General features: G+C 68.5%; 48 protein-coding genes and 1 pseudogene (1 of these 49 running past the window's edge). 20 read left to right on the forward strand and 29 right to left on the reverse strand.

Features of this window, described 5'->3' with window-relative positions:
• From QHF84_RS46500 to QHF84_RS46520, 5 genes and pseudogenes are all read left to right on the forward strand, one after another.
• Positions 1-198 (forward strand): annotated as a pseudogene (locus QHF84_RS46500) (hypothetical protein); the annotation flags it as partial.
• A 173-nt stretch (positions 199-371) separates the two neighbouring features.
• On the forward strand, positions 372-2,702 hold the full coding sequence (locus QHF84_RS46505) for a DUF1588 domain-containing protein (RefSeq protein WP_281320084.1): 2,331 nt from the start codon (positions 372-374) through the stop codon (positions 2,700-2,702).
• 13 nt (positions 2,703-2,715) lie between these two features.
• Entirely contained in the window at positions 2,716-4,005 is a 1,290-nt protein-coding gene (locus QHF84_RS46510) for a DUF1501 domain-containing protein (RefSeq protein WP_281320085.1), read from the forward strand.
• Positions 4,006-4,221: 216 nt separating this feature from the next.
• Complete coding sequence (locus QHF84_RS46515) at positions 4,222-5,499, forward strand: hypothetical protein (RefSeq protein ID WP_281320086.1); 1,278 nt, start codon at positions 4,222-4,224, stop codon at positions 5,497-5,499.
• Between the two features lie 117 nt (positions 5,500-5,616).
• A complete protein-coding gene (locus QHF84_RS46520) occupies positions 5,617-8,193 on the forward strand; it encodes an FG-GAP-like repeat-containing protein (protein ID WP_281320087.1) in 2,577 nt (858 codons plus the stop codon).
• Positions 8,194-8,373: 180 nt separating this feature from the next.
• On the opposite strand, the gene QHF84_RS46525 is transcribed toward QHF84_RS46520, so the two are convergent.
• Together QHF84_RS46525 and QHF84_RS46530 are read right to left on the reverse strand one after the other, a co-directional pair.
• Complete coding sequence (locus QHF84_RS46525) at positions 8,374-8,607, reverse strand: hypothetical protein (RefSeq protein WP_281320088.1); 234 nt, start codon at positions 8,605-8,607, stop codon at positions 8,374-8,376.
• 263 nt (positions 8,608-8,870) lie between these two features.
• Positions 8,871-9,038, reverse strand: coding sequence for a hypothetical protein (locus QHF84_RS46530; protein WP_281320089.1), 168 nt, complete (start codon positions 9,036-9,038; stop codon positions 8,871-8,873).
• On the opposite strand from QHF84_RS46530, the gene QHF84_RS46535 reads away from it, so the two are divergent.
• Entirely contained in the window at positions 9,037-9,501 is a 465-nt protein-coding gene (locus QHF84_RS46535; RefSeq protein ID WP_281320090.1) for a hypothetical protein, read from the forward strand. The genes QHF84_RS46530 and QHF84_RS46535 overlap by 2 nt on opposite strands.
• Positions 9,502-9,510: 9 nt before the next feature.
• On the opposite strand, the gene QHF84_RS46540 is transcribed toward QHF84_RS46535, so the two are convergent.
• From QHF84_RS46540 to QHF84_RS46550, 3 genes are all read right to left on the reverse strand, one after another.
• A complete protein-coding gene (locus QHF84_RS46540) occupies positions 9,511-11,067 on the reverse strand; it encodes a peptide MFS transporter (protein WP_281320091.1) in 1,557 nt (518 codons plus the stop codon).
• Between the two features lie 48 nt (positions 11,068-11,115).
• Positions 11,116-11,481 (reverse strand): S-adenosylmethionine decarboxylase, encoded by a 366-nt coding sequence (locus QHF84_RS46545; protein WP_281320092.1) that lies wholly within the window; start codon positions 11,479-11,481, stop codon positions 11,116-11,118.
• Between the two features lie 110 nt (positions 11,482-11,591).
• Complete coding sequence (locus QHF84_RS46550) at positions 11,592-12,302, reverse strand: hypothetical protein (RefSeq protein ID WP_281320093.1); 711 nt, start codon at positions 12,300-12,302, stop codon at positions 11,592-11,594.
• 122 nt (positions 12,303-12,424) lie between these two features.
• Here QHF84_RS46550 and QHF84_RS46555 point away from each other — a divergent pair, with 122 nt between their 5' ends.
• Both QHF84_RS46555 and QHF84_RS46560 read left to right on the forward strand, forming a co-directional pair.
• Positions 12,425-13,303 carry a glucose 1-dehydrogenase gene (locus tag QHF84_RS46555; protein ID WP_281320094.1) on the forward strand — a complete coding sequence of 293 codons (879 nt, stop codon included), beginning with the start codon at positions 12,425-12,427 and terminating at the stop codon, positions 13,301-13,303.
• Positions 13,304-13,313: 10 nt separating this feature from the next.
• On the forward strand, positions 13,314-13,778 hold the full coding sequence (locus QHF84_RS46560; RefSeq protein WP_281320095.1) for a PaaI family thioesterase: 465 nt from the start codon (positions 13,314-13,316) through the stop codon (positions 13,776-13,778).
• Here the strand turns inward: QHF84_RS46560 and QHF84_RS46565 are convergent.
• Positions 13,711-16,092, reverse strand: coding sequence for a PAS domain-containing protein (locus QHF84_RS46565; RefSeq protein ID WP_281320096.1), 2,382 nt, complete (start codon positions 16,090-16,092; stop codon positions 13,711-13,713). The genes QHF84_RS46560 and QHF84_RS46565 overlap by 68 nt on opposite strands.
• Positions 16,093-16,437: 345 nt before the next feature.
• On the opposite strand from QHF84_RS46565, the gene QHF84_RS46570 reads away from it, so the two are divergent.
• Positions 16,438-16,707, forward strand: coding sequence for a MoaD/ThiS family protein (locus tag QHF84_RS46570; RefSeq protein ID WP_281320097.1), 270 nt, complete (start codon positions 16,438-16,440; stop codon positions 16,705-16,707).
• A gap of 3 nt (positions 16,708-16,710) precedes the next feature.
• A complete protein-coding gene (locus QHF84_RS46575) occupies positions 16,711-17,829 on the forward strand; it encodes a sialidase family protein (RefSeq protein ID WP_281320098.1) in 1,119 nt (372 codons plus the stop codon).
• A gap of 1 nt (position 17,830) precedes the next feature.
• Here QHF84_RS46575 and QHF84_RS46580 read toward each other — a convergent pair whose 3' ends face one another.
• Together QHF84_RS46580 and QHF84_RS46585 are read right to left on the reverse strand one after the other, a co-directional pair.
• Positions 17,831-18,322, reverse strand: a complete 492-nt coding sequence (locus tag QHF84_RS46580; protein WP_281320099.1) for a hypothetical protein — start codon at positions 18,320-18,322, stop codon at positions 17,831-17,833.
• Between the two features lie 66 nt (positions 18,323-18,388).
• Positions 18,389-21,337, reverse strand: a complete 2,949-nt coding sequence (locus tag QHF84_RS46585) for a 2-oxoglutarate dehydrogenase E1 component (RefSeq protein ID WP_281320100.1) — start codon at positions 21,335-21,337, stop codon at positions 18,389-18,391.
• A 206-nt stretch (positions 21,338-21,543) separates the two neighbouring features.
• Between QHF84_RS46585 and QHF84_RS46590 the strand changes: the two genes are divergently transcribed.
• Positions 21,544-23,160, forward strand: a complete 1,617-nt coding sequence (locus tag QHF84_RS46590; protein ID WP_281320101.1) for a glucose-6-phosphate isomerase — start codon at positions 21,544-21,546, stop codon at positions 23,158-23,160.
• Between the two features lie 11 nt (positions 23,161-23,171).
• Here QHF84_RS46590 and QHF84_RS46595 read toward each other — a convergent pair whose 3' ends face one another.
• From QHF84_RS46595 to QHF84_RS46625, 7 genes are all read right to left on the reverse strand, one after another.
• Complete coding sequence (locus tag QHF84_RS46595) at positions 23,172-23,996, reverse strand: hypothetical protein (RefSeq protein WP_281320102.1); 825 nt, start codon at positions 23,994-23,996, stop codon at positions 23,172-23,174.
• A 32-nt stretch (positions 23,997-24,028) separates the two neighbouring features.
• Positions 24,029-24,736, reverse strand: a complete 708-nt coding sequence (locus tag QHF84_RS46600) for a hypothetical protein (RefSeq protein ID WP_281320103.1) — start codon at positions 24,734-24,736, stop codon at positions 24,029-24,031.
• Complete coding sequence (locus QHF84_RS46605) at positions 24,733-25,548, reverse strand: hypothetical protein (RefSeq protein WP_281320104.1); 816 nt, start codon at positions 25,546-25,548, stop codon at positions 24,733-24,735. The genes QHF84_RS46600 and QHF84_RS46605 overlap by 4 nt, the downstream gene beginning before the upstream one ends.
• A 73-nt stretch (positions 25,549-25,621) precedes the next feature.
• On the reverse strand, positions 25,622-26,926 hold the full coding sequence (locus QHF84_RS46610; RefSeq protein ID WP_281320105.1) for a S41 family peptidase: 1,305 nt from the start codon (positions 26,924-26,926) through the stop codon (positions 25,622-25,624).
• 121 nt (positions 26,927-27,047) lie between these two features.
• Positions 27,048-27,200, reverse strand: coding sequence for a hypothetical protein (locus QHF84_RS46615; RefSeq protein WP_281320106.1), 153 nt, complete (start codon positions 27,198-27,200; stop codon positions 27,048-27,050).
• An 89-nt stretch (positions 27,201-27,289) separates the two neighbouring features.
• Positions 27,290-27,556, reverse strand: a complete 267-nt coding sequence (locus tag QHF84_RS46620) for a hypothetical protein (RefSeq protein WP_281320107.1) — start codon at positions 27,554-27,556, stop codon at positions 27,290-27,292.
• Entirely contained in the window at positions 27,553-28,062 is a 510-nt protein-coding gene (locus QHF84_RS46625) for a hypothetical protein (RefSeq protein WP_281320108.1), read from the reverse strand. The genes QHF84_RS46620 and QHF84_RS46625 overlap by 4 nt, the downstream gene beginning before the upstream one ends.
• 50 nt (positions 28,063-28,112) lie before the next feature.
• On the opposite strand from QHF84_RS46625, the gene QHF84_RS46630 reads away from it, so the two are divergent.
• Entirely contained in the window at positions 28,113-29,744 is a 1,632-nt protein-coding gene (locus QHF84_RS46630) for a Ppx/GppA phosphatase family protein (protein WP_281320109.1), read from the forward strand.
• 200 nt (positions 29,745-29,944) lie between these two features.
• Here the strand turns inward: QHF84_RS46630 and QHF84_RS46635 are convergent, their stop codons facing one another.
• From QHF84_RS46635 to QHF84_RS46685, 11 genes are all read right to left on the reverse strand, one after another.
• On the reverse strand, positions 29,945-30,433 hold the full coding sequence (locus QHF84_RS46635) for a helix-turn-helix transcriptional regulator (RefSeq protein ID WP_281320110.1): 489 nt from the start codon (positions 30,431-30,433) through the stop codon (positions 29,945-29,947).
• Positions 30,434-30,614: 181 nt separating this feature from the next.
• Positions 30,615-30,974: a helix-turn-helix transcriptional regulator gene (locus tag QHF84_RS46640; protein ID WP_281320111.1), complete on the reverse strand. Its 360-nt coding sequence runs from the start codon at positions 30,972-30,974 to the stop codon at positions 30,615-30,617.
• 434 nt (positions 30,975-31,408) lie between these two features.
• Positions 31,409-31,858, reverse strand: coding sequence for a helix-turn-helix domain-containing protein (locus QHF84_RS46645; protein WP_281320112.1), 450 nt, complete (start codon positions 31,856-31,858; stop codon positions 31,409-31,411).
• 178 nt (positions 31,859-32,036) lie between these two features.
• Entirely contained in the window at positions 32,037-33,086 is a 1,050-nt protein-coding gene (locus QHF84_RS46650; RefSeq protein WP_281320113.1) for an alpha/beta hydrolase, read from the reverse strand.
• Between the two features lie 39 nt (positions 33,087-33,125).
• Complete coding sequence (gene ptsP / locus QHF84_RS46655) at positions 33,126-34,901, reverse strand: phosphoenolpyruvate--protein phosphotransferase (RefSeq protein ID WP_281320114.1); 1,776 nt, start codon at positions 34,899-34,901, stop codon at positions 33,126-33,128.
• Positions 34,898-35,182, reverse strand: coding sequence for an HPr family phosphocarrier protein (locus QHF84_RS46660; protein WP_281320115.1), 285 nt, complete (start codon positions 35,180-35,182; stop codon positions 34,898-34,900). The genes ptsP and QHF84_RS46660 overlap by 4 nt, the downstream gene beginning before the upstream one ends.
• Positions 35,179-36,180 (reverse strand): RNase adapter RapZ, encoded by a 1,002-nt coding sequence (rapZ, locus tag QHF84_RS46665; RefSeq protein ID WP_281320116.1) that lies wholly within the window; start codon positions 36,178-36,180, stop codon positions 35,179-35,181. The genes QHF84_RS46660 and rapZ overlap by 4 nt, the downstream gene beginning before the upstream one ends.
• Positions 36,177-37,196 carry an HPr(Ser) kinase/phosphatase gene (hprK, locus tag QHF84_RS46670; RefSeq protein WP_281320117.1) on the reverse strand — a complete coding sequence of 340 codons (1,020 nt, stop codon included), beginning with the start codon at positions 37,194-37,196 and terminating at the stop codon, positions 36,177-36,179. Before hprK ends, rapZ begins: the two co-directional genes overlap by 4 nt.
• Entirely contained in the window at positions 37,193-37,672 is a 480-nt protein-coding gene (locus QHF84_RS46675; RefSeq protein ID WP_281320118.1) for a PTS sugar transporter subunit IIA, read from the reverse strand. The genes hprK and QHF84_RS46675 overlap by 4 nt, the downstream gene beginning before the upstream one ends.
• 200 nt (positions 37,673-37,872) lie before the next feature.
• Positions 37,873-38,232, reverse strand: coding sequence for a ribosome-associated translation inhibitor RaiA (gene raiA / locus QHF84_RS46680; RefSeq protein ID WP_281320119.1), 360 nt, complete (start codon positions 38,230-38,232; stop codon positions 37,873-37,875).
• Positions 38,233-38,504: 272 nt separating this feature from the next.
• Positions 38,505-39,212 carry an ATP-binding cassette domain-containing protein gene (locus tag QHF84_RS46685; protein WP_281320120.1) on the reverse strand — a complete coding sequence of 236 codons (708 nt, stop codon included), beginning with the start codon at positions 39,210-39,212 and terminating at the stop codon, positions 38,505-38,507.
• A 47-nt stretch (positions 39,213-39,259) separates the two neighbouring features.
• Here QHF84_RS46685 and QHF84_RS46690 point away from each other — a divergent pair, with 47 nt between their 5' ends.
• Both QHF84_RS46690 and QHF84_RS46695 read left to right on the forward strand, forming a co-directional pair.
• Positions 39,260-40,792, forward strand: a complete 1,533-nt coding sequence (locus tag QHF84_RS46690; RefSeq protein ID WP_281320121.1) for a mechanosensitive ion channel family protein — start codon at positions 39,260-39,262, stop codon at positions 40,790-40,792.
• 261 nt (positions 40,793-41,053) lie between these two features.
• Entirely contained in the window at positions 41,054-41,821 is a 768-nt protein-coding gene (locus QHF84_RS46695) for a hypothetical protein (protein WP_281320122.1), read from the forward strand.
• 320 nt (positions 41,822-42,141) lie between these two features.
• Here QHF84_RS46695 and QHF84_RS46700 read toward each other — a convergent pair whose 3' ends face one another.
• Positions 42,142-43,791 (reverse strand): CocE/NonD family hydrolase, encoded by a 1,650-nt coding sequence (locus QHF84_RS46700; RefSeq protein ID WP_281320123.1) that lies wholly within the window; start codon positions 43,789-43,791, stop codon positions 42,142-42,144.
• Positions 43,792-43,950: 159 nt separating this feature from the next.
• Here QHF84_RS46700 and QHF84_RS46705 point away from each other — a divergent pair, with 159 nt between their 5' ends.
• Positions 43,951-44,184 carry a hypothetical protein gene (locus QHF84_RS46705; RefSeq protein ID WP_281320124.1) on the forward strand — a complete coding sequence of 78 codons (234 nt, stop codon included), beginning with the start codon at positions 43,951-43,953 and terminating at the stop codon, positions 44,182-44,184.
• Here the strand turns inward: QHF84_RS46705 and QHF84_RS46710 are convergent.
• Positions 44,181-45,431 carry a cysteine desulfurase gene (locus QHF84_RS46710; RefSeq protein ID WP_281320125.1) on the reverse strand — a complete coding sequence of 417 codons (1,251 nt, stop codon included), beginning with the start codon at positions 45,429-45,431 and terminating at the stop codon, positions 44,181-44,183. The two genes, QHF84_RS46705 and QHF84_RS46710, sit on opposite strands and share 4 nt — an antisense overlap.
• Before the next feature lie 326 nt (positions 45,432-45,757).
• On the opposite strand from QHF84_RS46710, the gene QHF84_RS46715 reads away from it, so the two are divergent.
• Both QHF84_RS46715 and QHF84_RS46720 read left to right on the forward strand, forming a co-directional pair.
• Positions 45,758-46,549, forward strand: coding sequence for a cyclase family protein (locus QHF84_RS46715; RefSeq protein WP_281320126.1), 792 nt, complete (start codon positions 45,758-45,760; stop codon positions 46,547-46,549).
• Between the two features lie 277 nt (positions 46,550-46,826).
• On the forward strand, positions 46,827-48,767 hold the full coding sequence (locus tag QHF84_RS46720) for a S9 family peptidase (RefSeq protein WP_281320127.1): 1,941 nt from the start codon (positions 46,827-46,829) through the stop codon (positions 48,765-48,767).
• On the opposite strand, the gene QHF84_RS46725 is transcribed toward QHF84_RS46720, so the two are convergent.
• Entirely contained in the window at positions 48,764-54,661 is a 5,898-nt protein-coding gene (locus QHF84_RS46725) for an AAA family ATPase (protein ID WP_281320128.1), read from the reverse strand. The two genes, QHF84_RS46720 and QHF84_RS46725, sit on opposite strands and share 4 nt — an antisense overlap.
• Before the next feature lie 160 nt (positions 54,662-54,821).
• Between QHF84_RS46725 and QHF84_RS46730 the strand changes: the two genes are divergently transcribed.
• The 3 genes in view from QHF84_RS46730 to QHF84_RS46740 are tightly spaced (at most 4 nt apart) and all read left to right on the forward strand, a layout consistent with a single transcriptional unit that may run on beyond the window.
• Positions 54,822-57,167 carry a PAS domain S-box protein gene (locus tag QHF84_RS46730; protein ID WP_281320129.1) on the forward strand — a complete coding sequence of 782 codons (2,346 nt, stop codon included), beginning with the start codon at positions 54,822-54,824 and terminating at the stop codon, positions 57,165-57,167.
• On the forward strand, positions 57,164-57,616 hold the full coding sequence (locus tag QHF84_RS46735) for a response regulator (RefSeq protein ID WP_281320130.1): 453 nt from the start codon (positions 57,164-57,166) through the stop codon (positions 57,614-57,616). Before QHF84_RS46730 ends, QHF84_RS46735 begins: the two co-directional genes overlap by 4 nt.
• Positions 57,617-57,620: 4 nt before the next feature.
• Positions 57,621-57,671 carry the beginning of a response regulator gene (locus tag QHF84_RS46740; RefSeq protein WP_281320131.1) on the forward strand. Its footprint extends 1,857 nt past the window's final position, so the window shows 51 of its 1,908 coding nt (coding positions 1-51); it begins with the start codon at positions 57,621-57,623; its stop codon lies beyond the right edge, outside the window.

Here is a 57,671-nt window from a genome sequence, read left to right on the forward strand (position 1 = left end):
CCGGTGGGGCCGGCGGCGCGGGCGGCGCGGGCGGCGCCGGTGGTGCCGGCGGCGCGGGCGGCGCCGGCGGGACCTGATTTCGCCAAAATCGAGAATACGCACGCAAACTTGCGCGACGTATCGAGCCTCGCAGCCGCACCTTCGCGTTATGCTGCGAGGGGAAAAGTCCATTCGTTTTTCGAAATGGCCCCGAGGTAGGGAAGTAGAACCCAGATTCCCACCATTTCAGCGGCGGCGGTCCTCGTGTAGAAGAGAGCTTCCGTTACGTATGACTTTCCAGGCTCGTCTCTGCGAGCCCGGAACCACCTACGAGGCCGCTCATGCCGCGAACGCGAAGACGACTCGGAAAACATCTTGGCTCCATTGGTCTGGTGTCCCTGGCCGCGATCGGCGCGCTGGGGTTCACCGGCTGCATCGCTGGGGAGGACGATGGTCCGTGCGTTTCGGACCAGATGTTCTTCGCCGAGCAGGTCTGGGCTCCGATCCTTTCGAACAACTGCATCGCCTGCCATACCTCGAACGGGGCCGCGAAGGACTCGAGCCTCGTGCTTCGAGGCAGCAGCGAAGCAGGCTTCCTCGACACGAACTACGAGATCATGAAGAACGCGGCCGCCCTCCAGCAGGACGGCATGTCGCAGCTGCTCGCCATGCCCACCGGCGGCACCGCCTCCCGCAAGCATCCGGGCGGCGTGGTCATCCAGCCGGGCAGCGACGAGTTCAAGGCGCTCGAGGAGCTCGTGAACCGCTTCAACGAGCCCTCGTCCTGCGAGACGAACCTCTCGGCGACGTTCACGGGCGTGCAGCTCGCGACGCCCGCCGAGACGCTGCGCAAGGCGTCGCTCTCCCTGGTCGGCCGACTGCCCACCGTGGAAGAGGAAGACGCCATCGAGGCCGGCGGCATCCGCGCCCTCGATCCCGTCCTCGACCACATGATGACGGAGGAGGCGTTCTACACGCGCCTGAAGGAGATCTACAACGACCAGTTCCTCACGGATCGCTACCTGGGGAACGAGGACGCGGTGCAGCTCCTCAACGACATCGATTATTACAACCCCTACTGGTACGACCAGTTCTTCGAGGGCGCCAACGCCGAGCCGAAGGCGATGGAAGACGCCATCGACAAGTACGGCGCCTGGAACGCCGACGACCTCTACAACAAGCTGCGTTCCTGGACGAACCGCGGCGTGGCGCGCGAGCCGCTCGAGCTCGTGGCCCACGTGGTGCGCGAGAACCGGCCGTTCAGCGAGATCCTGACGGCCAACTACATCATGGTGAACCCGTTCTCGGCCCAGGCGTTCATGCTGAGCGACCTGCCGTTCAAGAACGACGCGGATCCGAACGAGTTCATCGAGGCGCAGATCCCGACCCTGCCGCACGCCGGCGTGCTCACGTCGCCGATGTTCCTGAACCGGTTCCCGACCACGGAGACGAACCGGAACCGGGCGCGCGCGCGCATGGTCTACCAGTTCTTCCTCGGCACCGACATCCTGAAGACCGGCCAGCAGCCGCTCGATCAGACGCTCATCACCGAGGTCAACCCGACCCTCAACGCGGCCGCCTGCCAGCAATGCCACGTGGAGATCGATCCGGTCGCCGGCGCATTCCGGCACTGGAACGGGCGCGCGGCCTACGATCCGATGACGCCTCCGCTCGACGACATGCGTCCGCCGGGCTTCAAGGGCGAAAAGACGCCGTACGAGATGCTGCCGCAAGGCCTGCAATGGCTCGCGCCGCGCGTCGCCGCCGACCCGCGCTTCGCCCTGTCGGCCGTGTACATCATCTTCGAAGGCCTCACGGGCCAGAAGCCGCTCGTGGCGCCGCAGGACCGCAAGGCGAGCGACTTCTCGACCGAGTTCCAGGCCTACCTCGCCGAGTACACGGAGTTCAGCAAGATCGCGCGCGAGTTCGAGGCCTCGAACTACGACCTCAAGGTCGTCGTGAAGCAGATCATCCACTCGCCGTACTTCCGCGCGAAGAACAGCGGCGCGCTCGATTCGGCCGGCAAGGCGCGGCTCGGTGAGGTCGGCATGGGCCGCCTCGTCACGCCCGAGCAGCTCCACCGGAAGATCCAGGCCGTCCTCGGCTATCCGTGGCGTCCCCGCGCGTACGAGGACAACGGCGGCACGTACGACTACCTGCTCCGCGGCGATGCCTACCGCATGCTCTACGGCGGCATCGACTCGGCCGACGTGGTCAAGCGCGTCACGAGCCCGAACGGCATCATGGCGAACATCGGCGAGCGCATGGCGAACGAGATGTCCTGCACCGCGGTGCCGCGCGACATGTGGAAGCCGACGGAGGAGCGCATGCTCTTCCCGTACGTCGAGACGAGCTTCGAGCCGGAAGACAAGAACGGCTTCCCGGTCGAGCCCGCCGTCGTCGCCATCAAGAAGAACATCCAGTACCTCCACAAGCACATCCTCGGCGAGACGCTGCCCGATGGTCACCCCGAGATCGAGCGCACCTACAAGCTCTTCCTCGACACGTACCGCGAGGGCGTGAAGGGCATGAGCGACATGTCGCAGCCCGAGGGCAAGTACTCGACGTGGCTGAACGGCCCGTGCCGCGTGGAGAACGACTACTGGACGCGTACGCCGCTGCCCGAAGAGGATCGTCTGCGCGAGGATCCGAATTACGTCATCCGTTCGTGGATGACGGTCGTGACGTACATGCTGTCCGACTACCACTTCCTTTACGAGTGAGGAGCGAGCCCCCATGGACCGAAGAGATTTCCTCAAGATTGCATCGACGGCGGGGCTCGGCGTGGCCGCCAGCACCATCCCGTTCTCCAGCGACGCCGGAGCCGCGCCCTACACGGGCAAGTTCTGGGTCATGATCCACGCCGGCGGCGGCTGGGACGTCACGAGCCACTGCGATCCGAAGGGTTCGAAGGGCGAGAGCGACGCCGACCCGATGAACCATTACCTCGCGACGGCGATCGGGACGGCGGTCGGGAGCAAGAGCAAGCTCCCGATGCAATACGCCCCGGATCCGGACGGCGCGAACAAGGCGTTCTTCGACAAGTACGTGAACGACCTCATGGTCCTGAACGGCGTCGATACGTCGACGAACAGCCACGACGTCGGCACGCGCGTGACGTGGGCGGGCACCTTGGCCGAAAACAAGGCCTCGTTCGCCGCGCTCACGGCCGCCGTCGCCGGCGGCTCGCTGCCGATGGCGTACATCTCGTACGGCGGCTACGACACGACGGCCGGCACCGTGGCGGTGACCCGGGTGGGCAACGTCGATGCGATCCGTCGCATCGCCTACCCGAACGTCATCGACCCGATGTACGACGAGAACAAGACGCCGTACTACACGGAGGAGACGGAGGCGCGTATCGCCGAGGCGCGCTCCGCCCGCCACATGGCGTACGCCGAGAAGCAGAACCTGCCGCGCATCCAGCAGTCGATGGGTATGCTGTTCACGGCGCGCTCGGGGCAAAACGAGCTCAAGAAGCTGACGGAGTATCTGCCCGCGCAGCTCGAGAACGGTAACCTCCGTCGTCAGGCGCAGATCGCGCTCGCCGCCTACCGCGCCGGCATCTGCGTCAGCGCGAACCTGGGCATCGGCGGGTTCGATACGCACGGCAACAACGACGACCAGCAGTTCGCGCGGCTGGCCGAGCTCTGGGACGGCATCGACTACCTCGTCCAAGAGGCGAAGGCGACGGGCGTCTGGGGCAACATGGTGATCGTCGTCGGGTCCGATTTCGGCCGCACGCCGGGGTACAACTCCGGTAACGGCAAGGACCACTGGTCGATCACCAGCATGCTGCTGATGGGCGCGGGCATCCCGGGCAACCAGGTCATCGGTAAGACGACCGAGCGTCACAACCCGATGAACATCGACCCGAACACGCTCGAGCCGGTCGAGGGCGGCGGCGTCCGCCTGAAGCCGGGTCACGTGCACCGCGCGCTGCGCAGGCTCGCGGGGATCGATCAAAACGAGGTCGCAGCTCGCTTCCCGATCAAGGAGAAGGAAGAGCTGCCGCTGTTCGGCTGATCGATCGATAGAGCGATTCGTCGCTCGAAAGGAAGAAGGCCCCCTCGGTTCGTCCGAGGGGGCCTTTCTTTTTGGGGGTTGGTGCCATGGGAGAGGCCGAGAATCATTTCTTCGAGAAACAGAGCCCCAACCTCGACACACGCCGCGGAAAACCTCGTTTCTCCACGACGCCCCTTTCGCGCTCGTTCCACCACGCGGTCGGCTTACGCTGGCTGCATGAAGACCAGCCACGTCGTCGGCACGCTCTCTGGAACACTCGTCGGGACGGCGCTCCTCGCGAGCTGCTTGGTTGCGCCGGCGGAGAACTATGCCTCGGAGCAACAGGCCATCGGGGAACCCGTGGGGGCGCTGCCCAACCACGACGAGCGCGTCCTTGGGTTCTGGACGAACCGCATTCGCACCGACCCGGCGTATTTTGATGCCCTCATGAGCCCCGACGGCACCACGCCGTCGGGGAGGCCCATCCCGAGCCCGACACCACCGCTCGAGATCGTCGCCGACCTCGGCCGAGCCGCGCACTTCCAGTCGAACCACATCGCCACCACCACGTGCCCGCTCTGCGCGGATCACTCGAGCTGCTGTGTGCTCGTCGGGCAGGACGACGACACGCACTGCGAAGGCGACGTGACGACGTGTGGTGTCACGAGCCGTGACGAACGCTTCTCGCACTTCTCGGATCGCGCCGCGGACGAGAACGCCGAAGAAGGCAACGCGACCCCCGAGCTCGCGATGCTCACGTGGGTCACCTCCAATGCGCACTGGGCGGCGATCAACGGCGCCGGCTACACCGCGCTCGGCACGGGCGCGGTCCTCGCGAACCGACAGGTCCATCACCTCGTGTTCGGCGTCCAAGGCACTTACCCCGTGGCGGGCGACGGGACCCATTTTTACGATCTCAGCCGCGATGGTTCGTTTGTGGTCAAAGAAGCGCCGGTGACGAACCCGACGTTCGGGATCACGTACTACCTGCCTGGGGGTGGGGCTCCGAAGGTCGCTGAAGTCGTGCGCTCGCGCGACGGTGCGGAAGCGGTCTGCGACGCCCTCGCGCTCACGCACGGCATGGAGGCGCATGGCACCTACGAGAAGGCGATGACCCTCGAATCGGGTTGCCATCGGTACTTCTTTCGCATCGTCGATGGTAACGGCAAAGAGCACCTCTACCCCACGACGGGCACGCTCGGTCTTCCGATCAACGTGAGCGCCGACGAGTGCGCCGATTTCTCGGCCGATCGATTCGAGGCCCCATGCGCCGGGACACCTGCCAGCTCGGGTGAAGGCGGCGCTGGTTCGGGCACGAGCGGGAGCGCGGGGAGCGGCGGCTCGAATGAACCGAGCGGCGGCGGCGGGAGCGAAGACGGCGACGACAGCGGCAGCTCCGGATGTGGATGCCGCGTAGCGCCCGTCGGCCTCGCGTCGACAGGCCGTTGGTTCGTGCTGCTCGCGCTCGCCACATGGTTGCGCCGACGGGCACGAGGCTCGTCAGGTGCGGAATAATCAGCGCTTCAGGGGCGCACGGTATTGAGCGCGACGAAGTCGTTCCTCGAATGTCGACCGCGCGCGTGCGCTTTCGGCTATAAGCGCGCTCCGATGATGCACTCCTCTTCATTTTTCATGAACGCAACGACGTTGCGTGTGGTTGGGCGGGTTGGCTACTGGGCGCTCTTCTTCGGGGCGATGCTCGGCTCGACGGGGTGCGAGATCATCGCCCGCGTCGATCGCAGCGAGATCGACAACGGCCAGGGCGGCGTGAACGCGGTGTGCGGCGACGGTGCCCTCGCCTCGCCGGAGACCTGCGACGACGGCAACGAGGCGAGCGGCGATGGCTGCTCCAGCGACTGCACGGTCGAGAGCGGCTGGACCTGCTCCGGGCAGCCCAGCAAGTGCACGAACGTCGACGACTGCGCACCCAACCCTTGCCAGAACGGCGGCACGTGCTCCGACGGCGTCGACGGATACACCTGTGCGTGCGCGCCTGGATACACCGGCACGAACTGCGAGACCAACGTCGACGACTGCACCCCGAACCCCTGCCAGAACGGCGGCACGTGCACCGACGGCGTCGACGGCTACACCTGCCAGTGCGCGCCTGGATACACCGGGACGAACTGCGAGACCAACGTCGACGACTGCGCACCCAACCCCTGTCAGAACGGCGGCACGTGCACCGACGGCGTCGACGGATACACCTGCCAGTGCGCGCCTGGATACACCGGGACGAACTGTGAGACCAACGTCGACGACTGCACCCCGAACCCCTGCCTGAACGGCGGCACGTGCTCCGACAGCGTCGACGGATACACCTGCCAGTGCGCGTCCGGATTCACCGGGACGAACTGTGAGACCAACGTCGACGACTGCACCCCGAACCCCTGCCAGAACGGCGGCACGTGCACCGACGGCATCAATGGCTACACCTGCCAGTGCGCACCCGGCTTCACCGGGACGAACTGCGATATCAACATCGACGAGTGCGCCTCCGACCCGTGCCTGAACGGCGGCACGTGCTCCGACGGCATCAATGGCTACACCTGCCAGTGCGCGCCTGGATACTCCGGGACGAACTGCGAGACCAACGTCGACGATTGCACCCCCAACCCCTGCCTGAACGGCGGCACGTGCTCCGACGGCATCAATGGCTACACCTGCCAGTGCGCGCCCGGCTTCACCGGGACGAGTTGCGATATCAACATCGACGAGTGCGCCTCCGACCCGTGCCTGAACGGCGGCACGTGCTCCGACGGCATCAATGGCTACACCTGCCAGTGCGCGCCCGGATACTCCGGGACGAACTGTGAGACCAACGTCGACGACTGCGCGCCGAACCCCTGCCTGAACGGCGGCACGTGCACCGACGGCATCAATGGCTACACCTGCCAGTGCGCGCCCACCTACGAGGGAACGAATTGCGAGGCCTGCGCTGGCAGCCTCGCCGACTGCAATGGGCTCGCATCCGACGGCTGCGAGGCGAACCTCCAGAGCAACGCCGACCACTGCAACGCGTGCAACCTCGCGTGCTCGACGGGCGACATCTGCTCGAACGGCGCCTGCCAGACTCCACCCTCCGGCCAGGTCCCCGGCACGCCGATCAGCGTCCCGGCGACGCACAACCCGCTGGCCCCGACGGTCGCCGACGTGAACAACGACGGCAAGCTCGACATCCTGGTGGCCAACGCCGAATCCGGCTCGACGATGAGTCCCTCCGGCTCGGTCTCCGTTTTCTTCGGCAATGGCGACGCGACCGTCCAGGCGGAGGTCAATTATGCGGGCGCCGCGCTCTCCAGCAACGCGGTCGTGGCGGCGGACGTGGACGGCGACGGGTGGCTCGACGCCATCACCGTCGACGGCCAGACCAACCTGCCCGCCAACAACGGAAACATCAGCGTCTACCGCAACCTCGGCATGAGCGCGCCCGGCACCTTCGGCGCGCTGACGAGCTTCACGACCGGCGCCCCGGGCTCGGTCCACCTCTGCGCGGGGGACTTCGACGGCGATGGGAAGGTCGACATAGCCACCACCAGCGTGGTCACGAACCAGGTGAGCGTGCTCTTCGGCACCGGCACCGGCAGCTTCGGCGCGCCCGTGCTCATCGCCATTCCCAACACCGGCGGCGTGCAGTCGACCATCGCCTGCCGTGACCTGAACGGTGACGGCGACCCCGATATCGTGGTGACGAGCCCCAGCTCCGCGCGCCTCTCGATCCTCATCAACCAGGGCGACGGCTCGTTCGCCGCACCGGTCTCCTACACCAACGCCCTCAATGGCCAGACCGCAGGCATCGCCTTCGGCGACGCCGACGCAGACGGCCAGCTCGACATCCTCGCGAACGGCGCGGCCGGCGCATACCTCTTCTTCTTCAAAGGGAACGGCGACGGCACCGTCGCGAGCGGCGTGCAATCCGCCACGGGAGCCAGCGCGGTCGCCAACTCGGCGCTGGGGGTCGTGGCCAGTGACTTCAACGGCGACGGCAAGCTCGACGCCTACATCCTGGTCACCGCCGCCTCGGGCGGGGTCCGCCCGATGACCGGCAACGGCAATGGCTCCTTTACCGCAGGCGCCGTCGTCACGACCGGCACCTCGCCCGGCCTCAACGCCATTGCAGTCGCGGACCTGGACGGCGATGGGTACGACGATCTCATTTTGACGAACAAGGGTTCCGCCACCCTCACCGTGATCCCCAACGGGCTCTGACGAGCAGCCGCCGTCCCCGCTGCCGTCGTCGCAGCGGGGCACGGCCCGGCGGATTCGCCCGTCGCAGCCAGGAGCGCCCGCGGCGCTTCCCTCTGCATTCAGCCTGTTCGGTCGTCGCTGCCGTCGGATTCGCGTACGACCGTGCCAAACCGGCTCGATACGTCGGACCGGCTGCCTCGGCTATGGCTCGCCGTCGGCGCCGCAATGAAGAATCACGCATTCCTTGCGTTCGGACTCCCTCATCCGGCAGCACAGCTCGCCGAGATCCGTATCCCTGTCGACCACGTCGCCTTCGTGCGGCTCGATCGTTCCGGCCCTGTACTCGACATTTTCAAGCGCCACCCACCTCCCGCTGAACTCATTCGAGCGGCACAGCTCTGCCCATTTCGTGCGCGTACTGTGTTGGTTTCGCATGGCAAGGACACATTACCGTCCTTTTCATTCCGGGGTCAATCTTGCAAACAGTCGAGATAGTGCTGCTCGCAGCAGGATTGTCACGGCCGCACCCCAGAGAGCTGCGCATTCCCGAGAAAGTCAGCGCATACGAAGGGTTTGCCCGCGCGCCAAAGCGAGCGAGCTCATCGGATGGTGCCCCCCTCCACCGTCACGTACGGGCCCCGCCCAAGGAGGAATCCAATGCCAGCAACCAGCTTCGCCCACGTACCCGAGGAGGGCTTTCACGCCTTCATCCAGGCTCTCTCCGAAGGCCCGTGGGCGCTCATGGAGACAACACGCCAATCGATTGAAAAGACATTCTTTGGCGCGGCGCCGGCACCTGCCAGACGAAACTCCGCTATCAGCAGGAGGTCGATTTCGGGCGCGCCCATCCCGTATATTTCGATCATGCGCGCTCTCGGGTTTCTCGTCGCGGCCACGCTCTGCGCCTGCTCCTCGGTCCACGGCAAGGAGCCTTCAGGCCGCGTCGAGCAATGGATCCAGCGCGATAGCCCGTTCTACGAGTGCCCCTCGAAGCGCGCCTTTCTCATCGGCACGCAAGACGCGCCTCGTGTCCTGATGATGCCTGGGCCGACCTGCATCAGCAGCGCGATGTTCGAGCCGTATCTGATGACCCGCCATTTCCGCGAGGGCGACGCCGATCACTTCGTCGTCTGGTCCGAGACGAGCCCCCGCTGGGCGAACGAGCTCGTCATCCCCGTGGATCGAACCCGGGACGGCGAGATACGGACGTACCATGAATCGGTGCCCGGCGGCGTTTCGATCACGGAAGGGGCGGGAGGCCGGGTCATCCTCCGCGGCGCCCCCATCGAAACGGCTACTTGCTGGTCGCCTGCGCGGAAGGGGGAGTGAAACGCGGCGTCAGTGATTGCCCATCGCCTTGCGCAGCGGCTTGTTGAACGCCGCGATCGCGAGGCCGGCGGCGACGCCGAGGGCCATGAGCAGGAGGAAGAAGTTCGTCGGCGACCACTTCGTGTAGAGGATGCCGATGTAGCCGCTCAGGATGTTGCCGAAGAAGCTCGACATGAACCACATGCCCATCATCATCGACACGAACCGCACCGGCGAGACCTTCGTCACGAGCGAGAGCCCGATCGGCGACAGATAAAGCTCGCCGATCGTGAGCAGCGCCGTGCAGACGAGCGGCCACATCACGCTGCCCTTGCCTCCGCCGATCACCTGCGCGCCTCCGACCATCACGATGAACGAGAGGCCGAGGATGATGCAGCCGACGGCCATCTTCGTGACGCTCGACATCTCCTTGCCGCTCTTGGCCTGCGCGGCCCAGATGCGGTCGAGGATCGGCGCGAAGAGGAAGATGAAGAACGGGTTGAACGACTGGAACCAGGTCGAGGGGATCTGGAAGCCGAAGATCACGGGCCAGACGGTCTTCTCGTCGGCCCACGTCTGCATCGTGTTGCCCTGCTGCTCGTAGACGGCCCAGAAGACGATGTTCAGCGCGCAGAGGATCACGAGCGCGCCCATGCGCTGCCCCTCGTTCTCCTCCTTCACCACGGCCTGGGGTTCGCCCTTCGTGTCCTCACGCTTCTTGAGCGTGTCGGGCGCGAGCGTGCTCGGACCAAAGAAGAACTGGATGAGCAGGCCGAGGCACATGCCGACGCCCGCCGCGAGGTAGCCGTACCGCCAGCCGCTGTTCTGGGCGAGGGTGCCGCAGACGAGGTTCGTCAGGAAGGCACCCAGGTTGATGCCCATGTAGAAGATCGTGTACGCGCCGTCGCGGCGCTTGTCGCCGGGCGGATAGAGGTTGCCGACCTGGGTCGAGATGTTCGGCTTGAAGAAGCCGTTGCCGATGATGAGGAGCAAAAGGCCGAGGAAAAACAGGTTCTCGGCGCCGAAGAGCACGAACTGGCCGAGCGCCATGAGCGCGCCGCCGAGGTAGACCGAGCGCTTCTGGCCGAGGTAGCGATCGGCCATGAAGCCGCCGAGCAGCGGCGTCAGGTAGACGAGGCCGGTGTACCAGCCGTAAATCGCCGAGGCGACGGGCTGCATCGAGCAGGTCTGCTGCGCGATCGAGTGCGCCATGTCCGAGGCCATCGGCGCGATGTTCTTCGTCGGGTCACCCTGGACGAGGAGACCGACCTTCTCGTTCACGCACTGCGAGAGCGTCGCGGGATCGACGTCGGGCAAGAAGCCGCGGATGAAGCTCCAGCCGAGGACGTCGTTCGGGTTGCCGGTCGCGTCGTACGCCTGGCCCTGGAACCGCTGGCGGTACGTGACGAACAAGTAGTTCACCAAGTACAGCTTCAAGAGGCCGCGCATGCCGTAGTAGGAGAACCGCTCCCACATCTCCGTGGTGAAGAGCACGAAGAGGCCGGCCGGATGGCCGAGGATCTCCTTCTTCGACTTGGGTCCCGACCACTGCTGCGCCGCGGGATCTTGCTGGACGTTGGTCGCCATCGAGGCGCGGTTTTACGCGGCCTGTATGGCGACCGCAAGGGCCGCGTGTCACCGGGCAACGCTGGAGATCACGCCACCATCGAGCACACGCTCATCGAGCACGGCGAGTTTTCCCTCGGGGAACACGGCGCGGATCGCAGCGAGCGCGCGCTCGACGCTCTCCTTGGTGCTGCACGAGGCAACATCGACGAAGAGCCTGCCTTCTTCGGGCCACGTGTGCAGCGCGATGTGGCTCTCGCCGACGACGGCGCATGCCGTGACGCCCTGCGGCGAAAACGGGACGACGAGCGTGCCGAGGCCCGTGAAGGGGCCCGCCGCGACGGCGGCGTCGAGCGCGGCGCGCAGCGCGTCCGGGCTGTCGAGGGTGTCGCGACGGCAATCCGTGAGGATCGCGAGGAGCACGAAGAGCTTCATCGGCAGCTTCGGCACATACCGCCGCCCGGGGCACATGGCCAGGCACGAAATGAAACGAGGGGGCAGGCCAAAAGCCCGCCCCCTCACACGCGTGGTCACGCGTGCTGGTTTTACCGGCGACCCACGATCGTCACCGGACGAGCGCGCTCCCCACCGGCGTCGAAGCGGCCCGCGACGCCCGCGAAGACGAAGGCGTTCAGGCGCGGCGTGTCGACCGTCTGATTCCCGACGCGGCCCTCGGGGTTGCGCCAGAGGAACATGCTGAGATCGCCGCCGATCGTCGGGGCGAGCGCGACGCTCTCGCTCACGCGGATGTCGACGCCGATCTTGGCCCTCGCGAGCTGGAAGCCGTGGATGAGCATGTCGTTGTTCGGGCCCGAGGGCTGATCCCAGAGCATGCGATACCCGGCGCCGACCGAGACCCACGGATCGAGGCGCGTGTAGGGGCTCGTGTGGAAGACGCCGTCGATGCCCGCCGTCGCGCCACGCATCTCTGCGCCTCGGGCGAGGTTTTGCATGTTGTAACTACCGTTGATGCCGACCGAGGAGTACGGATTCGCGCGGTAGTGGAGGCCGAGGCCCGCGCCGAGGCCTGCGCCGCCGAGGCGCGTCGCTTGCGTTCCTTCAGTCGCGGGCACCGCCGGGCCGAAGGCCTGGTTGTAGCCCGAATCGACCTGGATCTCGAACGCGTTCAGCGGAGCGCCAATCTGGCCGCGCCGCTCCATTTCGGTTTCGCGCACCAACGTTTGCGCCGAGGCCGTGCTGGCGCTCGCCGCGGCGAGCGCAAACGTGGCGACCGCGATTCCCATCGTTCGTGTCATGGTTTCATTCCCCCTGGCTTCGGGCGCCGGAATCGAGCGCCGCCCGCGGCGAGGGGTGGAGCAGCGTACGTGCCAGGCGGGGGACGAGCAGCATGTTCCCGTCGAAACGAGCGGGGCCCGCCGTGGATCACGAACGAGCAGGCGCCTACTGCACACGCGCCGAGCTCGCTCGGGCGTATCGAGCAAAAACCTTGCTTGGCAAGGCGGCACGGATTCGCGAGGATGCCGCCGCGATGAAGAGCTTCATCAACGTCGAGGGCAAGGTCGCGATCGTGACCGGTGGCAGCCGAGGGATCGGCGAGTCGATCGCCAAAGCGCTCGGGCAGAGCGGGGCGAAGGTGGTGATCGCGTCGAGGAAGAAGGAAGGGCTCGACGTGGCGGCCGAGCGGCTGCGCAAGGAGGGCGTGACCGTTTCGGCATTCACGTGCCACACGGGCAAGCCCGACGATGTGCAGAAGCTCTTCCAGCAGACGATCGCGGCGTTCGGGAAGGTGGACGTCCTCGTCAACAACGCCGCGACGAACCCTCATTTCGGCCCGCTGATGACGGCGGACGACGCGGCGTTCGACAAGACGATCGAGGTCAACCTGAAGGGCTATTTCTACACGTCGCGTGAGCTCGTCCGGCACCTCGTCGAGCGCAACGCGCCAGGCTCGATCGTGAACGTGGCGAGCGTGGCGGGGCTCGCGGGCGCGCCGCTGCAGGGCGTGTACGGGATGACGAAGGCCGCGGTCCTGTCGATGACGCAGACGATGGCGGTCGAGCTCGGCGCGAGCGGGATCCGCGTCAACGCGATCGCGCCGGGCCTCGTGGATACGCGGTTCGCCTCGGCGATCGTGCACAACAAGGATCTCGTCGAGCGGGTCGTGGGGCGGACGCCGCTCGGAAGGTACGGGCAGCCCGACGAGATCGCCGGGGCGGCGCTGTACCTCGCCTCCGACGCGGCATCGTTCCTCACGGGGCAGACGATCGTGGTCGATGGCGGCATGACCATCGCGTGAGGGAACGAGGATGAGCGATCAACAAAGCTTGCAGGACCGCTACGCGCCCGGGAGCTATTGTTTCGGCTGCGGGCCGGCGAACGAGAAGGGGCTGCGGATCAAGAGCCACGTGGCGGGCGACGAGGTCGTGGCGACGTGGGTCCCCGAGCCGTACCACCAGGCGTTCCCCGGCATGCTGAACGGCGGGATCATCGGCGCGCTGCTCGATTGCCATTCGAACTGGACCGCGGCGCATCACCTGATGGAGCGGGGCGGCCTCGACAAACCCCCGTGCACGGTGACGGCCGATTTTCACGTAAAACTCCGGCGGCCGACGCCGCTCGGGCCCGTGCGCCTCGTGGCGCGCGTGGCCGACGTGGCCGAGGATCGGTGCGTGATCGAAGCGACGCTCGAGGCCGGCGGGAAGGTCACGGCGACGTGCCGCGGGACGTTCGTCGCGGTGAAAGAGGGCCATCCCGCGTACCACCGCTGGTAGCCGTCCCGAGGATCCGGCCGAGCTCGTCGAACAAGCGATGCGGCTCGATGGGCTTGCAAACGTGGCCATCGAAGCCCGCGCGTAAAGCTCGGGCTCGGTCGGCGTCGCGGGTGAAGGCCGTGACGGCGACGACGGGGAGCGACGCGGCGAGCCGGTCGTTTCGCACGGCGCGCACCAGGTGAAACCCGTCCTCCCCGGGCAAACCGAGCTCGCTCAGCACCACGGAGGGCCAGCCGGACTGGATCACGCGCATCGCCTCCGCCGCGGTCGACGCCGTCCGGGTCTCGGCGCCCTCCTCGACGAGCAGGCGTGAAAGAACCTCCCGCGCGCCTTGCTCGTCGTCCACGACGAGGACGTGCAGACCTTCGAGGGAGGGGCCGTCCTCCCGCCGCTCGGACGGCAGAGCGTCGTCCTCCGCCGCGAGCGGGAGCTCCACGAGCAGCGTCGCGCCGCGGCCGACCCCCTCGCTCTCGGCCCGCACCGTGCCGCCGTGGAGCATCACGAGGTCCTTCACGATCGAGAGCCCGAGGCCGAGCCCGCCCTGCCGCCGCGCCGACGACGCGTCCGCCTGGCGGAATTTCTCGAAGACGTGCGGCAAGAGGTCGGGCCGGATGCCGAGGCCGTCGTCGCGCACGGTGAGCGTCACGGTGGAGCCGGCGCACGCGAGCGAGACCTCCGTGGTGCCGCCGGGCGCGCTGAACTTGATGGCGTTGCTGAGGAGGTTGCACACGATCTGCTGCAGGCGCGCCGGGTCGCCGAGCACCTGCACGGCCGTGAGCGTGTCCGTGCGCGTGAGCTCGATCTGCCGCTCGTTCGCCATGGGGCGCATGGTCTCGAGGGCCACGTCGACCGCGCGGGAGAGGTCGCAGAGGCACGTGTCGAGCTTGAGCTTGCCGACGCGGATGCGCTCCATGTCGAGCATGTCGCCCATCAGGCGGCCGAGCAGGGCGGCGTTGCGCTCGATCACGTCGATCGCCTTGCCCGTGCCCTCCTGCGAGAGCGAGCCCCGGCGGAGCATGTCGGACCAGCCGAGGATGGCGTTGAGCGGCGCGCGCAGCTCGTGGGAGACGATGGCCAAAAAGTCGTCCTTGAGCCGGTTCGCCCGCTCGGCGTCGCGCCGGGCGGCCCGCTCGCTGTCGAGCAGCGCGTCGCGCTCCTCTTCGAGCCGCTTGCGCTCGGTCACGTCGATCAGCGCGCCGTAGAGGGCCGCAGGTTTGCCCTCGCCGTCCCGCCGCACGTGCGCCATGAGCTCGATCCAGCGCACGTCCTGGCCGCCGCGCAGGATGCGGAACTGCGAGCGGCAAGGCTCCTCGGATTCGAAGGCGCAACGCGTGGCGCGGTTGACCTCGGGGCGATCGTCCGGGTGCACGCACGATAAAAGGAGCCTCCGCTGGAAGACCGCGCCTTCGGGCACGCCGAGCAGCTCGCGGGTCGTCGCCGAGCAGAAGGCCTGGCGTTCCAGAAGGTCGAACGAGAAGGTGCCGACGCCGCCGGCCTCGGTGGCGAGCCGGAGGTGCTCCTCGCTCTCGCGCAGGGCTTGTTGCGCGGCCTTGAGGTCGTGCACGTCCGCGGCCGCGCCGAACCATTTCGTGATCGCGCCCTTCTCGTCGCGGATCGGCCGCGCGCGGCCGCAAAACCAGCGGTACGAGCCGTCCTTGCCCCGCAGGCGGAACTCCACGGCGACGGGCTCGGGCTCGACACGCTGCGCCGTCATCGCCTCGGTCCAGTGGGCGCGGACGGCGGGGACGTCGTCCGGGTGGATCCATTGCATCCAGACGACGTCGTCCGAGCCGGGGCGCATCCCCGTGTACTCGTGCATGCGCAGGTTCACGTACTCGCCGCGGCCGTCGGGGAGCGCCGTGAAGAGGATCTCGGGCACGGTGTCGGCCATCGCGCGGAAGCGCTCCTCGCTCTCGCAGAGGGCCTGCTCGGCGCGCTTGCGGGCGTCGATGCTGATGACGCAGCCAATCAAGCGGACGGGCGTGCCCATCTCGTCATGAATCAGCCGGGCGTGATCCCAGACCCAGATCCAGTGGCCGTCGCGGTGGCGGATGCGGTATTCGGCGTCGATGACGGGCTGGTTTTTGTTACGAATCGTGGTGCGGCCGGCGTAGCTCTTCATGTCCTCCGGGTGGATGCGGCCTCGCCACCAGGTGTCGGTGGTCGGGACCTCTTCGGGCCGAAAGCCGAGCATCTCGATCAGGCCCCCGGAGCGCCAGACGTGGTTCGTGGGGAAATCCCAGTCGTAGACCATGCCGCGGATGGCCTCGGTCGCCAGCCGGAAGCGCTCCTCGCTCTCACGCAGCGCGGCCACACCCTGCCCCGCTTCGCCTTCTTCCCGCGTACGGCCCCCCCGTTCGGCCAGGAACAATCCGGATTCGTGTTTGCCGGGCTCTCGCCTTTCGCGGTCGCCGGCGTGGTCGCGCGGGGGATTTCCCATGCTGCGATGTTCCAACGGCTCGGCGTCAAAAAGCAATCACACGTAAGTAGTATCTCACGGGACGGATTTCATTCCGTAGAGTACGGAGGCGGCTGCCTGTGGACGGGCAAGGGATGGGCAAGTCGGGCCGTGCCTGATCGAGGCGGCGGGAAATTCCTCCCGGAGGAGGAAAACCTGGCCTTGACAAACCCGCGCCCGGTCCGCGACGCTGCTCGGCGCATGCCGCGCGTCACGTTCACCCAGCATATCGCGAGGCACGTCCCCTGCCCGGCGCGCGACGTCGAAGGCCGCACCGTCCGCGAGGCCCTCGACGCCTATTTCACGGCCGAACCAGCCGTGCGGGGGTACGTTCTGGACGAGCAAGGCGTCGTGCGGAAGCACGTGGTGATCTTCGTCGACGGCCATCAGACGACGGATCGAACGAGCCTCGGAGACGCGGTGGGCGAGGGCTCGGTGATCTACGTGATGCAAGCGCTTTCCGGGGGTTAGGTCATGTCGAGCAGGTTGTTCGTGGCGACGCGCAAAGGGCTCTTCCGTCTCGATCGAAAGCGGTCCGGATGGGCGATCGGCGAGGTCTCGTTTCTCGGCGACAACGTCTCGATGGTGCTGCCGGATCGGCGGGACGGGACGCTGTACGCGGCGCTCGCGCTGGGGCATTTCGGGGTGAAGCTGCGGCGGTCGCGGGACGTGGGCGCGACGTGGGAGGAGATCACGGCGCCGGCCTATCCGCCGCTGCCCGAGGGCGCCGAGCCGGACAAGACGCCGGACGGACGCGAATGGCCGCAGCGGGTCGAGCTTCTGTGGAGCCTGGAGGCAGGTCGCGAGGATCAGCCGGGGCAGCTCTGGTGCGGGACGATCCCGGGGGGGCTCTTCCGCTCGACGGATCACGGGCAATCGTGGGAGCTCATGCGCTCGCTCTGGGAGCACCCGACCCGGAAAGGCTGGTTCGGCGGCGGCTACGACTGGCCAGGGATTCACTCGATCTGCGTGGACCGAGGCGGCGTGACGATCGGGATTTCCTGCGGGGGCGTGTGGCGCTCGACGGACGAGGGCGCGACGTGGGAGACGCGGACGAAGGGCATGTACGCCGAATACATGCCGCCCGAGCGCCGAGACGATCCGGGGATCCAGGACCCGCACCGCGTCGTGGCCTGCGCCGCGCAGCCCGACGCGCTCTGGACCCAGCACCACAACGGGCTCTTCCGCTCGACGGACGGAGGAAAGACGTGGCGCGAGGTGACGTCGGTGAGGCCGAGCAAATTCGGCTTCACGATGGCCGTGCACCCCAAGGATCCGGAGACGGCGTGGGTGGTGCCCGCGAAGAAGGACGAGCAGCGCGTGCCGGTCGACGGGAAGGTGGTGGTGGCCCGGACGCGCGACGGCGGGGAGACCTTCACGGTGCTCGACAAAGGTTTGCCGCAGGCGAACGCGTTCGATTTGACGTACCGCCACGGGCTCGACGTGGACGGGACGGGGAACGTGCTCGCGTTCGGCACGACGACGGGGTCGCTTTGGATCAGCGAGGACGGCGGGGATTCGTGGCAGACGATCTCGAATCACCTGCCGCCGGTGTACGCGGTGCGGTTCGCCGAAGGCGCGGCGGACGCTTGAGCTACGGGACGTAGTTCCAGGCGCAAGAGCCGTTCTTGCAGACGAACCCGTTCGCGTTCGGGCAATCGCACGTGGTGCCGAGGACGTCACATCCGAGCGGCTCCCTCATCGCGAGCAGCTCGTAGAACCGCGTCGCGTCCGCGTCGAGGCGCGCGACGAGGTCACGCGTGCAGCCGCAGCTCGTGCCCTTGAGCTGCTGGCCACACTGGGCATCGGCCGTGCAGCTCGTGATCGCCTGCCGCTCCTTCGTGAGCTCCGCCTCGAGCTCCTCGCAGGTCTTGATGTCGGAGCCGCCGCCGCTGCTCGAACTGGAGCTGCCACCCGTACCGCCGCTGCCGCCCGTACTGCCGCTGCCGCCCGTACTGCCGCTGCCGCCCGTGCCGCCGCTGCCGCCTGTATCGCCGGGCGAGGAGCCTCCGCCGCCGATGCCGGCCGAACAGCCGATCAGGGAGATGGCGAGGACGGTGAAGAATCCAGAGCCAATACGAACCATAAAAAAACCTCCGTGCGCACGGGGTGGCGTGCACACGGAGGTTACCATGCCCCGATGGGGCAGTGATCAGGCGAACGCTTCGTCCATGAGGCGCTTCTGCTCCAGGTTGTGGCTCGCCTTCGAGCCGGTCGCGGGGCTCGCGCTCGGCTGGCGACCCACGACGGAGAGCGGGAAACGTCCGCCGAGGAACTGGGGCAGGACTGCGTTGATGTAGTACCAGGAGCCGTAGTTGATCGGCTCTTCCTGGACCCACACGAGCTTCGTGCCGTCCTTGTAGTTCGCGAGCGCGTTCGTGAGCTCCTGGTTCAGCGGGAAGAGCTGCTCGAGCCGCACGATGGCCACGTCCTTCAGGCCGCGCTGCTCCCGCGTCACGGCGAGGTCGTAGTAGACCTTGCCCGAGCAGAGCAGGATCTTCTTCACGTCCGAGGGATCGACCGCGTCGTCGCCGATCACGCGCTGGAACCTGCCGTTCGCGAGGTCGTCGATCGTGGAGACGGGGCGCGGGCCCTTGGCCGTGGTGGCGACGCGCAAGAGGCTCTTCGGCGTGGCGATGACGAGCGGCTTGCGCCAGGGGCGAAGGATCTGGCGGCGCAGCGCGTGGAAGAGCTGGGCCGGCGTCGTCAGGTTGCAGACCTGGATGTTGTCCTCGGCGCTGTTCTGGAGGAAGCGCTCGATGCGCGCGCTCGAGTGCTCCGGGCCCTGACCTTCGTAGCCGTGCGGGAGGAAGAGGACGAGGCCCGAGAGCCTGTGCCACTTGTCCTCGCTCGACGTGATGAACTGGTCGACGATGACCTGCGCGCCGTTGAGGAAGTCGCCGAACTGCGCCTCCCAGATGACGAGCGCGTCGGGGTAGTCGAGCGCGTAGCCGAACTCGAAGCCGAGCACGCCCGCCTCGCTGAGGGGGCTGTTGTGGATGTCGAGGCGCGCCGGGCCCTCCGCGACACGCGAGAGCGGGGCGAAGGTCGCGCCCGTCTCGATGTCGACGACGACCGCGTGGCGATGGCTGAACGTCCCGCGACGCACGTCCTGGCCCGAGAGGCGCACGGGCGTCTTCTCGGAGAGGAGCGTGGCGTACGCGAGCATCTCGCCCGTGCCCCAATCGAAGGGCTCGCCCTTCACGAGGCGGTCGTGGCGCGCCTTCAGGATGGGCATGACCTTCGGGTGCACCTTGAAGTCACCCGGCAGCTCGAGGAGGCGACGCGAGAGGTCGATGAGCTTTTCGGCGGGCACGCCCGTCGGCACCTCGGGCGTGTCGGCGTCGCGGCCGCCGCGGTAGCTCGTCCAGACGCCGGCCATCGCGTACGTGACCGGGGCGAAGCCCTTCTGCTTGACCTCTTGCAGCGCGACGTTGAGCGCCTCGCGGCGGCGGACGAGGATCTCCTCGGCCTTCTCCTCGCTCACCTGGCCCATCTCGACCAGGCGCTTGACGTACATCTGCCGGACCGTCGGCTTCTTGTCGATGACGGCGTACATCCGCGGCTGCGTGTAGCGCGGCTCGTCGCCTTCGTTGTGGCCGTAGCGGCGGTAGCAGTACATGTCGATCACGACGTCCATGCCGAAGCGCTGGCGCCACTCGGTCGCGAGGAGCGCGACCTGCGCGACGGCCTCGGGATCCTCGCCGTTCACGTGGAAGACGGGGACCTTCAGCATGCGCGTGATGTCGGACGCGTACCGCGTGGAGCGCGACTCGCTCGGGTTCGTCGTGAAGCCGACCTGGTTGTTCACGATCACGTGGATCGTGCCGCCGGTCCGGTAGCCCTCGAGGCCGCACATGTTGAGCGTCTCGGGGACGATGCCCTGGCCGATGAACGCGGCGTCGCCGTGGATGAGCAAGGGCATGACCTTGCGCGCGGCGTCGGGGACGCCGAGGCGGTCTTGCTTCGCGCGGGCGCGGCCCTCGACCACGGGGTTCACGAACTCGAGGTGGCTCGGGTTGAACGTGAGCGTGAGGTGGACCTTGTGGCCCGACTCCGTGAGGCGATCGTTCGAGTAGCCGAGGTGGTACTTCACGTCGCCCGCGCCGACGTAACGCTCGGGGTCCTTGTCCTCGAAGTGCGCGAAGATCTCGCGCGGGCTCTTTTCGAGGATGTTCGCGAGCACGTTGAGGCGGCCGCGGTGGGCCATGCCGAAGACGATCTCGTCGACGTTCTCGGCGCCGGCGCGCTCGATGATGAGGTCGAGCAGCGGGATCAGCGCCTCACCGCCTTCGAGCGAGAAGCGCTTCGTGCCGGCCTCGTAGCTCCGGTGGATGAACTGCTCGAAGATCTCCGCGTCGGAGAGCTTCGTCAGGATGCGGAGCTGCTTGTCACGGCTGAGCTCGAGGCGGTTCTTCGTCGCCTCCATGCGCCGCTGCAGCCAGATGCGCTGGACCGGATCCTCGATGTGCGTGAACTCGACGCCGATCGAGCGGCAGTAGGTCTCCTCGAGGCGGTTGATGATCTCGCGCAGCGTCGAGATGGCCGGCAGACCGGCGAGGTCGACCGTCGGGAAGGGCTGGTCGAGGTCCGCTTCGCTGAGGTCGAAGTTGTCGAGGTTGAGCTCGGGCGGCGCGGGCGGCGGGAGGCCGAGCGGATCGATGTGCGCGAAGAGATGACCACGCACGCGGTAAGCGTTGACGAGCTGATACACGCGGGCGCGGGTCGCCGCGGTCGACATCATCTCCTGCTCGGAGGAGATGAAATCGAAGCCCGGCACGCGCGGCGGCGGCGGGGGCGGCGGCGACGAGCGGCGGTGCTTGCGCGCCGGCTCCTGCGTGAACAGGCTGGCCTGCGCGGGCGCGGCGCCGCCGTTCGTGTACCGCGGCGACTCGGCGAGGGGCGCCGTCGACGTCACGGGCGGGGGCGCCGGCGGAGCGACCTGCACGGGCGCTCGATACACCGGCGCGGACGCCTGCGACGGACCGCGCTGTTTATCGAAGAAGGCCCTCCAGCTCGGGTCGACCTTCTCGGGATTCTCCTGGTATTGCGCGTAGAGCTCTTCGACGAACCCTGCGTTGACGCCGAAATCAAGCTGCATGGATGGCATTGGGGCGGCAGGGAAATAACGCGGGATCGGTGTCGCCGCCAGCGCAGTTTTTTCGGATCCCGGTGCGCTGGAAACCCAAGAGACCACCCGCCGAGCGGGCGCCCGAGCCCCAGGGTGCGCTACATACGTACGAACGACGAAGCGGCTCGGGCCGGGGACGAGCCCGGCCCGGCGCCACCGATGGGGATGGTACGACGATGAACGACGGGCTCGACCGGTTTCGCGCGCACCTTTGTTATGACGAGCGCCTCGGCTTCTGGCTGGACACGAGCCGGATCCGATGGACGGAAGGCTTCCTCGACGCGCTCGAGCCGCGGCTTCAAGCGGCCTACGAGGCGATGGCGGCGGTCGAACGCGGCGCGATCGCGAACGCCGACGAGGGGCGCATGGTGGGGCACTACTGGCTCCGGGCGCCCGAGCTCGCGCCGGATCCGGCGATCCGTGACGCGATCACGCAGACGCTCGGCCGTGTGCTCTCGTTCGCGGAGGACGTGCACGCCGCGCGTATCCGCCCCGAGCGCGCGAGCCGCTTCCGGAACGTGCTGCTCATCGGCATCGGCGGCTCGGCGCTCGGCCCCGAGCTCGTCTCCGCGGCGCTCACGTCGCCCGCGGATCGCATGCGCGTGTGGTTCTTCGACAACACCGATCCCGACGGATTCGATCGGACCCTCGACGCGATCGGCGACGCGCTGCCCGAGACGCTCACGGTCGTCATCTCGAAATCGGGCGGCACGAAGGAGACGCGCAACGGGATGCTCGAAGCGGAGGCCGCGTATGCGCGACTCGGGCTCGATTTCGCGAAGCACGCGGTGGTCGTGACGGGCGAGGGCAGCGAGCTCGACAAGCACGCGGTGGCGCGCAGGTTCCTCGATCGGTTCCCGATGTGGGACTGGGTCGGCGGTCGGACGAGCGAGCTCAGCGCGGTGGGGCTTCTGCCGGCGGCGCTGCAAGGGCTCGACGTGGCGGACATGCTGCGCGGCGCGCGCGCGATGGACGAGGTGACGCGCTCCCGCGTGACGAAGAAGAACCCGGCAGCGCAGCTCGCGGCGGCGTGGCTCGCGGCGACGGGCGGCGCGGGCAAGAAGGACATGGTGCTCCTGCCGTACAAGGACCGGCTCGAGCTCTTCAGCCGGTACGCGCAGCAGCTCGTGATGGAGTCGCTCGGCAAGCGGCTCGATCGGCAAGGGCGCGAGGTGTGGCAGGGGATCAGCGTCTACGGCAACAAGGGCTCGACGGATCAACACGCGTACGTGCAGCAGCTCCGCGACGGGGTCGACAACTTCTTCGTGACGTTCATCGAGGTGCTGCTCGATCGCGCGCCGCAGCGAGGGGACCGCGAGGTGGAGCCGGGCGTGACGTCGGGCGATTACCTCTCGGGGTTCCTGCAAGGCACGCGGCGCGCGCTCGACGAGCGGGGGCGATCGTCGATCACGATCACGCTGGAGGCGCTCGACGCTTCCTCGCTCGGCGCGCTCATCGCGCTCTACGAGCGGGCCGTGGGGATCTACGCGGAGCTCGTGGACATCAACGCGTACCACCAGCCGGGCGTGGAGGCGGGGAAGAAGGCGGCGCAGGCGGTGATCGATCTGGAGCTGCGCGTGCTCGCGGCGCTCCGCGCGAAGGCGGGGACGGCGCTCTCGCTCGCGGATGTCACGGCGGCGGCGGGCAGCGACGATCCGGAGACGGTGTTCTGGATCCTGCGGCATCTCTCGGCGAACCCGCAGCGCGGCGTCTTGCGTGTGCGTGGTCAGGGCGCCGAGGCCGAAGCGGGTTCGCCGCTCGACTGGATGTGGATGGTCGCCGCCGCCAAGTGAGGCGGCGTTGATCAGAAGTGGAGACGCACGGCGGCGGAGCTGCCGCCCACGAGCAGCTCCGGCTTGCCCGGGAGCGCCTGCGCGCGCTGGAGGTACTTCTCGGGCAAGAGGATGCCAGCCGCGATCATGGCCGCGCCGGTCATCTGCGTGAAGCCGTTCAGCAGCATGAAGAACGTGTAGACGTCGTCGTCGGTGCTGCGCGGATTCGGGAACTCCTGCGTACGCGCGTTCTCGACGCCGAGCGAGATGAACGGGCCGAAGATCGGGACGAGGAGCGGGCCGAGGGTCTCGGCGTCGCGCTCGTTGTCATCGAACGCGAAGGCGCCGCCGACGAGGGCGGACAGGCCGTACGGCACCGCGAACGTGACGATGCCGCCGACGACGAGGCTCCGGGTCGGCTGCACCTTCAGCTCGTAGCCCGGCAGGAGGATGTCGCCCTCTTCGTACTCGATGCGGCGAGGCAAGACGGGCAGGCTCGGGTCGTCCATCGGAGCCCACATCGCCGGGGGCTGCTGCGGCGACGGGCTGTCCCACGTCTCGTTACTGAGCCTCGGCTGCTTCTTGCGCTTCTTCGGCTTCGGCTGCTCCTCCGTCGACTCCGCGGCCTCGGTCGTCGGAGCGGGCGGCGGAGGCGGCAAGGGCGCGGCGCTCGTGGTCGAGGGCGGCGCAGGCGGAGGCGGCAGGGGCGCGGCGGCCGTGGATGACGACGGCGGCGGCGCGGCGGGGGCAGGCTGCGCGCTCGCGGGGAGCGCGGAGGCGAGGCCCAGCGAGAGCGCGGCGAGCGGCGCGAGGCGGCGCGCGATGCCCGGGATCGACGTGCGCTTGCTACTTTCCATCGACGGAGTCCCTTTCATCGTCGATCCACGGCTCAGAAATGCCACCGGAGCGCCGCGGCCCGCGGGCCGACCATGACCTCGGGGCGCGGATCGAAGGCGAATTCGTTGGGCGTGCGCGAGATGAACTTCTCGTCGGCGAGCATGCCCGCCACGAAGAGCGCGGCGCCCGTGGCCTGGCCGAGGCCGTCGAGCATGAGCATGAAGACGCCGACGCTCTCGGCATCGGAGGTGCCGATCGCGACGAAGGGACCGATGACCGGAATGAAGAGCGACGTGTAATAGCCGGAGGCGATGCCCTCGTTGCCCACGAAGGAGCCCGCGAACAGGACCGACATCCCGTAGAGCGGCGCGAACGTCGCGATGCCCGCGGTCGCCATCTTGTAACGGGGCCTCGTCTCGATGCCGTAGCCGGGCGGGATCGGATCCCCTTCCTTGTACGGCAGACGCGAGGGTCCGAAGATCGGCGGCGGCGGATAGGCAGCGCGCGGCGGATAGCCTGGCGGCGCCGCGCCCATCGGCTGCTGCGGCGCCGCGCCCATCGGCGGCGGAGGCTGCTGCGGCATCACTCCGGGCGGCGGTTGCTGCTGCGGCGGCATGGCGCCTGGCGTCGGCTGCTGCTGCGGCGTCACGCCGGGCGGCGGAGGCGGAGGCGGAGGAGCGCCCTGCGCCAGGGAGATGTTTGCAGCACCAAGGATCGTCAGCGTGGCACCGACGGAGAGGATCGTTCGTCGCGTCGTCACATCGTCCCCACGAGGCCCAGGCCTGCGCCATGCGGGCCGAACCGGAGAGGCATCACGGTCACGGAGGCGTCGAGCTCGGATCGGACGAGCCGCTTCTCCTGGGCGACGATGCCGGCGATCAGCATCGCGATGCCGCCCGCTTGCGCGAGCCCGTCGACCGCGAGCCAGAAGGTCCCCGGGCCCTCGGAGTCGAGCGTGCCCATCGCGATGAAGGGCCCGACCGCCGGGATGTAGAGCGGCCAGAGCTCCGAGCTTCGCGAGACGCTGTCGCCGATCGAGGCGATCATCGCGGAGAAGAACCACGGGACGCCGAACGTGACGGCGCCGCCGATGACGAGGCCCTTGCGGATGCGGCTGTCGACGCGGTAGCCGGGCGGGATCGGATCCCCCTCCTCGTACGCGAGCGTCGCCGGGAGCGAAGCGCCGGGCGCACCGTATCCATAGCTGTTCGGCCCGTACCCGGGCGGCGGCGGATACCCCGGCGGCGGATAACCCGGCGGCGGATAACCTTGCGGATACCCGGGCGGCGGCGCGTACCCCGGCGGCGGATACCCCGGCGGATAACCTTGCGGATACCCGGGCGGCGGCGCGTAACCGGGCGGCGGCAGCGGCGCGCCCTGCGGCGCCGCGGGCTCGTAGCCAGGAGGCGGCGGAGGCGGAGGCGCCGAGGTGTCCGGCGAGCCAGCCGGCGGCGGCGGAGGCGCGGGCGCCTGCGCGGCCGCGAGCTGCGAGGAGACACCTACCGCGACGAACAGCGCCGCCGCGAGCGCACGAGGAGCTCCCTTCGTTGTGTTCGCCTTCGTCTTCCCCATACCGCAGCCTCCGCCCTCGCGCGTGATGCCTGCACGCGCGTAAAAACGGAGAATACGTGAGGCATCCAGGAGGTCAACGCGGCTTTTTCGTCCCCGATCGGGGCGTCAAAGCCTCGGCGCGGAGCTCTCGCGCGCGCCGCTCGACGAGAGACGGCGCGCGTGCGCGGGCCACGGCCCACACGGACGCGGGCGCGAACGAGGCCACGCGTCGCGCCTCGACGAGCGCGTCGGGCCCGGCGAGATCGAGGTCGGGGACGAACCCACGCGTCTCGTCGTAGTCGCCGAGCGGATCCACGACGGCGCGCGTGCCGAGCGTGATCAAAAGGCGCGAGCGCGGGAGCACGAACGACGCGACCTCGCCCACCGCCATGCTGCCACGCGTGCGCTCGCCCGCGACGAGGAGCCCCGGGACTTGCCGCGCCAGCGCGACGAACATCTCGCACGCCGACGCACAACCGCCGTCGACGAGGATCACGCCGCGACCCGCGAGCGGCGCGGGCGCCGTGCCTTGCAGGATCTCGCCCTCGCGGACGATCTCCACGCGTCCTTCCCCGCGCGCGGCGAGATCCTCGGCGAGCCGTTCGAGCAGCGTGATGTGTTCGAGGAACATCGCGCGCCCGGCCTTCGGGACGTCTCCACGCGCGAGGCGCCGCTTCGCCGCGTTCACGCGCCCGAGGGCCGCGGTCACGGACTGGACCTCACGCGTGCCGAGCGCGTGGATCGGACCGTGCGCGAGCGCGAGCAGGAAGCGCTCGGCGAAGGCGTAGTTTCCGCCGCGGTTGCCACGCAGATCCACGACGAACGCAGGCGCCTCATGGAGGCGCACGGCGAGCCGAGGCAACGTCGCGAGCGCCTCGGCCGCGGCCGTTTCGAACGTGCGCACCGCGAGGACCGGCACCTCCCCCTCGACGAGCTCCACGGGCGGCGCGGAGCTCGGCGGCGGCGCGGCGGGCGCCGGCAATGCTTCGAGCCGCAACGGTTTTTCGCCGCCGTGACCGAACGCGAGATGTCCGTCGTCCGCGCGGAGCAGATCTCGCAAGAGGATCGCGAGCTCGAACGGGGACCAGGTCGCGCGGCTCTGGATCAACCGGCGCGCGTCGTCGATGCGCGCGCGCGGCGGCAGGGGCGCTTGGCCCTCGGGCGCGGCGTACGCTTCGGCGAAGACGTCGAGCGCGAAGTCGAGATCGGCCTCGGCGAGCGCGGACGAGACCTCACGCGGCTCGGCGTCGAAGTCGCTCGGGCTCGCGGCGAGCGCCGCGAAGGTCGGAGAGAGCGTCGTGGAAGCGCGCGGGCTCCGCTCGGGAGATCCCCAGGATCCGGCGCACCCGGCGAGGGTGAGCCCGAGGATGAGGAGGCCTCCGTGAAGCAAGGCGCGCATCGTCCGCGAGGGTGCAACGACGAGTGACCTCGTTGCAACGGCCTCGCGACGATGCGGTGGGGCTGAAGACGGGAAGGGAACGTATTTCTTGCGGAGAGGACGCGAGGCGTCCCCTTCGGGACTACGCCTGCGCGGCGAGGGCCTTGTAGGCCTCGGCCCACTTCTTCCACTGCTTCAGGCGCGTACCGGGCTTGCGGTTCTTCGCCTTGGCGCGGGACTCCTTGCGGGCGATCTTCTCGAGCAGGTGCTGGTGCTGGCGGCTGGGACGATGCATGCGCGCGATGCTGGTCCAAGCGCGCTTGCTTCGCAAGCCCGTCGAGCAGGGGCAGAAGAAGGTGCGGCGCGGCCCGGATCGATCTCCGGTCAGCCGCCCCGGCTGCCCTTCTCGCCTTCGTCGGGTCCGAGTCGGCCGTACGTATGAATCGCGCCGATGAGGAGGAAGAGCGCGAGGAGCGTCAGGACGGAGCCGATGTCGATGACGCTCGTGTCGTTCGGGTCGCTCGGGCGCAGGCCCACGAGCCCGAGCCCGACGAGCAGCGCCGTGCTGCCCACGAAGAGCGCGCGCCGCGGCCCGGTCGCGCGCTCGGACTCGCTCTGCACCAGACTCCCGATCTTGTCGCCGAGGCTCACTTGAACTTCTTGGTCTTCGCGTACGTGATGAAGTCGCGCACGTCACGCGTCAGCGTGCGCTCGGCTGTGATCGTCGTGAGCTCGTGCGACTCGCCGGCGAGGTCGTCGTAGCGGTAGTTCGCCTGGTAGAGCAGCACGATGCGGACCTCGCCTTCGGGGCCGACGCGCTCGAGCCGGAGTTTTTCATCGGCGCCGTTCGGCGGCTTGATCGCGTCGCCGAGCTTGTCCTGGTCCTCGTCGGAGATGTACGCGATCCCGAACTCGTGGCCGTCGATGCTCACGTCGACGCGCAGGGGCTTGCCGCTCCGCAGCTCGACATCACGGGCAGGCGCCGGCTGCACGCCTTCCTGGGCGACGGCGCGACGGATGACCTCGATCGCGCGGCGCTCGTCGAGGGTCCTCGTGGGGTTCGGCGCGCGGACCGGCTCGGGTCCGCATCCGAGGGCGACCGCGCCGAGGGTGGCGGTCGCGACAATCGGCCAGATGGTTCGCAAGACGGTAGCCATGAGCGCCATGAGAGTAGCCAACCAGGCCGCGCTCCGCTACTTCTCCCGCCATGGCTCGCCTCGCGGCGATCGACATCGGGTCCAACGCCATCCGGCTTCGCGTGGTCGACGTGGACCCGCCTCTGATCACGGACGACGGACCTCGGTTCTACCCCTTCCGCGACGTGCTCGTCGACCGCGCGCCGGTGCGGCTCGGGCACGACGTCTTCACGAAAGGTCGGCTCGAAAACGGCGTCATCGGCGCGGCCTGCGAGGCGCTGAAGCGGTTTCGCGCGGCCATGGACGCGGCGAAGGTCGAGCGCTACCGGGCCGTCGCCACGAGCGCCGCGCGCGAGGCGCAGAACGGTGACCTCTTCGTCGAGCGTGCCGAGCGCGAGAGCCGCGTGCACGTGGAGATCATCGAGGGCGTCGAGGAGGCGCGCCTCGTGCAGCTCGCCGTCGTCGAGCGCATCGCCATGGGACAGCGGCGCTCGCTGCTCGTCGACATCGGCGGCGGCTCGACGGAGCTCACGCTGCTCGAAGGCCGCCTCCCCGTCTTCTCGCGCTCCTTGCCCGTCGGGACCGTCCGGCTGCTCGAAGCGTTCCTCGAAGGGCGCGGGCCGATCGACATCAGCCACAGAAAGCTCCTCGAAGAGTACGTCGACCGCGTCTGCGCCGACGCCTTCCGCGAGATCGAGGACGCCTCCGACGAGCCCGTCGACGTCGTCATCGGCACGGGCGGCAACATCGAGACGCTCGCCGACCTCTGCCCGATGCCGATCGCCTTCCCCGAAGGTCGCGCCATCGAGGTCCGCGCGATGCGAAGGCTGCTCGACGAGCTCTCCGCGAAGAGCGTGGACGAGCGCGTGAGCGCTTATGGCCTGCGGCCCGATCGCGCCGACACGATCGTCCCTGCAGCGACGGTGCTCTGCCGCGTCGCCGAGGCGTTCGGGCGAGAGTCGATCACGGCGCCGGGCGTGGGGCTCAAGGAAGGCGTGCTCGTCGACCTCGCGCGCCAGCACTTCGTACCGCGTGACTTCGGGGGCGAGGCGACCGCGGTGAGCGAGGCGTGCCTCCGGCTCGGGCGTCGCTACCACTTCGACGAGGCGCACGGCCTGCTCGTCGCGCGCTTCGCGACCCGCCTCTTCGACGAGCTCGCCACGCGCCACCGCATGAGCCCGCGCGACCGCATCCTCCTCCATGCGGCGGCGCTCCTGCACGACGTCGGCGACTTCGTGCGGTACGAGGGGCACCACAAGCACAGCTACTACCTCATCGTGCACGCCGACCTGATGGGCCTGTCGCCGGCGGAGCGCGAAATCGTGGCCAACGTCGCGCGCTACCACCGCAAGAGCCCGCCGCAGCTCGACCACGAAAACTTCCGCACGCTCTCGCGCGAGGACCGGGCGAAGGTGAAGGCGATGGCCGCGATCCTCCGGATCGCCGACGCGCTCGATCGGGAGCACCGGGCCAAGGTCGCGGGGGTCAGCGGGCGCATCGAGGGCGACTCGCTGGTGCTCGAGCTCTCGGGCACCGAGGACCGGTCGCTCGAAGAGTGGACCGTCGGAGCGAAGTGCGGGATGTTGAAGGACGCGCTCGGGCTCGACGTGCGTATCGTGGACGCGGCGACGGGCGCGTCGCGGACGCCTACGACGGTGCCGCCTCCCTCGCGGAAGACGCCGATACCGACGCCGCGGAGCTAGCAGCCTGTGGACTTATCTGCTGCGCGCCCCGAATCGTCGGTCGACATCGCTCGAAATCCTTCAGGATTCCTCGCTCCGTCGCCCTAGCTTCGGGGCGCTCGCGACGATGATTCCACAGGCAGCTGACGCCCGCGGGCCCTTCGAAAACGGGTGTTACGGGAAGAACCCCGGCTTTGACGCGCGCGAGGTTGTCCGGGCGTTCAGCGCTTGCGGCGGCCCTTTGCAGCGGGTGCCGGCGTGGCCGGGGCGGCGGGGGTGGCGGGCGCGGCTTTGGCGGCGGCTTTCGCGGGCGCCTTTGTCGCGTTCGGCTTCGCGGCGGCGTTTTTCGTCGGCGTGGCCGTCTTCGGGGCGCGACCGTTCGGCCCGAAGACGAGCTTGCGCAGCGCGGCGGCGGCCTTGTCGGTGTCGCCGCCTTCGCTCGCGCGCACGTGCTCGACCACGGCGGCGAGCGGCTCTTCCTCGGGGAACATGAGGAGCACGAAGGGCGGGACGCCGAGCGCCTTGGCGGCGGAGACCACGGTCCCGACCGTGATCAGGACGAGCCCACGCTCCACGCTCGACATGTGCCCCTTGGACAGACCACTTTCGTCGGCGAGGGCCGCGAGCGACATGCCGCGCTCCTGGCGAAGATCACGGATTCGGGCCCCCACCTTGGCGGCGACGGGCTCGGGAGTCGGACGACGGGGCATGGTTTTTCCACCTCGAACGTTGCGCCCCCGGCGTGCCGGAGACGCGGAGAAGACCAGGGCAAAACGCGGCGGTTCGTCGCGGCCGTGTTCGCGTGGGACGAACTCTACCATGCCGTCCTTGCCCGGTTCAACGTCCCCGTAGGACGCGCATGTCCCGACAACCCGCGCCCGCATTTTCGCCCTACTCTGGTCCCCTCCCCCGCCGGGACGGCTTGCCGAAGAAGAGCTCCCGGAGCCGCTCGGCCGCGCGGAGCACGTCTCCGCCCTCTTCGCGGATGAGGCTATCGAAGCACTCGGTAAAGGGTTCGTCCTCCTCTCGCATGCACACGAGGAACGGAGGCACGCCGAGCGCTCTGCCCGCTGCGCAGATCGTGCCGACGCTCATGACGGCGAGACCATTCTCCAGGTTGGAGACGTGACCCTTCGAGAGCCCGCTCGCCTTCGCGAATTGCCCGAGAGACATGTTCTTCTCGCGCCGGAGCTCGCGTATTCGAGCGCCGATCTGGGCGGCCATCGGGTCCGGGATACGACGTGTAGGCACCGGATTGCACCTCGAAACCGTTTTTCCTGCCAAGCATGCGATCGACCGTCGACCGCTCGCTACCGTCTTCGAAGATTCGGTCGGTCGACCCAATGGGATCAACCACGCCAAACCACTTACCATGACAGGAGCGGTTTCCCAATGTTCGAACGCATTTTCGAACCTTCGAAAATCGACGCGGGGGGCATTCATTTCCCCAAATGAAAATCGGGTTCGACACATGAAACACGCCGGGCCTGCTTCCAGGGCACGCCGGACGCGTCGAAACATGCGGGATTCCAGGGCAAACCCCCGCCGAGCCCCCACGCCCTCGACGCGCGTCGGCGGTTGTCAGGCCAAGCAGGCCCTACCCGGGTCGGTCACACACGACGCCACCCCCGCCGCCGGCAGGGAGGCCTCGTACGACCCTCACATGATTCTCTTGACTTTTCGCTCTACTCGTGGAGCGAGCGTTTCGATGCGCCGCGACCGCGCTTCTTGCCGAGCCTGCCGCTCGTGCGCTCCTCGATGACCGAGCTCACGCGCCGCATATCGCCGCCGTACGCCTGCCGGATCTCCTCCAGCACAGCCGAGAGCGGATCCTCGTCGGGAAACGCCAGCAGCACGAACGGCGGCACATCGAGCGCTTTCGCCACCGCGACGACCGTGCCCATCGTGACGCGCACCCGCCCTCGCTCCGCGCTCGACATCTGGCTCGGCGTCAAGCCTCCCGCCTCGCGCAAGCTCGCGAGCGACAGACCTCGCTCGAGCCGGAGATCACGCATCCGCGCTCCGAGCTTGCCGGCGTAAGGCTCCGGTTGCTCGCTCGTGATGTCCGCGCGCTCGCGGGCCGCCGCCCGCATCTTCGATCCCTGCGCCTGCGTTTCGCTCGACGTGCGCTTCATCGTGACCCGCGACAAACCTAACACGTTCTGCGGGGCCACGTGCACGCGCGATCGAAAAACCAAACCGGGTCCACGCGAGGTTGGTCCGTGACCCGGTTTTTCGGGCCTAACCTCATTTTTTAACAGACGACCTCGGGGCGCCCGAAGAAGCCCGCCCCCCCTCGGGCCCGCCGGTCGGTCAGCCGAAGAAACGAACGAGCTCGGAGACGAACGCGTCGTGCGCCTCGATGTGCGGCGAATGTCCGACGCCGGGCAGGATTTCTTCGCGGTAGCTGCCGCCGTTCTCCTTGTAGGCGTCGAGCACGGCGCGCGTCTGCGAGACCATGGGCTGCGCCGGGTAGATCTCGTCGCCCGGCCAGCCCGGGATCGCGCCGAGCTTGCCGAGGAAGCCAAAGTCGAAGAGCGACGTGTCGCTGACGATCTGATCGCCGTCGCCACGGATCCAGAGGACGTCGTGCTTCGGCGCGATCATCGCGAAGCCCGAGAGGTTCACGTACTTCGGCGCGAGCGCGTTGTTCACGCCGCGCGTGCCGGGCGCGACGGTGGGCCAGTTCGGAGACGAGGTCGTGTCGCCGGGGTAGTGATCGTCGTCGACCACCATCTTCAAGATCTCCGCGACGAAGAGCTCCTCGCGATCCTTCTCCACGCGAAACGGTGGCTTGAAGTAGAAGTCGTTCATCACCTTGCGCGGCGAGAACGCGCTCTCCTCCGAAGCGTCGCGCTCCTTCAGCCGACGCGCGAACTCGGGGTTCGCCGTGCCGCCGCCAGAGCCCGCGAAGTCCGCGAAACACGGCTCGCCGCTCGTGCCCTTCGTCCCGCCGAACCCGTACGGCGCCATCGGCGCTTCGAGGACGATCTTGGCGACGAGCTCGGGGTGATCCATCGCGAGCTGCATCGCGACGCCGCCGCCGACCGACCAGCCGACGACGTGCACCTTGCCCTTGATGCCGAGCTCCGGGTGCTGGAGGAGCGCCGCGAGGTCGTCCGAGAAATCACGCAGGCCGCGCGTCGCGTCGATGGGCGCGGGCTCGGAGTCGCCGTAGCCGCGGAGGTCGGCTGCGATGGCGCGAAAGCCCGCGGGGAGCGCGGCCATCGTCTGCTCGAAGAACCGAGCGGAGGAGCAGTTGCCGTGGATGAAGAGGACGGGCACGCCGTCCGCGGGTCCGCTGACGAGCACGTGCGTGCGAAGGCGAGGCGTCTGGATCTTGATCGAGGTGATGGCGGTCATGAGCTCCTCGGGTTTTTCGGGCCAGAGGAGAGGATGCCTTCAACGCTCGCCGGTGAGAAGATCATAGAGGCGCGGCGCGAACGCCTCGGCCACGCAGTGCTCGACCTCGTCGGAGGTGCCGAACCGTAAGGCCTCCCGCGCGACGGCCTCGGCCTCGACGAGCGTCACGCGCCGGAGCGCCTCCTTGATCTCGGGGATCGCGGCGGCCTCCATCGAGAAGTCACGCATGCCGAGGCCGACGAGCAGGACCGCGGCGAGCGGATCACTCGCCATCGCGCCGCAGATCGAGACGGGACAACCCCATCCCTCGCCCGCGCGCACGACGCTGCGGATGAGCCGCAGGATCGCAGGATCGAAGGACGACGCGAGGTAAGCGAGCGAGCGGCTCGTGCGATCGACGGCGAGCGTGTACTGCACGAGGTCGTTCGTGCCGAGGCTCATGAAGCTCGCCTCCTGCGCGAAGAGATCCACGAGCACCGCGGCCGCCGGCACCTCGACCATGATCCCGAGCGGGATGTCGTCCGCGCAGGGCAAACCACGCGCCTTCACCTGCTCGATCGCCTTCTCCAGGAGGACGCGCACCTGCCGGAGCTCGGAGAGGCTCGCGATCATGGGGATCATGATCTTCACCTCGCCGTATGCGCTCGCCCGGACCATCGCGCGCAGGTGTTCGAGGAAGACCTCGGGCTGCGAGAGCGCGAGGCGCACGGCGCGTAAGCCCAGCATCGGGTTCATCTCGGGCGGGAGCTTGAGGCTCGAGATGAACTTGTCGCCGCCGATGTCGAAGGTGCGCAGCGTGACGGGCATCGGGCGCATCGTCTCCACGACGGCGCGGAAGATCTCGAACTGCTGATCCTCGGTCGGCGGCAGCGATCGATCGATGTAGAGGAACTCGGTGCGATAGAGGCCGATGCCCTCGGCGCCGTGATCACGGGCGAGGATCGCCTCGGCCGGGAGCTCGACGTTCGCGCGCAGCGTGACGCGCACGCCGTCCTGGGTCGTCGCTTCACGATCGCGGGAGACCGAGAGCTCGCGCGAGAGCGCGGTGTGCCGCTCGCCGCGCGCGCGCGCCTCGTCGAGGTCGCGCGGATGCGGGCGCACGAGGACGCTGCCGCGCAGGCCGTCGACGACGACGAGGTCTCCGCCCGAGATCCGCGCGAGCGCGTCGGTCACACCAACGACGGCGGGGATCTCCAGCGCGCGCGCCATGATCGCGGTGTGGCTCGTCCGCGTGCCGACCTCGGTCACGAAGCCGACGACGGGCTGGTTGATCATCGCCGCCGTGTCCGCGGGCGAGAGGTCGTGCGCGACGACGATCGATGGGCCTTCGAGGCGGAGGTGCTGCTGCTCGGGCACGGTCGTGCCGAAGGCGCGCAGGATGCGATCGCCGATGAAGAGCACGTCGTGGCTGCGCTCGCTCAGGTACGGATCGTCGAGCGCCGCGAGCCGCTTGGCGATCACGTCGGACGCCTCGGCGACGGCCCACTCCGCGGCGCGCTTCTCCTTCTGGATCTGGTGACGCACGGCCTCGGCGAGGACGGGGTCGCCGGTCATGAGCACGTACGCTTCGAGGATGGAGGCCTCGGCGCTGCGCTCGGTGAGGCGCTGCGACATCTCGCGCAGGTCGCGCTGCGCGCGCGCGACGGCCTCCTCGAAGCGCGCGATCTCGGTGTCGACCTCCCCCGAGCCGATCGTGCGCCGCGGGCAAGGCGCGCGGCTCTTGCCGAAGACGACGACCTTGCCGATCGCGACGCCGGGCGAGCCCGCGATGCCGCGGAGCACGTCACTCGGTTTCGAGGGAGGCTCCGTGTTCATTCGGGCTCTCCGAAGCGATCGGCGATGAGCTTGCCGATCGCCGCCACGACCTCCGCCGAGCCCTCGCCGCGCGCCTTCACCTCGATCACGGAGCCGACGCCGCCGCAGAGCAGGAGCACGCCCATCACGCTCTTCGCGTTCGCCTCCTGCCCGTCGGGCCCCGCGACCGTGACCTCGCACGGATACTTGCCGGCGAGCTGCACGAGCTTCGTGGCCGCGCGCGCGTGCAAGCCACGTGCGTTGACGATCGTGAACCGCCCCGTCGCGCTCGCGTCGCTCACGTCTTTCCCCCTCCGCCGTCGGGGGGGCGCGGCGCCCCCTCCGCGCCTTCGGTGGCGCTGCGGCCTTGCGGATGTGGATCGGGCTCGGGCTGCGCGGTGTGCTCCGCCCTGCCGACGTCACGATGCACGACCGAGATGGGTAGCTCCACCTTCCTGCGTAGATTGTCGGCCAAAACCTCGGCGAGCGCCACCGATCGATGGCGCCCTCCGGTGCAGCCGATGCCGATGGTCAGGTAGCTCTTCCCTTCCCGCTCGTACCGGGGGAGCGAGAACACGAGCAGCGACTCGATCTTTTCGAGAAGCTCGGACGCTTCGGGGCTCTGCAGGACGAAATCTCGCACCGCGGGGTGGCTCCCGGGCAGCCGCCGTAGCTCCGGGACGAAATGCGGGTTGTCGAGGAACCGCACGTCGAAGATCAGATCCGCATCGACCGGGACGCCGAACTTGAAGCCGAACGAGACGAAGCGCGTGGACATGCGCGGCGCCTCGGCCTTGCCCGGGCCGAGGTGCGCGATGATCTGGCGGCGCAGCTCGTGGACGCTGAGGCGCGTCGTGTCGAGATCGATCGTGGCGAGCGCGCGCAGCGGGGCGAGGCGCTCGCGCTCGAGATGCACGCCGTCGAGCACGGCGAGCCCGCCGGCGCTGCCGGGCGCGCGCGAGGCGGCGGCCGAGAGCGGGTGTGGCCTGCGCGTCTCGTTGAAGCGGCGGAGCAGCGCCTCGTCGGTCGCGTCGAGGAAGAGGATGGCCATGTCGCGGCCCTCGGCGATGCGCGTGAGCGTGGGGCAAGCGCCGTCGAGGAAGGCCAACGCGCGCACGTCGATGCCGAGGCCGATGCGGCGGATGCCGCCGGACTCGCAGGCATCGATCGTGGCGGGCACGAGGGACGTCGGCAGGTTGTCGACGCAGAAGTAGCCGAGGTCTTCCAGGGCATGGAGCGCGGTGGACTTGCCGGCCCCCGAGAGCCCGGTGACCACGACGACGCGGCTCTTGTCGCTCATCGATCTCGCCTCCCTCCGCTCATGAGCGCGCCTTCGAGGTTGCCGAAGAACTCGCGCGCGGCGTGGTGCCCCGCGTTCTTGAGCAATTCGTTCCGCGCCGCGACCTCGATGATCGTCGACATGTCGCGCCCCGGGCGGACGGGGATCACGAGCTCGCGCACCTTCACGCCGAGGATCGTGTGGTACCGGTCTTCGAGGCCGAGCCTGTCGTACTCGACGTCCTTCGACCACTCGACGAGCTTGATCACCACGTCGATGCGCTTGCGCTCGCGGATCGCCGTCACGCCGAAGAGATCCTTCACGTTGAGGATGCCGAGCCCGCGCACCTCGAGGTGATAGCGGAGCAGGTGCGCGGCCGCGCCGAAGACCATGCCCGGCGGGCGGTAATCGCACTCGACGACGTCGTCGGCGACGAGGCGATGTCCGCGCATCACGAGGTCGAGCGCGCACTCGCTCTTGCCGATCGCGCTCGGGCCGGCGAGGAGCACGCCCACGCCGAAGACGTCGACGAGCACGCCGTGCATGCGCACGCGCGGCGCGAGCCTGTCGTCGAGCAGCGCGTGCAGCGCCGTGATGGTCACGCTCGATCGCTCCGCCGATCGGAGCAGCGGCGTCCCGGACGCCTCGGCCGCGGCCACGAGCTCCGGCACCGCGGGGAAGCCGCCCTCCGCGGGGGCTTCGGCCTCGCCGCGCGAGGCGCGCGTGACGATCACGCAGCAGAGATCACGCGCGAAGAGATCGCGGAGCTTCTTCGCGCGGTCCTCGCCTTCGAGCGTGTGCAGAAACGAGAGCTCGGTCTGGCCGAAGATCTGGATGCGCGACGCGGAGATGCCGTGGAAGTGCCCCACGAGCGCGAGGCCCGACTTCTGGATACGCGCCGACTCGATGATCCGATCGAGGCCCGCTTCGCCCGCGACGAGCTCGAGCCCCACGCCGAGCCCGGGATCGGCGAGGAGCGCACGCACGCTCATCGAGGGGCGCGGGGCCGGCACGCTGCGCGGGACCTCTTCCGTCACGGACCCCTGCCCTCCTCGGCGGCGATGATCGCGAACGCGTCGGCGCCGCTCGGCGCGAGCAAGAGGCGCTTGCGGAACTCGTCATCGCGCAGCAGGCGCGAGACACGCGCGAGTGTCTTCAGGTGCTCGCCGGCGGCGCGCTTCGGTCCGACGACGGCGAAGAGGATGCTCACGGGCGCGCGGTCGATCGCGTCGAAGTCGATCGGGTGCGGGCAGAGCAGGACCGCGCCCACGTGCCGATCGAGGCCTTCGAGCCCGCCGTGGGGGATGGCCACGCCGCCGCCCACGCCGGTCGACTGGAGCTTCTCGCGCTCGACGAGCACGCGCTCGATCTCCGCGACCGGCGTGACGGGGACGAGGCCGCGGGCGAGCAGCTCGGCGATGCGGCGCAGCGCCTCGGGCTTGGAGCGGACGACGCCCTCGGCCTCGTTGGCCACCGAGACGTGGTCCGCGCTCAGGATCTCGAGAACACCCATGATCGTGCCGGGGGGGTTGGGAGAGCGGGGCGTGCGCCGCCTGTTGCGCCGCGGGGCCGCCGGAGGGGCGCCCGCGCGGCGCTCGGCTGCGCCGTGGAGTCGATCGTTACGTGGTCCCCCCCGGTGCCTCGGCGGAGGCACGGGCGAGCCCTACTACGGAAAGGCTCGCCTGGCGAGGGCGTACAGCGTGGAAGTCGCCTTCAGTCGCGGGCTCGCCCCTCGGCCGCCTCGTGGGCCTCGGCCGCGAACTCGGCCGCGCTCGTCCCGCCGCGCTTCTTCGCCATGCTTGCCGTCTTGTCCGCTTCGATCTGGCGATCGAGCTTGTCGATGACCTTGTCGATCGAGGCGTACATGTCCTGGCTGCGGACCGTGGCGTGGAACTGCTGGCTGCCCGAGGAGATTCGCACGTCGGCGATGTGATCGAGACCCTCGACGGACAACGTGACCTGCGCGGTCATGGCTTGACGAAGGAACCTTTGCAGCTTGGCAATCTTGTCATGCGCGTACTGCTTCACCGCGTCCGTGCCCACCATGTGTCGGAACGTGATTGCGATGTTCATCGAAGGCTTCTTCCTTTCCTTCCGGGGCGAAGCACCAGAGGTGCGCTCGTCACCAGCGCCACCGCTCATCGTACCACCGCAGGTCGCGTGGACGTGCGTTGATAAGATGCGCCCGAGGCGTCGCAACGATGCCGGCCCTCGGCTCGTGACCTCCGGCGTGACCACCACGTTTGCCGGGCCACGCCTCGTTCCGATCGAGCTGCCGATTCGCCGCATGTCCTCGACGCAACCCACGATGGGGCCCGGACAATCCCACGCGCAGGCTTTCGCCCTCAGGTCGCGGAGTAACGAGAAAGCACGAGCGGGTGGGCTCGAAAACCCTCGGGAGAGGCTTCGAGCGCGATCTCTCCGTCGAGGAGGAGGACGGCGCGGTCGCAGAGGCGCAGGGCCGCGTCAACGTGATGATCCGAGACGAGGACCGCGGCCCCGGCGTCGGCGAGGGCACGGAGCCGCTCAGCGACGCGCGTCGCGCCGAGCGGATCGACGGCCGCGAACGGCTCGTCACAAACGAGCACGCGAGGCGCGGCCGTGAGCGCTCGTGTGATCTCCAGGCGCCGCCGCTCGCCGCCGGAGAGGCGCGCGGCCTGCATGTCGAGCAGGCTGTCGAGGCCGAGATCACGGGCGATCGTGATCACGTCCGGCGCGCCGTGCGGACGGGCGCGTCGGGTCAGGCCTTCGAAGACGGCGAGGTTGTCGCGGACCGAAAGATCGGGCAGCACGCTCGGCGTCTGCGGGACGTAGCCGAGGCCGCGACGCGCGCGCTCGTACAGCGGCAGGCGCGTCACGTCTTCGCCGGCGAGGACGACCTTTCCTTCGAGCGGGGAGAGCTCACCGACGAGCACGCGAAACAGCGTGGTCTTGCCGGCGCCGCTCGGGCCGAAGACGGCGACGACCTCGCCGGGCCGCGCTTCGAGCGAGGCGCGGTGGAGGAGCGTGCGACCCGAGAGGCGCACGGTGAGGGAGGAAGCGAGGAGCGACATCGAGCGCGACGGAGACGAGCTTAGCGGTGAGCTGGTAGGGTGCGCCCGTGGCTTTCCTCTACGCGCTCTGGAAGGAAGCGCTCCTCGCGCACACGTTCTGGCTTCTCACGGCGCTCGTCATCGCGCTCGTCGCGAGCCGGTTCGACACGTCGAGCGAGCCGCGGCTCCGTCCGCTCGGCTTCTTCCTCTCGATGCACGTGCTGTCGCTCCTCGGGGCGGCGGCGCTCGTGGTGTCGGGCTCGTCGTTCGTCGACGAGATTCGCATCCCGGCGGCGGTGTTCGGCGGCGTCGCCTTCGTGGGCGCGGCGGCCGTGCTGCTCTTCCACGTCGTTCTGCCGCGCCTGCGCCTGCATGCGCCCCGCATCGTCGAGGATGTGACGGTGGCGATCTTCTCGGTCGTCACGGCGGTGACGATCACGAGCCGCGCGGGCATCAACCTCTCGGGCCTCATCGCCACGAGCGCGGTGCTCACCGCGATCCTCGGCTTCTCCTTGCAGGACGTCATCGGCAACATCGCCGGCGGCCTCGCGCTCCAGCTCGACAACTCCATCGAGGTCGGCGACCGCATCAAGGTGAACGACGTGAGCGGGCGCGTCGTGGAGATCCGCTGGAGATACACGGCGATCGAGACGGGCAACTGGGAGACGGTGCTCGTGCCGAACAACGTGCTCATGAAATCCCAGGTGACGGTCTTCGGCCGCCGCCAGGGCAAACCTTCGTATCTGCGCCGCGTGATCCATTTCAACGTCGATTTCCGGTACCAGCCTTCGGACGTCATCGACGTGGTGCGGGACGCCGTGAAAAACGCCAAGATGCCGTTCGTCGCGGAGGACCCCGCGCCGAGCTGCGTGCTCCTCGATCTCGGCGAGTCTTACGGGCGTTATGCATTGCGGTACTGGCTCACCGACCTCGACATGGACACGCCCACCGACTCCGACGTGCGCACGCGTATCTTCTTCGCGCTGGAGCGCGCGGGCATGCACCTCGCCATCCCCGCGGCGTCGGTGCTCGTCACCGAGGAGGCGAGCCGGGCGGCGCAGAAACACGCGAAGCGGCTTTCGAGGCGCAAACACCTGCTCGAAATGGTGCCGCTGTTCCAGGCGCTCTCGGAGGCGGAGCGGACCGAGCTCGCCGAGCAGCTCAAGTATGCGCCGTTCACGCGCGGCGAGATCATCGCGCATCAGGGCGACGCCGAGCAGCATTGCTTGTATCTCGTCGAGGACGGCACGGCGGCCGTACGCATCTCCGAGAACGGCCGGCAGCTCCCGGTGAAGAAGCTCGGGCCCGGGAGCTTCTTCGGCGAGATGTCGCTGCTCACGGGCACGCCGCGGCTCGCCACCGTGGTCGCCGAGACCGACGTCGAATGTTTCCGGCTCGAAAAAGGACCGTTTCAGCGCGTGATCGAAAAACGCCCCGAGCTCGCCCGGGAGCTCGCCGCCGTGCTCGCGCAACGGGCCGAGGAGCTACGGGCCGCGCGGGAAGGCGTCGATGTGGCGAGCGAGGCCGCGCCGTCCGTCGTGAAGGCGGAGCGGGATCTGTTCGATCGAATTCGAAATTTCTTCGAGCTAGGAGCGCCGTAGGGGCGGGAGCGGCTGCGGGAGCGAGCTCAGGGATCACGCTCGGGGACGGCGATCGTACCGTCGTGCTCGCATTCGGCCCCCCACCCACCTCCTGCCTCGCGACCCACGCGTCTTTCGCGTACACGCGGCTTCGCGACCGACATTCCGCTATGCATCGGACAATCGACACGGTATGTAGTCACCGACGCACGCGCCGCGTGCTTCGGTAGCATGCCGCGGAATCATCCCCTCTATCGATAGGATGTTCGAAAAGAATCGCTCATGAAATCCCCTCTTGCCATGATCCTCGTCACCCTCGCGCTCACCGGCGCGACCGGCTGTAACAAGAAGGCGCAAGCTCCCGCGACGGTCTGGTACGAGCTTTCTGGCACCGACGGCAACCTCACCGGCTTGACGGTCATCATCGGGAGTGAGCGGAAGACGTTCGCGAAGGACGCCTATGGGGCCACCACGATCAAGGCGTCGGCGACGCTCCCGGCGACTGGCCCGAGCGTGCTCCCGACGTTGGCGGTGGAGCTCCCGACCCCGTGCGGGACCAAGACGATCGCCCTCAGCACGAAGGAGACAGCGGCCGAGGAGGAGAGCCAGCGGAAGTCCGAGGGCCATTCCGTGTACCTCAAGGTGACCCCCAGTTCGCCCATCCCGCGCGCTGTCGACATCTGGATCGACAGCACGGGCGACGTGGCGCTCGGCTCGCTCACGCTGAAGCAAGGGCAAAACCGCGTCTACGAGCTGGAGTGCCAGCCCTCCCTGGAGCTCCGATCGGGGGGCAACGTCCTCGGACCTCTCCCCAAGGTCGACGGTTCGGCGACCAAAGCGGTCTTCGTCACGACAAAAGACCAGTGCTACGTGTATCGGGGCGTGTCCTACAGCAAGGACCCGTCCGCTGCGAGCAGCGCTGGCACCATCCTCAAAGGCAAGCACGTCTACGAGCTGGACGAGAACGTCGACCACTTTCTCACCCCCGCGCCGTCAGCCACGCGCGGCGAGAGCTACCGCATGGAGCTCGTCCCCGTCGCGTGCCCTTGAGGAGGACGTCACGAAACCGGCTGTCGGCCCCGCGAGTTCCGGTCGAGGAGCCGTCACGCTACCAGGGAGCGCGGGGTTAGGCGTTCCGATCAGCTCGCCTGTCTCGCCTGGGTAAGGGCCGAAGAGCCGCGCGGTGCGCTCCGCCACCCCAGGGGAGGTAGTGGCCGGATAGCGTCCCCTGCGAGCGCGCGACGCCCACCGATCCCGCACATCTTCCTGGAGGCAGGCGTCACCGGGTTCGACTGGATCCTGATCCGCGTCGTCGAGGAATGACCCCGGTTTGAGCTCGGCCCGTTCCGTAAACAGAAGCGAGACGTGCGTCAGCCGAGCACCGAGAGCACGATCGCCGAGGGGCGCTCGGGATCGTGATGCACCGTCTGGTCCGCAGGGACGAGCCGCGTCGCGGTGGCGAGCGGCTCACCGCTGCCGGGATTGCGGGCGAAGCGCGGGTGCGCGCCGCTCGATACTTGCAGGCGAATGCGGTGGCCGCGGCGGAAGCGGTGCGCGGTGGGCCATAACTCGATCGTGATGGCGAGCGTGCCGTCGGGCCTCGGCGCGGGGCGGCCGGGGACGAGGCGCAGGATGCCGTCGCAGAGGTTCACGGATCGGCCGGAGGGATCGACGTCGCAAAGGCGGACGAAAAAGTCGGTGTGCGCGAGGCTCGATTGCACGAAGAGTTCGGCCGATACGGGGCCGATCACCTCGACGGGTCGGTCGAGCGGGGGGGTCGTATAGGTCAATACGTCGCGCCGCGCTTCGAGGGCGCGGTTGTCCTGGGGCCCGCTCTCGTCATTGAGCAGGGCGCCGCCCACGGACGGGGTGGGGTCGGCGGGATCGTAGCGGTAATGGTCGGGCGGCGAGGCCGCGGGGGGTTTTGGCGCGAGGCCGCGGTTCGGCTGGAGGTAATAATGCTCGGTGTGGACGCCGGGCGGGGGCCAGCTCGGGTATTCACGCCATTCGTCCGCGCCCATCACGTAAATGCGCACGGGCGCCTCGCGCAGGCGGCTGCGATCGCCGAGCAGGTGCGCGCGGAACCAGGCGAGCGACTCGCGAATGCTCTCCTTGAAGAGGGGCCTCGACGTATGGGACCAGGGCCCGATGGTGAGGTACGGCTTCTGGCCCGCCGCGACGAGCGCGGCATAATCCCGGAGCTGCCAGGGCAGGAAGATATCGTAGAAGCCGCCAATGAAAAGCGCGGGCGCCGTCACCTCGGCCACGGCGGCGCTATGGTTCGCCTTCGCCCACCACGGGTCGCCCGGGGCGTTGTGCTCGAGCCAGTCCTGGAAAAACCCGACCCGATGACCGAGGACCACCCGATCCGCCTCGGCGAGCGGCAGGCGCGCGAAGGCTCGGTCGAACGAGCGGCGCGCGGCGAGCCGGGCGAGCACCTGCTCGTGGAGGGGTTTTTCCTGGATATGGACGAGGTGCGTCCAGCGCAGCATGGCATCCAGCGAGAAGGTCTCGCCGGGATATTTGAAGTCGCGGAAATTGGAGAGCGTGATCTGGGGCGACATGGCCTTCAGCATGGCGCCCGCGTCGCGGGCGATCGCCCATTGCACGAAGCCGAGGTAGCTCGGTCCGAAGGTGGCGATCTCGCCCGAGAACCAGGGCTGCTCTTTCAGCCAGGCGAGGGTGGCGAGGCCGTCGTCCTTTTCGGTGCGGAAGGGGTCGAGCACGCCGCCGGAGCCGAAGGTGCCGCGGCAGCTCTGGATCAGGACCGAGAAGCCGCGCTCGGCGAAGGGCCGGCCGAGCATCACGCCGAGAGGGCCCGTGCGCCCGTAGGGAGAGCGGACGAGGATGAGCGGGCGCTTTTTTTCGTCGCGCGGAGCATGCCGATCAGCAAGGAGGACCGTGCCGTCGGGCATGGGCACCCGGAGATCACGCTCCACGACGATGTCGCGTGTCTCGGCGGGCGGGAGGTCGAGGAGCCATTCGAGGAAGCGGCTCGGGAGTGTCTCGAGGTCGTTCACGTCTCCCATGGAGACGCAGGGCCGGGGCGGATGCAAGGCCATAGCTGGATTTGCTCGACACGAACCTGCGGCGGGCCTGGGGCGAAGCTCGGGAGGAACATCGCAGACGCTTGCCCCCGAGCCCGCCTGGTCCCACGCTCCCCATGGAGGGAGGGGGACATGCAAAAAAGAATACACGGATTGGAGGAGCTGAGCCGGAGGGTCTGGGGGGACAAGATCCCCTTGGCCCTCGCCGCACATGCGCTCGGAGGGATCGGGCTCGGAATGCTCACCTGCAAAGGCACGGACGCGAGGCACCGGCGCGTTGCCTACGCGCTCGTCGGATTCTCCATGCTGGCGCACGTCTATGCGTTCACGACGATGCGCGTCGGGGAGCAAGAATCCGGAGGCTAGCGCATCCGGCGCAGGCAAGCGGCGAGCGCATCGAGCTCCTGCCTCGTATTGTAAAGCCCAATCGACGCGCGTACCGTGCTCGTGACCCCCAGGCGGTCCATCAACGGCTGCGTGCAATGGTGCCCCACCCGCACCGCGATTCCGCTCTTGCCGAGGGCGACGCCGATCTCCTGCGGGTCCATGCCATCCATGACGAATGCCAGGATGCTCGATTTCTCCCGGGCCGTGCCGATCAACCGGAGCCCCGGGATCTCCCGAAGCAGCTCGGTGCCGTAGGCGAGCAATGCCGACTCGTGGGCGAGGATCTCCGCGGGCCCGAGCGAGGACACGTAATCGATCGCCGCGCCGAGGCCAATCGCGCCCACGATGTTGGGCGTTCCCGCCTCGAACTTCTGCGGCGGCGGCGAAAACTCGGTCTTCTCGAATGTCACCGAGAGGATCATGAGGCCGCCGCCCTGGTACGGCGGCATCGCCTCGAGGTGCGGAAGCTTGGCGAAGACGACGCCGATCCCGGTCGGCCCGTATACCTTGTGACCGCTGAAGACGTAGAAATCGGCGTCGAGGTCGCGCACGTCGACCGGCATGTGCAGCGCCGCTTGGCTTCCGTCGACGAGCACCGGGATCCCGCGCGCATGCGCGAGGCGTACGATCTCTTTGACCGGATTCACGGTCCCGAGCGCGTTCGAAACATGAACGACCGAGACGAACTTGACGCGGTCCGTGAGCATTCGCTCGAAGGCATCCATGTCGAGCTCCCCGTCGTCGGTGATCGGCGCGACGCGGAGCGTGATGCCCTTCTCCTGCCGCAGGAGCTGCCACGGCACGATGTTGGCGTGGTGCTCCATGTGCGTGATGAGGACCTCGTCGCCTCGTTCGAGGAAATGCCGCCCGTAGCTGCTGGCGACGAGGTTGATTCCCTCGGTCGCATTGCGGACGAAGACGATCTCGCGCGCGTCTCCTGCGTGGATGAAACGGGCCACCTTCTCCCGCGCGGCGTCATAGAGCGCCGTCGAGCGCTGGCTCAGGGCGTACACGCCCCGATGGGTGTTGGCGTAGTCCTCGCTCATGAAGCGCGTCATCTCGTCGAGGACGGCCCGCGGCTTCTGCGCGCTCGCGGCGGTATCGAGGTACACGAGCGGCTGCCCGTTCATCGGCCGCTCGAGAATCGGGAAGTCCCGCCGCACGCGCTCGACCTCGAAGGCGGATGCGCCGGCCGCCTCCCGGACGATCTCCTCGTTCGCCCCCATGACCTCTCCTCCGCGACGGTAAGCCGGGTATCGGACCGCCGCAATGCTCAAGCGAGCCCCGTGCCAGGGCCCGCGGCTTGGCCTCGCTGGGTACGGTGCGTGCAATCACCCTGGGCCATGCGAACGGATCACGCGCCGATGCACGATTTTCGCAGGCGATGGGCGCCCCTTGGCGTCGCCATGGCCGCAGCCGCGTCGTTGCTGCTCGGCTGCCGTCTCGAACGCCACACATCCGGGCGCCTGCGTCATCTTTCACGCGCACGCCCGCGCCTTGCTCAGGCGTGTCGCGCCGCGCGGAGGTACCCTCTCGAAAACGGGGGCCTCTCATGCGACACGCCTTTTTCGTTTCCGCGCTCATCCTCCTCGGCGGCTGCGCCGCGTCGCGCCCGCTCGTCGACGTCGAGCATTCCGAGATCATCGATCTGACGCACACCTTCGACGAGCACACGCTCTACTGGCCGAACGCGCCGAGCGCCTTCGAGCTCAAAGAGCTCGCCCACGGACGGACGCAGGCGGGCTACTTTTACGCGGCGAACGCCTTCTGCACGCCGGAGCACGGCGGGACGCACATGGACGCGCCGATTCACTTCGCCGAGGGGAAGATGACCGCGGCGGAGGTCCCGCTCGCGCGGCTCATCGCGCCCGCCGTCGTCATCGATGTCGCCGCCAAGGCAGCGGAAAACCCCGACTACCGGCTCACCGCCGCCGACGTCCACGCGTGGGAGTCGCGGCACGAGCCCATCGCGCCCGGGACGATCGTGCTGCTGCGGACCGGCTGGGGAAAACGTTATCCCGATCGGAAATCATATTTCGGCGATGACACGCCGGGCGCGATCGACAAGCTTCATTTCCCCTCTTATGGGGAGGACGCGGCGCGTCTCCTCATCGGCGAGCGGCACGTCGGCGCCATCGGTGTCGATACGGCGAGCATCGATTACGGTCCGTCGCGCGAGTTCATCGTCCACCGGATCGCCGGCGAGGCCCAGGTGCCGGGGTTCGAGAACCTCGCGAACCTCGATCGTGTGCCCGAGCGCGGCGCGTGGGTGATCGCGTTGCCCATGAAAATCGAACGCGGGACGGGCGGGCCGCTCCGGATCGTGGCGCTCGTGCGGAAGTGAACCGTTCGCTCTCCGACGAAAAGAACCGCGCCTATTACATGCGCTTCTTCGGCGCGTGACGCCCTCCCTGCCCCGAGGGCGTGCTAGCGTCGCCGCCATGCGCGCGCGCTTCTCGACCTTCCTGGCACTCTCAATCCTCGGCTGCGGCGCGGCCCCCGCCCCGGGCCCCGCCACACCTCCCGCAACAAACACCACCCCCACGTCCCCGAGCGCAGCCGCGCTCCCTCCGTGGACCCCCTCGACGCCCTCCACGCCCGCCGCAGCCCCGACAGCCGCCGTGCCCACGCTCGCGGCGGAGGCGCACCCCGAGACGCGGCCGCTCGCCGTGGACCTCGCGTCCCTGCCCCGGATCCAGGGGATCACCATCTCCCCCGACGGCCAGCACATCGCCTATGTTGTGAAAGAAACGCGGCTCGACCCGGATGCACGCCCCTCGGAGAGCGACACTTCCGGCGGCTGGAAATCCGAGGCGCAGCTCTGGGTGGTGGGGCGCGCAGGCGGCGCGCCGAGGCAGCTCACGCGGGCCGAAAAACCGGTCGGAAACCCGAAATGGCTGCCCGACAGCCGCGCCATCGCGTTCGTGCGCGCGAATGGCAACGGGCGCAAGATCCACATTCTCCCGCTCGACGGCGGCGAGGCCGAGGTGCTGGATGTGGGCGAGCTCGAGTTCGAGGACTACGAATTCGCGCCCGACGGCCGCTCCATCGCCTTCACCGCCACGCCGCCGCGCACCGCGGCCGAAAAGGAGGCCACGTGGCGCAGCGGCGGCGTGGTCGACGAGGGCAGCCGCTTCCGATCGTCGCAGCTCTGGGTCCTCGAGCGAGGCGGAAAAACCCCGCGGCGCGTCACCCCGGGCCAGGAGAATGTGTTCGCATTCCGCTGGTCGCCGGACGGGCGCAAGTTCGTGGTGCTCACCTCGCCGTCGGCGGAGCCCCACGACGCGAGCATGCGGCACTCGGCGCGGATCCTCAGCGCCGTCGACGGTGCCGTCCTCCGCGATTTGACCCGGGAGCCGCGGCCGCACGGGTTTGTCGCCTGGTCACCGGACGGGCGCCATGTGGCCGTGCAAAGCGGAAAAAACACGCTCTCGATGCTCAATGCGCTCCACGTATACGAGGTCGATTCCGGGCGGTCCTGGGACGTGGCGGACAAACTCGACGCCACCATTGCGAGCTTCGCCTGGTCGGGCGACAGCCGGAACCTGACCCTGGTCGTCGCCGAGCGGACCGGGACCAAGCTCGTGCGCGTCCCCGCCGCGGGCGGCAGCGCCACGCAGCTCGGCCGGACGCCGCGCCTGCTCGGGCCTATCGGCACGACCGACCGATCGGGGCGCTGGGCGGCGACCTTTTCGTCCTCGTCGACCGACCTTGGAGCCCCCACCTTGGTGGACCTGCAGACCGGCGCCCTGCAGGTGGTCGCATCACAATCGAACCGGATCGCGGGCTGGACGATTGCCAAGACCGAGGTGGTGCGGTGGAAAAACGCGGACGGCCTCGAAATCGAGGGGCTCCTCACGGTCTCGCCGCATGCGGGCACGGGCCCCGCGCCGCTCCTCGTCGCCCCGCACGGCGGGCCCGACGACGTGAGCCAGGACGGGTTCAACCCCTTCGTGCAGTACATGGCGGCGCGCGGCTACTCCGTCCTGCGCCCGAACTACCGCGGCAGCTTCGGCTACGGCCAGGCGTTTTACGCGGCAAACCGCGGCCGCCTCGGCGAGGTCGAGCTCGCCGACATCGAGAGCGGCGTGGACTCGCTCATCGCGGCCGGACGTGTCGATCCGCAGCGGCTCTATTATGGCGGTTGGTCCTGGGGAGGGTACGTCACCGCGTGGACCATCGGCCACACGCGCCGTTATCGCGCGGCGATGGTCGGCGCCGGCGTCGTCGACGTGGTGGCCCAGTATGCAGGGTCCGACATCAACCACGGAGACGCCGCGCAATGGGAGTTCCGCGGCGATCCCTGGAAGCAGCCCGAGGAGTTCGCCGACTCGAATCCGCTGCGCTGGCTGAGCAAAGTGGCCACCCCGACGCTGATCGCGCATGGCGACGAAGATTCGCGCGTGCCTCCCATCAACGGCATGCTCCTCTATCGCGCCCTCACCGACATCGGCTGCGAGGTGCGATTCCACCGTTATCCCCGCGAGCCGCACGGCTTCGGGGAGCCGGCCCATCAGGTGCATTTGTGGACCACCTGGGCGGCCTGGTACGCGGCGCATTAAGGCGAGAGCGGCAGCTCGACCCGGAAGTTCGAACCCCGGCCAACCTCGCTCGATAAGAAAACCCGCCCGCCGTGCGCCTCGACGATGGTGCGGGTGATGTAGAGGCCGAGCCCCAGTCCCCCGTAGTGGCGTGACGAAACGCCGCGGCGAAATCGCTCGAAGAGCTGCGCCTGCACCTCGGCCGGGATCCCGATCCCGTGGTCGGTCACCAAGAGGCGCGCGAGCTCTGCCTCCGCGTCGATCGTGATCTCGATGGGCCTGTCTTCCCCGAATTTGATGGCATTCGTGAGGAGGTTCGTCACCACCTGCTCCAGCCGGTGCGGGTCCCACCGGCCAATGACCGGCGCCTCGGCGCGCACGGTGAGCGTGCTGCCGGATCGCGCGATCTGGTCGCCGAGGTTGGCGACGACGTCGGCGACGAGATCACGCAAATCGACGAGCGAGGTGTTCAGCTCGAGCCTCCCCGCCTGGATCCGCGAGACGTCGAGGAGCATGTCGACGAGGTTGTCGAGGCGCTTGATCTGGCGCCCGGAGAGGGCGACCGCGGCGCGCACGCGCTCGGCGTCCATGCCCCGCGCGAGCCTCTGCTCGATCGATTGAATGGCGAGCTGCAGGCTGGTGAGCGGGGTGCGGAGCTCGTGCGAGGCGATGGAGAGGAATTCGTCGCGCAGGCGGACCGCCTCCTCCGCCGCGCCGCGCGCGCGTTGCTCGTCGAGCAGCAGCCGATCGCGCTGCTGCTCGGCTTGCACGCGCGCGGTGACGTCGCGGAAGCTCCAGACGCGCCCGACCACGCGCCCGCCGAACCGCTGCGGCTGCGAGTAACGCTCGAAGACGCGCCCGTCCGCGAGCGGGAGCACATCGAAGCTGCTCTCTTCGGGCGAGGCATAAAGAGCGCCGACCCTTCGCTCGAACGACGCGGGCTCCTGGAGCTGGTCGCTCACGAACGCACGGAACACGTCGTCCGAACCGGAGGCGAGCACGTCGTCGGGGATACGCCACATCTGCACGAACGTTCGATTGAAGCGCACGGCGCGCCGCGTGTCGTCGACGACGAGGATGCCGTCCGCCGTCGATTCGAGCGTGGCCTCGAGGAGCGAGTACGAATGGCGCAGCACCTCCTCGGCGCGCCTGCGCGCGGTGACGTCGGTCGCGATGCCGCAGATGCCGTAGGGTTTGCCGGCGGGATCACGGAGCGGAAACTTGACGCACCTGAAGGTGCGCATCTCGCCCGCGTCCCACGCCGACTCGTCGTATTCGAGGGCCCGGTTTTCACGCATGACGCGGAGATCGTGGGCGCGATATTCATCGGCCATCTCGCGCACGAAGAGCTCGTGGTCGGCCTTGCCGAAGATCTCCTCGCGGCGCATGTGGACGAGCTCCTCCAGGCCGCGGTTCACGAAGATGAAGCGACCTTCGAGGTCCTTGGCGAAGATGACGGCCGTCGTGTTGTCCACGATGGAGTAGAGAAACTGCTGGCTTTCTCGAACGGATTCCTCCGCGCGCCGCCGCTGCGCATTCTCCTGCGCGAGGTCCGCATAGAGGCGCGCATTCTCGATGGAGATGGCCGCCTGGGCCGAGAGCAGCCGGATCACCTCGACACGATCCGGCGTGAAGGCCGAGCGGGTGAGGTCGTTCTCGAGATAGATCACGCCGGCGAGGCAGCCCTTGTAGACGATGGGCGCGGCGAGCGAGGAGCGCGGCCGCGCGCTTTCGAACCAGGGATCACGCCCGAATGGCCCGTCGATCGCGCGGTCGTCGAGGACGACCGTCTCGCACGTGCGCGCCACGTAGGTCACGACGCCGACCGGCAGATCCGCGCGGCTTTCGAGGGGTGTCGCGCCGAGCGCGCGAATGGACGCCTCCCCGACGCGGTGCTCGACCTCGACGACGAGCCGTCCGTCGCGCAGGAGCAAGAGGACGCCGCGCCGCGCGCCGGCGTTCTCGACGAGGATGCGCATGAGCGCGTCGAGCAGGCGGTCGAGGACGATCTCGCCCGAGATGGCCTGGGAAGCCTTGAGGACCGAATCGATGTCGAGCGCGGCGGCCCCCGGTCCCCGCGCGCCGCGGAGGGTATCGCCGGGGACGAGGTCGGGGTATGCATGCTCGAGGCGCCGCATCGCCTCGGTCGCGCCCCATTGGCCATAGACCCGGTGGGCCTCGGTGAGGTATGCGCGGGCAATGGTGGTCTTGCCGAGCGCGCGGAAAGAGCGGCCCGCGAGCTCGTTGGCGAGCGCCTCGTCGTGGAGGTATCCGCCGCGCTGCGCGAGGGCGATCGCCTCGTCGTAGTGATCCCCCGCGGCGCGCGCGTCGCCGCGGGCGCGCTCGAGCTCGGCCCGGAGCAGCGCGCTCCTGTGCGCCAGGTTGTCCGGGCAGAGCTCCGCCCAGCGCGAGAGTTTTTCCGCAAAAACCTCCGCGCGGGCGAGGAAGCGCGCGCGCTCGTCCGGCGAGACCACGCCCGCCGCCTGCGTGAATGCGATGCCGGCATAACAATGGAACGCGGGGACACCGTGCCAGGCCGCCACGGTCGGCAGCTCGACGTTCAGCGGGAACGCGGCCCGCGCTGCTTCCTCGAATGCGCCCTGGAAGACGCCGAGGAGTACGACGTAGACGTTGGCGAAGAAAATCGTGCCCTGGTTGTCGACCCGGCGAGCCTCCTCGATCAAGACGTCGATGTCGATCCACGCGCCCTCGAGCTTGGCCGGGTGAGCGCTCTCGACCGAGAGCTTTTGCGCGAGCTGCCCGACCGCGGCGATCATCCAGGTGATGGCGTTGAACTTGTCGAGCTTGCATATCGGCTGGTAGCCACGCGCCTCGGCGAGGAGCTCGGAGAGCGGGAGGCCGCGGAGGAGGCTGTTCGTCATGCCGTTGACCGCGCTGTAGAACGCCCAGATGTACTGGCCCGTATCGAGCCCGGCGCGCATGCCCGCGACAAACGAATTCTTGCAGGCGGAATACCCCTCTCTCCAGTGCTGCACGAAGCAGCCCCAGATGTCGAGGAGCATCGCTTCGCTATTCTTGTCCGCGTAGCGCTCCGCGATGTCGATGGCGGCGCGGCCGAAGCGGTAGCCGAGCTCGATGTCGCCACGGCCGCAGAGGAATGCCCCGAACTGGATGCCCCCGAAGATCGCGTGCTTCGATAACCCGTGGCGCAACGTGTTCTCGACGAGCTTCGCGAGCGTGATGCTGAGGTTGTTGGGGCTCAAAAACCAGCAGGGGAGGAAAAGCTCCTGGAGCACGTCCTGCATGGCGCGGATCTCCGGGTCCACGAGCTGGGGCAGGTCGGGCAGCGCTTCGGGCGTGTTTTCCCAAATGAGATCCATCGTCGCCCGGATCTGGGTATCGACCATGGCTTCGTCGGGGAACGGGGGTAGGTCGAGCCCGAATGCGCAGAGGGCCGCGAGCCCCTCCGAGAGCGCGGCGGGCAGGTCGTTCCTCAGCACCTGCACGCTCAGCTTGAGCCGCAGCACCTCGGCGCGATCGAGCCTCCCTTCGGTGTGCTCGAGGCAGCGTTCGAGCTCGACGAGGCCCTCGTCGTGCCGGCCCGACAGCGCGAGCATGACGCCCCTCTTCTTCGCGTACGCGAGGCGCAAAACATGGTTTGACGTCCAAGCGTCGGGCGGCAGACACGGGAGGCCCTGCTCGAGGTAATGCAGGGCCGAGCAGAACGCGGCCGACTCCTCGGCGCGGAGCGCGGCGTCGAGGTTCATGCGCGCGAGGAGCAGGCGCTCGGCGCCGTCCGCGATGAGGTCCCCCGCGGCATTCAGGTGGCCGACGACGTCGAAGAGGCCCTGGCTGACCGAGAGATCGGTATGCCCCGCGAGGTACCGGCCGACACGGAGGCGGTATGCAGGCCGCTCCTCCTCCGGGATCATTGCATAAGCGCCCTCCTGGACCTTGTCGTGGGCGAAGCGATAGCCGCTCCGATCGGCGAGGAGCAGCCCCTCCTCGACGGCGTGCTCCAGGCGGCTGCACGCCTCCTCGGGCGAACAAGCGAGCAAGGCCGCGAGCACGTCGAGATCGAAGCGGCTCCCGATCGCCGCGGCGATCCGCAGCGCCTCCTGCGTCCGCGCTGGCAGACGCCCGATGGTGCGCACCATGAGGTCGACGACGTTTTCCGAGTATGCGAGCGCTTCGATCTTCGCGAGATCCCACCGCCACCCCGCGTCGAACGTGTACGTGAGCACGCCGTGGTCGTGGAGAGATTGAACCAAACGTTTGACGAAAAACGGGTTGCCACCCGTCTTTTCGAGCACGACGCCGGCGAGCGGGCCGGTGTCGTCGCGTTCGAGGCAATCGCCGAGCATGGCGAGCAGGTGGCGCCGTTCGAGCGGGGTGAGGACGATGTCGCGCACCGAGAGCCCTCCGCGCCTGAGCTCCGCGAGCGTCGCCATCAACGGATGCGCGGCCCATACCTCGTTTTCGCGATAGGCCCCGCAGAAAAAGAGCGCTTCGAGCGAGTCGTCGGCGAGCAGGGAGCGGAGCAATTCGAGGCTCGCGGAATCGATCCACTGCAGGTCGTCGAGGAAAAGTACGAGCGGGTGCTCGTACCGCGCGAACACCGAGACGAACCGCAAGAAGCACCGGTTCAAGCGGTTCTGGGCTTCGAGCGGGCTGAGCGCAGGGACGGGCGGCTGCGGGCCGATCACGTGGGATAGGGAGGGAATGACGTCGCAGACGACCTGCCCGTTTTGCCCGAGCGCCTCGCGGAGCGAGCTCCGCCACCGGAGGATACGCGCCTCGCTCTCGGCGAGGATCTGCCGCACGAGGCCGTCGAACGCCTGGATGAAGCCGCTGTAGGGCGCTGCGCGGTGGTATGGGTCGTGTTTGCCGCTCGTGAAGTAGCCCTTCTGGCGCGCGAGCGGTTTCAGGATCTCCTGCACGAGCGAGGACTTGCCGATCCCCGAATAGCCGGAGACGAGCACGATTTCCCGGCGCCCCGCGAGCGCGTTTTCCAGCGCGGAGGTGAGCGCCTGGATGTCTCGCTCGCGGCCATAAAGCTTCTGGTGCATCCGGAAGAGCTCGGCGCGATCGTGCTCCCCTGGCCGAAAAGGCTCGATGCGACCGCCGCTTTGCAGGGCCTCGCGGCAATGATGGAGGTCGGCGAGCAAGCCATCGGCGCTCTGGTAGCGGTCCTCGGCGTTTTTCTCGAGCAGCTTGAGCACGACACCGGAGATCGCCTCGGGAATGGTCGGATCGAGGCTGGAAGGGCGCGCGGGAGAGGCGGCGAGGTGCGCGTGGATGAGCTCCATCGGCTCGACGCCCTCGAAGGGGGGGCGGCCCGTGAGTGCCTGGTAGAGAATGGTCCCGAGCGCATAAAGATCGGTCCGGGAATCGACGCCGCGGTTCATCCGACCCGTCTGCTCGGGGGCGACGTAGGGCAATACGTCGACGAGCACCCGAGGTGCGTAGAGCTGCTCGTGCGCGCGGGTGATCTCGGCGTCGGCGCCGAATCCGGTGATCTTGACCGCGCCCCCCTCGCCGAGGAGCACGTTCCGCGGGCGGAGATCGCGGTGACCGAGCCCGTCGGCGTGCATCGCGGCGAGGCCCTCGGCGAGCGCGATGGCGAGATCGAGGGCCTCGCCCACGGGCATCCGGTGCGTGGGGCGCGCGGCGAGGGCCTCTGCGAGGTCGAGGCCCGGGAAGTCTTCGAGCACGACGACCAGCGCGCCCGCGCGCTCCTCGACGCCTCTCACAGCGACGATGCGCGAGGAGGCGAGGCGGGCGAGGCGCTCGTATTGCTGCTTGAAGCGCGCGATTTCGGCGGCGCGCGCGCCCTCGGGGCGCAGGACCTTGAGCAGAACGGCTGTATCGCCCTCGCGGCACGCGCGGTAAAGGGTGAAGTAGGCAGTCTCCTCGGCCTTCTCAGCGAACGCGTAGCCTGGACCGGCCATCATTGGAAAACCTCGCTCGACTGCCAGGCGTGGGCGCGAGCGATCTGTTTATGCCACAGGGGCGCGGCCTCGGGTCGGGTTTCGAGTCGGCCCGGTCGCGTGGGACCAAATTCCAGCGCCAGGCTCCCTGAGGTTTTCCGCACGGGCTACGTACATCCATGAAATGTTGTACGACTACGACGCCCGAACGAGCTCGCCCGTGTGGTCGCCTCCGCAGGCGAACGCGAGCCCGGATCCGCCCCGGGAACGGCCGGGCAAGCGGTTCCTCGCGCGGTATGGTGTCGCCGTCGCGGCCGTCGCTGTGGTGACGGCCATCCGGCTCGCGCTCGACCCCATGCTCGGGGAGGGGTCTCCGTTCCTCCTCTTCACCCTCGCCGTGATGGCCGCAGCCTGGTACGGCGGGCTGCGGGCGGCGCTTTTCGCCATGGTCCTGGCCGCCTTCTCGTCCACCTTCTTCATCATGCGCCCCCAATTCGAGCTCGGGCTCACGATGCCGTCGGCGCGCGCGCAGCTCGGGCTCTTCCTGTTCACCGGCGGCGGCCTGAGTTATTTGACGGATTCGCTCCACCGCGCCCGGATACGCGCCGAGGTCGCCGAGAAAAAAAAGCAGGCGAGCGAGGAGTGGCTGCGCGTCACGCTCCGGAGCATCGGCGACGGGGTCATCGCCACGGACGATCTCGGGCGGGTGGCATTCATGAACCCGTCCGCGGAAAAACTCACGGGGTGGAGAGCCGCGGACGCCATCGGTCATCCGCTCCGCGAGGTGTTCAGCATCGTGGGCGAGGCCGATCGAAAGCCCCTGGAAGATCCGGTGACGAAGGTCTTGCGGGACGGTACCGTGGTTGGGCTCGCCAATCACACGTTGCTGCTCGCCCGCGACGGACGGGAATACCCCATCTCGGATTCGGGGGCGCCGATCCTGGACGACGCCGGCCGGCTCCGCGGGGTCGTGCTCGTATTCCAGGACGGGACGGCCGAACGAGACGCTGCTCGGAAGCTCGCGGCGAGCGAAGCGGAGTTCCGCGAGGCCTTCGAACGAGCCGGGGTCGGCGAGGCGCAGGTGGACCCCGCGAGCGGGCGATTTCTGCGCGTGAACCACATGCTCTGCGAAATCACCGGCTGCACGGCGCACGAGCTCGCCGAAATGACGTTCCCCGAGCTCACGCACCCGGACAACCGGGCCGCGGATTGGGCGCGTTTTCAGGCGACCGTCCGGGGCGAGCGCCCCATGTTCGACAGCGATACGCGGTACATCCACAAGGATGGGCGGGAGATCCGGGTGCGCGTGACCGCCACCATCATCCGGAACGAGCGGGGAGAGCCGCTGCGGGCCATGGTGGTCTTCCAGGACGTGACCGAGCGGGCCGAGGCCGAGGAAGCGCTCCAGGCACGAAAAGCGCTTTTGCGGGCCGTCACCGATGCCACGAGCGACCTCATTTATGCAAAGGACTCCGCCGGTCGGCTCACGCTCGCGAACCCGTCCACGCTGCAAGTGCTCGGACGTACGGAGGAAGAGGCGATCGGGCGCCGCGACATCGATTTCGCCCCGCAGGCCGAGCAGGGCCGCCGCATTGCCGAGATCGATCGTTCCGTTCTGAGGACGGGTCGGGAGGTGACGGGCGAAGAGGAATTCGGGCTGCCGGGCGCGGTCCGGACCTATTTGACGACGAAGGCCCCGCTCCGGGACGAGAGCGGCGCCGTCGTGGGCCTGGTCGGGGTTTCGCGGGACATCACGGCCCGAAAGCAAGCGGAGGAGGAGGTGCGGAGGCTCAACGCCGAGCTCGAGCTGCGGGTCGAAGAGCGCACCCGGGCGCTCTCCGACGCGAATGCGGAGCTCGAGGCATTTTCCTACACGATCGCCCATGATCTCCGGGCCCCTGTGCGGAACATGCATTCCCTCGCCGACGCCCTCGTCGAGGATTACGCGGAGGAGCTTCCCCCCGAGGCCCGGGATTACACGGAGCGTATCGTGGGGGCCGCGGTCCGGATGGACAACCTCATCAAGGACCTGCTCGCGTACGCCCGGCTGGCGCGGGAGGCGATCCGGCTCGAACCGGTCGACCTCGACAGCGTCCTCACCGACGTCCTCGGGCAAATGCGGCCGGAGATCCACGAGCGCGCAGCCGAGGTGACCGTGGCGTGGCCGCTCGGCCGCGTGTTCGCGCATCGAACGACGCTCCGACAGGTGATGACGAACCTCCTCGGAAACGCGATCAAATTCGTGCAGGCGGGCAAGAAGCCCGTGGCGCGCGTGCGCGCCGAGGACCGCGGCGATCGCGTGCGGCTCTGGGTCGAGGACAATGGCATCGGCGTCGAGCCCGAGCATCGGGAGCGCATTTTCCGGGTATTCGAACGTCTCCACGCGCAAGAGGCTTACCCGGGCACCGGCATTGGCCTTGCCATCGTGCGGAAAGGCGCCGAGCGGATGGGCGGATCGTGCGGGGTGGAGTCCAATCCGGCTGGCGGGAGCCGATTCTGGGTCGAGCTGCCGAAGCAGGAGGATACATGAACATCGGGGACATCGGCGTGCTCGTGGTCGAGGACGACTCGACCGACGTGCTCATGATCCGCCGCGCCTTCAAGAAAGCTCAGCTCGTGAATCCCCTGCACATCGTGGACAACGGGGACACGGCGGTGGAATACCTGGCCGGGCGGACCCCGTACGACGATCGCGGGGCGTACCCGTTGCCGGCGTTGATCTTGCTCGACCTGAAATTGCCGCGGCGCTCGGGGCTGGAGGTCCTGGAATGGCTGCGGCAGCAGCCGGGGCTCAAGCGGCTCCCGGTCGTCGTCTTGACGTCGTCGATGGAGAGCAACGACGTGCGGAAGGCGTACGACCTCGGGTGCAATTCGTACCTGGTCAAACCCGTCAACTTCGAGGGGCTGCTCGACGCGGTGAAGGCGCTCGGGGTCTACTGGCTCATCCTCAATCGACGGGCGGACACGGAGGTCGCCTGAGCCCATGCGTTTCCTCGTGCTGGACGACAACCCGGACGACCGCCTCATGGCGATC

The organism is Polyangium sp. y55x31, from assembly GCF_029946505.1.
In the GTDB taxonomy this organism is placed as follows: Bacteria; Myxococcota_A; Polyangia; order Polyangiales; family Polyangiaceae; genus Polyangium.

Coding starts and splice junctions, on each gene's coding strand:
- QHF84_RS46510 (WP_281320085.1), top strand. CDS start 2,716: ATGGACCGAAGAGATTTCCTCAAGATTGCATCGACGGCGGGGCTCGGC.
- QHF84_RS46515 (WP_281320086.1), top strand. CDS start 4,222: ATGAAGACCAGCCACGTCGTCGGCACGCTCTCTGGAACACTCGTCGGG.
- QHF84_RS46520 (WP_281320087.1), top strand. CDS start 5,617: ATGAACGCAACGACGTTGCGTGTGGTTGGGCGGGTTGGCTACTGGGCG.
- QHF84_RS46525 (WP_281320088.1), bottom strand. CDS start 8,607: ATGCGAAACCAACACAGTACGCGCACGAAATGGGCAGAGCTGTGCCGC.
- QHF84_RS46535 (WP_281320090.1), top strand. CDS start 9,037: ATGCGCGCTCTCGGGTTTCTCGTCGCGGCCACGCTCTGCGCCTGCTCC.
- QHF84_RS46530 (WP_281320089.1), bottom strand. CDS start 9,038: ATGATCGAAATATACGGGATGGGCGCGCCCGAAATCGACCTCCTGCTG.
- QHF84_RS46540 (WP_281320091.1), bottom strand. CDS start 11,067: ATGGCGACCAACGTCCAGCAAGATCCCGCGGCGCAGCAGTGGTCGGGA.
- QHF84_RS46545 (WP_281320092.1), bottom strand. CDS start 11,481: ATGAAGCTCTTCGTGCTCCTCGCGATCCTCACGGATTGCCGTCGCGAC.
- QHF84_RS46550 (WP_281320093.1), bottom strand. CDS start 12,302: ATGACACGAACGATGGGAATCGCGGTCGCCACGTTTGCGCTCGCCGCG.
- QHF84_RS46560 (WP_281320095.1), top strand. CDS start 13,314: ATGAGCGATCAACAAAGCTTGCAGGACCGCTACGCGCCCGGGAGCTAT.
- QHF84_RS46570 (WP_281320097.1), top strand. CDS start 16,438: ATGCCGCGCGTCACGTTCACCCAGCATATCGCGAGGCACGTCCCCTGC.
- QHF84_RS46575 (WP_281320098.1), top strand. CDS start 16,711: ATGTCGAGCAGGTTGTTCGTGGCGACGCGCAAAGGGCTCTTCCGTCTC.
- QHF84_RS46580 (WP_281320099.1), bottom strand. CDS start 18,322: ATGGTTCGTATTGGCTCTGGATTCTTCACCGTCCTCGCCATCTCCCTG.
- QHF84_RS46585 (WP_281320100.1), bottom strand. CDS start 21,337: ATGCAGCTTGATTTCGGCGTCAACGCAGGGTTCGTCGAAGAGCTCTAC.
- QHF84_RS46590 (WP_281320101.1), top strand. CDS start 21,544: ATGAACGACGGGCTCGACCGGTTTCGCGCGCACCTTTGTTATGACGAG.
- QHF84_RS46595 (WP_281320102.1), bottom strand. CDS start 23,996: ATGGAAAGTAGCAAGCGCACGTCGATCCCGGGCATCGCGCGCCGCCTC.
- QHF84_RS46605 (WP_281320104.1), bottom strand. CDS start 25,548: ATGGGGAAGACGAAGGCGAACACAACGAAGGGAGCTCCTCGTGCGCTC.
- QHF84_RS46610 (WP_281320105.1), bottom strand. CDS start 26,926: ATGCGCGCCTTGCTTCACGGAGGCCTCCTCATCCTCGGGCTCACCCTC.
- QHF84_RS46615 (WP_281320106.1), bottom strand. CDS start 27,200: ATGCATCGTCCCAGCCGCCAGCACCAGCACCTGCTCGAGAAGATCGCC.
- QHF84_RS46625 (WP_281320108.1), bottom strand. CDS start 28,062: ATGGCTACCGTCTTGCGAACCATCTGGCCGATTGTCGCGACCGCCACC.
- QHF84_RS46630 (WP_281320109.1), top strand. CDS start 28,113: ATGGCTCGCCTCGCGGCGATCGACATCGGGTCCAACGCCATCCGGCTT.
- QHF84_RS46635 (WP_281320110.1), bottom strand. CDS start 30,433: ATGCCCCGTCGTCCGACTCCCGAGCCCGTCGCCGCCAAGGTGGGGGCC.
- QHF84_RS46645 (WP_281320112.1), bottom strand. CDS start 31,858: ATGAAGCGCACGTCGAGCGAAACGCAGGCGCAGGGATCGAAGATGCGG.
- QHF84_RS46650 (WP_281320113.1), bottom strand. CDS start 33,086: ATGACCGCCATCACCTCGATCAAGATCCAGACGCCTCGCCTTCGCACG.
- ptsP (WP_281320114.1), bottom strand. CDS start 34,901: ATGAACACGGAGCCTCCCTCGAAACCGAGTGACGTGCTCCGCGGCATC.
- rapZ (WP_281320116.1), bottom strand. CDS start 36,180: ATGAGCGACAAGAGCCGCGTCGTCGTGGTCACCGGGCTCTCGGGGGCC.
- QHF84_RS46675 (WP_281320118.1), bottom strand. CDS start 37,672: ATGGGTGTTCTCGAGATCCTGAGCGCGGACCACGTCTCGGTGGCCAAC.
- raiA (WP_281320119.1), bottom strand. CDS start 38,232: ATGAACATCGCAATCACGTTCCGACACATGGTGGGCACGGACGCGGTG.
- QHF84_RS46685 (WP_281320120.1), bottom strand. CDS start 39,212: ATGTCGCTCCTCGCTTCCTCCCTCACCGTGCGCCTCTCGGGTCGCACG.
- QHF84_RS46695 (WP_281320122.1), top strand. CDS start 41,054: ATGAAATCCCCTCTTGCCATGATCCTCGTCACCCTCGCGCTCACCGGC.
- QHF84_RS46705 (WP_281320124.1), top strand. CDS start 43,951: ATGCAAAAAAGAATACACGGATTGGAGGAGCTGAGCCGGAGGGTCTGG.
- QHF84_RS46710 (WP_281320125.1), bottom strand. CDS start 45,431: ATGGGGGCGAACGAGGAGATCGTCCGGGAGGCGGCCGGCGCATCCGCC.
- QHF84_RS46715 (WP_281320126.1), top strand. CDS start 45,758: ATGCGACACGCCTTTTTCGTTTCCGCGCTCATCCTCCTCGGCGGCTGC.
- QHF84_RS46725 (WP_281320128.1), bottom strand. CDS start 54,661: ATGATGGCCGGTCCAGGCTACGCGTTCGCTGAGAAGGCCGAGGAGACT.
- QHF84_RS46730 (WP_281320129.1), top strand. CDS start 54,822: ATGTTGTACGACTACGACGCCCGAACGAGCTCGCCCGTGTGGTCGCCT.
- QHF84_RS46735 (WP_281320130.1), top strand. CDS start 57,164: ATGAACATCGGGGACATCGGCGTGCTCGTGGTCGAGGACGACTCGACC.